49 protein-coding genes, 1 tRNA gene, 1 rRNA gene and 2 pseudogenes (2 of these 53 only partly in view) are annotated in these 57,272 nt (G+C 63.2%); 31 read left to right on the top strand and 22 right to left on the bottom strand.

Annotated features, from left to right (window positions below):
• From X738_RS48830 to phnE (X738_RS48790), 9 genes are all read left to right on the top strand, one after another.
• Positions 1-944 carry the 3' portion of a carbon-phosphorus lyase complex subunit PhnI gene (locus tag X738_RS48830; RefSeq protein ID WP_023797359.1) on the top strand. Its footprint begins 169 nt before the window's first position, so 944 of the gene's 1,113 nt are visible here — the last part of the coding sequence; its start codon lies beyond the left edge, outside the window; its stop codon occupies positions 942-944.
• The gene (locus X738_RS48825; protein WP_023797358.1) at positions 941-1,852 is read left to right on the top strand and encodes an alpha-D-ribose 1-methylphosphonate 5-phosphate C-P-lyase PhnJ; all 912 of its coding nucleotides are present in this window, start codon (positions 941-943) and stop codon (positions 1,850-1,852) included. The genes X738_RS48830 and X738_RS48825 overlap by 4 nt, the downstream gene beginning before the upstream one ends.
• Positions 1,849-2,625: a phosphonate C-P lyase system protein PhnK gene (gene phnK / locus X738_RS48820; RefSeq protein WP_023797357.1), complete on the top strand. Its 777-nt coding sequence runs from the start codon at positions 1,849-1,851 to the stop codon at positions 2,623-2,625. The genes X738_RS48825 and phnK overlap by 4 nt, the downstream gene beginning before the upstream one ends.
• 2 nt (positions 2,626-2,627) lie before the next feature.
• Positions 2,628-3,335, top strand: a complete 708-nt coding sequence (gene phnL, locus X738_RS48815; protein WP_023797356.1) for a phosphonate C-P lyase system protein PhnL — start codon at positions 2,628-2,630, stop codon at positions 3,333-3,335.
• Complete coding sequence (locus X738_RS48810) at positions 3,332-3,949, top strand: DapH/DapD/GlmU-related protein (protein ID WP_023797355.1); 618 nt, start codon at positions 3,332-3,334, stop codon at positions 3,947-3,949. Before phnL ends, X738_RS48810 begins: the two co-directional genes overlap by 4 nt.
• Positions 3,950-4,194: 245 nt before the next feature.
• Positions 4,195-5,049: a phosphonate ABC transporter ATP-binding protein gene (phnC, locus tag X738_RS48805; RefSeq protein ID WP_023797354.1), complete on the top strand. Its 855-nt coding sequence runs from the start codon at positions 4,195-4,197 to the stop codon at positions 5,047-5,049.
• 165 nt (positions 5,050-5,214) lie between these two features.
• Complete coding sequence (gene phnD / locus X738_RS48800) at positions 5,215-6,123, top strand: phosphonate ABC transporter substrate-binding protein (protein WP_023797353.1); 909 nt, start codon at positions 5,215-5,217, stop codon at positions 6,121-6,123.
• A gap of 73 nt (positions 6,124-6,196) precedes the next feature.
• A complete protein-coding gene (gene phnE, locus X738_RS48795; RefSeq protein ID WP_023797352.1) occupies positions 6,197-7,171 on the top strand; it encodes a phosphonate ABC transporter, permease protein PhnE in 975 nt (324 codons plus the stop codon).
• Between the two features lie 4 nt (positions 7,172-7,175).
• Positions 7,176-8,726 (top strand): phosphonate ABC transporter, permease protein PhnE, encoded by a 1,551-nt coding sequence (gene phnE / locus X738_RS48790; protein WP_023797351.1) that lies wholly within the window; start codon positions 7,176-7,178, stop codon positions 8,724-8,726.
• Here phnE (X738_RS48790) and X738_RS48785 read toward each other — a convergent pair.
• The 3 genes from X738_RS48785 to X738_RS48775 form a co-directional block, all read right to left on the bottom strand.
• Positions 8,714-9,595, bottom strand: a complete 882-nt coding sequence (locus X738_RS48785) for a sugar phosphate isomerase/epimerase family protein (protein ID WP_023797350.1) — start codon at positions 9,593-9,595, stop codon at positions 8,714-8,716. The two genes, phnE (X738_RS48790) and X738_RS48785, sit on opposite strands and share 13 nt — an antisense overlap.
• Positions 9,596-9,804: 209 nt before the next feature.
• Positions 9,805-10,992, bottom strand: coding sequence for a Gfo/Idh/MocA family protein (locus X738_RS48780; protein WP_036269291.1), 1,188 nt, complete (start codon positions 10,990-10,992; stop codon positions 9,805-9,807).
• A 156-nt stretch (positions 10,993-11,148) separates the two neighbouring features.
• Complete coding sequence (locus X738_RS48775) at positions 11,149-12,204, bottom strand: sugar phosphate isomerase/epimerase family protein (protein ID WP_023797348.1); 1,056 nt, start codon at positions 12,202-12,204, stop codon at positions 11,149-11,151.
• 394 nt (positions 12,205-12,598) lie between these two features.
• Here X738_RS48775 and X738_RS48770 point away from each other — a divergent pair, with 394 nt between their 5' ends.
• The 4 genes from X738_RS48770 to X738_RS48755 all read left to right on the top strand — a co-directional run bounded on the left by X738_RS48770 (position 12,599) and on the right by X738_RS48755 (position 16,423).
• A complete protein-coding gene (locus X738_RS48770) occupies positions 12,599-13,486 on the top strand; it encodes a sugar phosphate isomerase/epimerase family protein (RefSeq protein WP_023797347.1) in 888 nt (295 codons plus the stop codon).
• Positions 13,487-13,552: 66 nt separating this feature from the next.
• Positions 13,553-14,722: a mandelate racemase/muconate lactonizing enzyme family protein gene (locus tag X738_RS48765; protein WP_023797346.1), complete on the top strand. Its 1,170-nt coding sequence runs from the start codon at positions 13,553-13,555 to the stop codon at positions 14,720-14,722.
• Positions 14,723-14,724: 2 nt separating this feature from the next.
• On the top strand, positions 14,725-15,441 hold the full coding sequence (locus X738_RS48760; protein WP_023797345.1) for a FadR/GntR family transcriptional regulator: 717 nt from the start codon (positions 14,725-14,727) through the stop codon (positions 15,439-15,441).
• A gap of 1 nt (position 15,442) precedes the next feature.
• Positions 15,443-16,423: a hydroxyacid dehydrogenase gene (locus X738_RS48755; protein WP_023797344.1), complete on the top strand. Its 981-nt coding sequence runs from the start codon at positions 15,443-15,445 to the stop codon at positions 16,421-16,423.
• Positions 16,424-16,429: 6 nt separating this feature from the next.
• Here the strand turns inward: X738_RS48755 and X738_RS48750 are convergent, their stop codons facing one another.
• Both X738_RS48750 and X738_RS48745 read right to left on the bottom strand, forming a co-directional pair.
• Positions 16,430-17,725, bottom strand: a complete 1,296-nt coding sequence (locus X738_RS48750) for an amidase (RefSeq protein ID WP_023797343.1) — start codon at positions 17,723-17,725, stop codon at positions 16,430-16,432.
• Positions 17,726-17,783: 58 nt separating this feature from the next.
• On the bottom strand, positions 17,784-18,692 hold the full coding sequence (locus X738_RS48745) for an SDR family oxidoreductase (protein WP_023797342.1): 909 nt from the start codon (positions 18,690-18,692) through the stop codon (positions 17,784-17,786).
• Between the two features lie 104 nt (positions 18,693-18,796).
• Between X738_RS48745 and X738_RS48740 the strand changes: the two genes are divergently transcribed.
• A complete protein-coding gene (locus X738_RS48740) occupies positions 18,797-19,369 on the top strand; it encodes a TetR/AcrR family transcriptional regulator (RefSeq protein WP_023797341.1) in 573 nt (190 codons plus the stop codon).
• A gap of 56 nt (positions 19,370-19,425) precedes the next feature.
• Here X738_RS48740 and X738_RS48735 read toward each other — a convergent pair whose 3' ends face one another.
• Positions 19,426-20,637 carry an MFS transporter gene (locus tag X738_RS48735; protein ID WP_023797340.1) on the bottom strand — a complete coding sequence of 404 codons (1,212 nt, stop codon included), beginning with the start codon at positions 20,635-20,637 and terminating at the stop codon, positions 19,426-19,428.
• A gap of 92 nt (positions 20,638-20,729) precedes the next feature.
• Between X738_RS48735 and X738_RS48730 the strand changes: the two genes are divergently transcribed.
• Positions 20,730-21,701 carry an AraC family transcriptional regulator gene (locus X738_RS48730; RefSeq protein WP_023797339.1) on the top strand — a complete coding sequence of 324 codons (972 nt, stop codon included), beginning with the start codon at positions 20,730-20,732 and terminating at the stop codon, positions 21,699-21,701.
• A 70-nt stretch (positions 21,702-21,771) separates the two neighbouring features.
• Here X738_RS48730 and X738_RS48725 read toward each other — a convergent pair whose 3' ends face one another.
• From X738_RS48725 to X738_RS48695, 7 genes are all read right to left on the bottom strand, one after another.
• Positions 21,772-22,857 (bottom strand): ABC transporter ATP-binding protein, encoded by a 1,086-nt coding sequence (locus tag X738_RS48725; RefSeq protein ID WP_023797338.1) that lies wholly within the window; start codon positions 22,855-22,857, stop codon positions 21,772-21,774.
• Positions 22,857-23,966, bottom strand: coding sequence for an ABC transporter ATP-binding protein (locus tag X738_RS48720; protein WP_023797337.1), 1,110 nt, complete (start codon positions 23,964-23,966; stop codon positions 22,857-22,859). Before X738_RS48720 ends, X738_RS48725 begins: the two co-directional genes overlap by 1 nt.
• Positions 23,963-24,172, bottom strand: a complete 210-nt coding sequence (locus tag X738_RS48715) for a hypothetical protein (RefSeq protein ID WP_031254163.1) — start codon at positions 24,170-24,172, stop codon at positions 23,963-23,965. The genes X738_RS48720 and X738_RS48715 overlap by 4 nt, the downstream gene beginning before the upstream one ends.
• On the bottom strand, positions 24,169-25,128 hold the full coding sequence (locus tag X738_RS48710) for a carbohydrate ABC transporter permease (RefSeq protein ID WP_023797335.1): 960 nt from the start codon (positions 25,126-25,128) through the stop codon (positions 24,169-24,171). The genes X738_RS48715 and X738_RS48710 overlap by 4 nt, the downstream gene beginning before the upstream one ends.
• 1 nt (position 25,129) lies before the next feature.
• A complete protein-coding gene (locus X738_RS48705; RefSeq protein ID WP_023797334.1) occupies positions 25,130-26,035 on the bottom strand; it encodes a carbohydrate ABC transporter permease in 906 nt (301 codons plus the stop codon).
• A gap of 66 nt (positions 26,036-26,101) precedes the next feature.
• A complete protein-coding gene (locus X738_RS48700) occupies positions 26,102-27,418 on the bottom strand; it encodes an extracellular solute-binding protein (RefSeq protein WP_023797333.1) in 1,317 nt (438 codons plus the stop codon).
• Positions 27,419-27,777: 359 nt separating this feature from the next.
• On the bottom strand, positions 27,778-28,461 hold the full coding sequence (locus X738_RS48695; RefSeq protein WP_023797332.1) for a TetR/AcrR family transcriptional regulator: 684 nt from the start codon (positions 28,459-28,461) through the stop codon (positions 27,778-27,780).
• A gap of 115 nt (positions 28,462-28,576) precedes the next feature.
• Here X738_RS48695 and X738_RS48690 point away from each other — a divergent pair, with 115 nt between their 5' ends.
• Genes X738_RS48690 through X738_RS48680 form a run of 3 tightly spaced genes read left to right on the top strand, consistent with a single transcriptional unit; the run spans position 28,577 to position 31,132 of the window.
• Complete coding sequence (locus X738_RS48690) at positions 28,577-29,773, top strand: Tm-1-like ATP-binding domain-containing protein (RefSeq protein WP_023797331.1); 1,197 nt, start codon at positions 28,577-28,579, stop codon at positions 29,771-29,773.
• Positions 29,774-29,784: 11 nt separating this feature from the next.
• Entirely contained in the window at positions 29,785-30,711 is a 927-nt protein-coding gene (locus X738_RS48685; protein WP_023797330.1) for a phosphoenolpyruvate hydrolase family protein, read from the top strand.
• A gap of 4 nt (positions 30,712-30,715) precedes the next feature.
• Positions 30,716-31,132, top strand: coding sequence for a cupin domain-containing protein (locus X738_RS48680; RefSeq protein WP_023797329.1), 417 nt, complete (start codon positions 30,716-30,718; stop codon positions 31,130-31,132).
• Positions 31,133-31,339: 207 nt separating this feature from the next.
• Here X738_RS48680 and X738_RS48675 read toward each other — a convergent pair whose 3' ends face one another.
• Positions 31,340-32,530 carry a M24 family metallopeptidase gene (locus X738_RS48675; protein ID WP_023797328.1) on the bottom strand — a complete coding sequence of 397 codons (1,191 nt, stop codon included), beginning with the start codon at positions 32,528-32,530 and terminating at the stop codon, positions 31,340-31,342.
• A gap of 275 nt (positions 32,531-32,805) precedes the next feature.
• Here X738_RS48675 and X738_RS48670 point away from each other — a divergent pair, with 275 nt between their 5' ends.
• The 5 genes and pseudogenes from X738_RS48670 to X738_RS48650 all read left to right on the top strand — a co-directional run bounded on the left by X738_RS48670 (position 32,806) and on the right by X738_RS48650 (position 38,375).
• Positions 32,806-34,416, top strand: coding sequence for an ABC transporter substrate-binding protein (locus X738_RS48670; RefSeq protein ID WP_023797327.1), 1,611 nt, complete (start codon positions 32,806-32,808; stop codon positions 34,414-34,416).
• 277 nt (positions 34,417-34,693) lie between these two features.
• The gene (locus X738_RS48665) at positions 34,694-35,680 is read left to right on the top strand and encodes an ABC transporter permease (protein WP_023797326.1); all 987 of its coding nucleotides are present in this window, start codon (positions 34,694-34,696) and stop codon (positions 35,678-35,680) included.
• Positions 35,677-36,583: pseudogene (locus X738_RS89675) on the top strand (ABC transporter permease). Before X738_RS48665 ends, X738_RS89675 begins: the two are co-directional and overlap by 4 nt.
• Positions 36,580-37,584 carry an ABC transporter ATP-binding protein gene (locus tag X738_RS48655; protein ID WP_023797325.1) on the top strand — a complete coding sequence of 335 codons (1,005 nt, stop codon included), beginning with the start codon at positions 36,580-36,582 and terminating at the stop codon, positions 37,582-37,584. The pseudogene X738_RS89675 and the gene X738_RS48655 overlap by 4 nt, the downstream one beginning before the upstream one ends.
• Positions 37,581-38,375, top strand: a complete 795-nt coding sequence (locus X738_RS48650) for an ABC transporter ATP-binding protein (RefSeq protein WP_023797324.1) — start codon at positions 37,581-37,583, stop codon at positions 38,373-38,375. The genes X738_RS48655 and X738_RS48650 overlap by 4 nt, the downstream gene beginning before the upstream one ends.
• Before the next feature lie 54 nt (positions 38,376-38,429).
• On the opposite strand, the gene ggt is transcribed toward X738_RS48650, so the two are convergent.
• The 4 genes from ggt to X738_RS48630 form a co-directional block, all read right to left on the bottom strand.
• Positions 38,430-40,016 (bottom strand): gamma-glutamyltransferase, encoded by a 1,587-nt coding sequence (gene ggt, locus X738_RS48645; RefSeq protein WP_023797323.1) that lies wholly within the window; start codon positions 40,014-40,016, stop codon positions 38,430-38,432.
• A gap of 128 nt (positions 40,017-40,144) precedes the next feature.
• Positions 40,145-40,999 (bottom strand): TIGR01459 family HAD-type hydrolase, encoded by an 855-nt coding sequence (locus tag X738_RS48640; protein WP_023797322.1) that lies wholly within the window; start codon positions 40,997-40,999, stop codon positions 40,145-40,147.
• Positions 40,996-42,282, bottom strand: a complete 1,287-nt coding sequence (locus tag X738_RS48635) for an FGGY-family carbohydrate kinase (protein ID WP_023797321.1) — start codon at positions 42,280-42,282, stop codon at positions 40,996-40,998. Before X738_RS48635 ends, X738_RS48640 begins: the two co-directional genes overlap by 4 nt.
• Before the next feature lies 1 nt (position 42,283).
• Positions 42,284-43,327 (bottom strand): class II aldolase/adducin family protein, encoded by a 1,044-nt coding sequence (locus tag X738_RS48630; RefSeq protein WP_023797320.1) that lies wholly within the window; start codon positions 43,325-43,327, stop codon positions 42,284-42,286.
• Positions 43,328-43,527: 200 nt separating this feature from the next.
• Between X738_RS48630 and X738_RS48625 the strand changes: the two genes are divergently transcribed.
• The 6 genes and pseudogenes from X738_RS48625 to X738_RS48600 all read left to right on the top strand — a co-directional run bounded on the left by X738_RS48625 (position 43,528) and on the right by X738_RS48600 (position 50,258).
• Positions 43,528-44,310, top strand: coding sequence for a DeoR/GlpR family DNA-binding transcription regulator (locus X738_RS48625; protein ID WP_023797319.1), 783 nt, complete (start codon positions 43,528-43,530; stop codon positions 44,308-44,310).
• Positions 44,307-45,686, top strand: a complete 1,380-nt coding sequence (locus X738_RS48620; protein WP_023797318.1) for an FGGY-family carbohydrate kinase — start codon at positions 44,307-44,309, stop codon at positions 45,684-45,686. The genes X738_RS48625 and X738_RS48620 overlap by 4 nt, the downstream gene beginning before the upstream one ends.
• Positions 45,683-47,226 (top strand): annotated as a pseudogene (locus tag X738_RS48615) (sugar ABC transporter ATP-binding protein). The gene X738_RS48620 and the pseudogene X738_RS48615 overlap by 4 nt, the downstream one beginning before the upstream one ends.
• Positions 47,223-48,221 (top strand): ABC transporter permease subunit, encoded by a 999-nt coding sequence (locus X738_RS48610; protein ID WP_023797317.1) that lies wholly within the window; start codon positions 47,223-47,225, stop codon positions 48,219-48,221. The pseudogene X738_RS48615 and the gene X738_RS48610 overlap by 4 nt, the downstream one beginning before the upstream one ends.
• Before the next feature lie 77 nt (positions 48,222-48,298).
• Complete coding sequence (locus X738_RS48605; protein ID WP_031254155.1) at positions 48,299-49,237, top strand: ABC transporter substrate-binding protein; 939 nt, start codon at positions 48,299-48,301, stop codon at positions 49,235-49,237.
• 127 nt (positions 49,238-49,364) lie between these two features.
• The gene (locus tag X738_RS48600) at positions 49,365-50,258 is read left to right on the top strand and encodes a sugar phosphate isomerase/epimerase family protein (RefSeq protein ID WP_023797315.1); all 894 of its coding nucleotides are present in this window, start codon (positions 49,365-49,367) and stop codon (positions 50,256-50,258) included.
• Positions 50,259-50,272: 14 nt separating this feature from the next.
• Here X738_RS48600 and uxuA read toward each other — a convergent pair whose 3' ends face one another.
• Complete coding sequence (gene uxuA, locus X738_RS48595) at positions 50,273-51,457, bottom strand: mannonate dehydratase (protein ID WP_023797314.1); 1,185 nt, start codon at positions 51,455-51,457, stop codon at positions 50,273-50,275.
• A gap of 75 nt (positions 51,458-51,532) precedes the next feature.
• Here uxuA and X738_RS48590 point away from each other — a divergent pair, with 75 nt between their 5' ends.
• Together X738_RS48590 and ftsZ are read left to right on the top strand one after the other, a co-directional pair.
• Positions 51,533-52,318 (top strand): SDR family NAD(P)-dependent oxidoreductase, encoded by a 786-nt coding sequence (locus tag X738_RS48590; RefSeq protein ID WP_023797313.1) that lies wholly within the window; start codon positions 51,533-51,535, stop codon positions 52,316-52,318.
• Positions 52,319-52,584: 266 nt separating this feature from the next.
• Complete coding sequence (gene ftsZ / locus X738_RS48585) at positions 52,585-53,592, top strand: cell division protein FtsZ (protein ID WP_023797312.1); 1,008 nt, start codon at positions 52,585-52,587, stop codon at positions 53,590-53,592.
• Between the two features lie 182 nt (positions 53,593-53,774).
• Here the strand turns inward: ftsZ and X738_RS48580 are convergent, their stop codons facing one another.
• From X738_RS48580 to X738_RS48570, 3 genes are all read right to left on the bottom strand, one after another.
• Positions 53,775-54,008: a DUF6429 family protein gene (locus X738_RS48580; RefSeq protein ID WP_023797311.1), complete on the bottom strand. Its 234-nt coding sequence runs from the start codon at positions 54,006-54,008 to the stop codon at positions 53,775-53,777.
• Between the two features lie 129 nt (positions 54,009-54,137).
• A tRNA-Met gene (locus X738_RS48575) sits at positions 54,138-54,214 on the bottom strand.
• 639 nt (positions 54,215-54,853) lie between these two features.
• Positions 54,854-57,272, bottom strand: a 23S ribosomal RNA gene (locus X738_RS48570) (it continues 524 nt past the right edge of the window).

The raw sequence follows: 57,272 nt of genomic DNA, 5'->3' as shown, positions 1-57,272 counted from the left end.
GCGAATTGGCGGCGCTGGCCATCGTTCAGGCGCGCGGCGACATGATCGAGGCGATCTTCCTGGTTCGCGCCTATCGCACCACGCTGCCGCGCTTCGGCTACACCAGGGCGATCGACACCGGCGCGATGCTGGTCGAGCGGCGGGTGTCGGCGACCTACAAGGATCTGCCTGGCGGCCAGCTTCTCGGCCCGACCTTCGACTACACCCACCGGCTGCTCGATCCCGAGCTTGCCGCCGGTGGCGACGTCGCCGAGCCGCTGCAGCGTGCCACCGACGCGGACGCCATGCCGCGTGTCTCCGCCATCCTCGCCCGCGAAGGCCTGATCGAGCCCGACGGCGACATGCCGCAGGACCATATCCCGGGCGACATCACCCGCGAGCCGCTGGAATTTCCGATGGCGCGCGACATCCGCCTGCAGGCGCTGTCACGCGGCGACGAGGGTTTTTTGCTGGCGCTCGGCTACTCCACCCAGCGCGGCTATGCCCGCAACCATCCGTTCGTCGGTGAGGTTCGCATCGGCGAGGTCGAGCTGGAACTCGACGTGCCGGAGCTGCCATTCGCCGTACCGCTCGGTTCTGTGCGTGTCACCGAGTGCCAGATGGTCAACCAGTTCAAGGGCTCGACAAAGGCGCCGCCGCAATTCACCCGCGGCTACGGCCTCGTCTTCGGCCAGAGCGAGCGCAAAGCGATGGCCATGGCGCTCTGCGACCGCGCGCTTCGCGCAACCGAATTGGGCGAAGATGTCGTCGCCGCTGCCCAGGACGAGGAATTCGTCATCTCGCATTCCGACAATGTCCAGGCGACCGGCTTCGTCGAGCACCTCAAGCTGCCGCACTATGTCGACTTCCAGGCCGAGCTCGACCTGGTGCGCCGCATGCGCGCCGAGCACGACGCCCGCGAGAACGGCGGCAAGGTCGAAGAAAAAAGGGAGGCCGCGGAATGACCGCACAACCGACCGATATCGCAACCTACAACTTCGCCTATCTCGACGAGCAGACCAAGCGGATGATCCGCCGCGCGATCCTCAAGGGCATCGCCATTCCCGGCTATCAGGTGCCGTTCGCCTCACGGGAAATGCCGATGCCCTATGGCTGGGGCACCGGCGGCGTCCAGGTTACCGCTTCGATCATCGGCCCGGACGATGTGCTGAAGGTCATCGACCAGGGCGCCGACGATACCACCAATGCGGTCTCGATCCGCGCCTTCTTCAAGAAGGTCGCAAATGTCGCCGTCACCACCGACACGGCGAAGGCGACCATCATCCAGACCCGCCACCGCATCCCCGAGCACCCGCTGACCGCAGGCCAGGTGCTGGTCTATCAGGTGCCGATTCCCGAGCCGCTGCGCTTCCTCGAGCCGCGCGAGACGGAAACGCGCAAAATGCATGCGCTGGAGGAATACGGCCTCATGCATGTAAAACTCTACGAAGACATCGCCAGGCACGGCCGCATCGCCACCACCTATGCCTACCCGGTCAAGGTCGAGGGTCGCTATGTGATGGACCCGTCGCCGACGCCGAAGTTCGATAACCCGAAAATGCACCGTTCGCCGGCCCTGCAACTGTTTGGTGCCGGCCGCGAAAAGCGCATCTATGCGCTACCGCCTTTCACCGAGGTAGTCAGCCTCGACTTCGAGGACCATCCGTTCGAGGTGCAGACCTTCGACCAGCCCTGCGCACTGTGCGCGGCCGAAAACGTCTATCTCGATGAGGTCATCCTCGACGACCATGGCGGCCACATGTTCGTCTGCTCCGATACCGACCATTGCGAGAAGCGGCGCGAGCAAGGCCATCGCGGCCACCTTGCGCCCGAGACCCCTCCTGCCCTGAAAAAAACGGAGCCGGCGCAATGAGCGACGAGCCGCTGCTGCGCGTCTCCGCGCTGTCCAAGTTCTACGGTTCGCGCATAGGTTGCGAGAACGTCAGCTTCGACCTGTGGCCGGGCGAGGTGCTGGCAGTGGTCGGCGAATCCGGATCCGGCAAGACGACGCTGCTCAACTGCCTGTCGACCAGATTGTTGCCGAGCTCCGGCACCGCCAGCTACCGCATGCGCGACGGCCAGTTCCGCGAGCTTTACCGCATGAGCGAGGCCGAGCGCCGCTTCCTGATGCGCACCGACTGGGGTTTTGTTCACCAGAACCCGGCCGACGGGCTGCGCATGACGGTGTCGGCCGGGGCCAATGTCGGCGAGCGGCTGATGGCGGTCGGCGACCGCCACTACGGAAAAATCCGCGCCACCGCCGTCGACTGGCTGTCGCGCGTCGAGATCGACGAGGACCGCATCGACGACGAACCGCGGGCCTTTTCCGGCGGCATGCGCCAGCGCCTGCAGATCGCCCGCAACCTCGTCACCGGGCCGCGACTGGTGTTCATGGACGAGCCAACCGGCGGCCTCGACGTCTCGGTGCAGGCGCGCCTGCTCGACCTGTTGCGCGGCCTGGTCACCGATCTCGGCCTGGCGGCGATCGTCGTCACCCACGACCTTGCGGTGGCGCGTCTGCTGTCGCAACGCATGATGGTGATGAAGGACGGCCGCGTCGTCGAAAGCGGCCTCACCGACCGCGTGCTTGACGATCCCCGCGCGCCCTACACCCAGCTTCTCGTTTCTTCCATTCTGCAGGTGTGATCATGGCAACCCCGCTCGTCGTCTCCGATGTCGCCAAGAGCTTCACCATGCATCTGCGTGACGGCATCAGACTGCCGGTCGTCGCCGGCGTGTCGTTCTCGATCAGGAGCGGCGAATGTGCCGTGCTCGGCGGCCCCTCCGGCGCCGGCAAGAGCTCGATCCTGAAGATGCTCTACGGCAACTATGCCGTCGATGCAGGCCAGATCATCGTCCAGCACGAGGACGGGCTCATCGATCTGGCGACGGCCAGCCCACGCACCGTGCTTGCCGTGCGCCGGCTCACGATCGGCTATGTCAGCCAGTTCCTGCGCACAGTGCCGCGCGTCTCGGCGCTGGATGTCGTCGCCGAACCGCTGGTCGAGCGCGGCGAGGACCGCGAGGTCGCGCGCGGCAAGGCACGCGCCTTGCTGGCGCAACTCAACCTGCCGGAAAGGCTCTGGGCACTGCCGCCGGCGACCTTTTCCGGCGGCGAGCAACAGCGCGTCAACATCGCGCGCGGCTTCATCACCGAGCACCCGATCCTGCTGCTTGACGAGCCGACCGCTTCGCTCGACGCCAGCAACCGCGACATGGTGATTGCGCTGATCGCGGCCAAGAAGGCAGCCGGCGTCGCCCTGCTTGGCATCTTCCACGACCATGATGTGCGCGAGGCAGTGGCCGACCGCGTCATCGACGTGACCGCTTTTGCCGCCGGGAAAATCGCCGCATGACCAGAAAACTGTCGGAAACGCCGCTTGTCCACGAGACAGCGGAAGTCGACAACTCGACGCTCGGCCGCTGGACCGAGATCGCCGAACGCTGCCGGCTTTCGGAAAGTACGCTCGGCGACTATTCCTACATGATGCAGGACTGCAGCGCCTGGTGCGCGACGATCGGCAAATTCGCCAACATCGCCGCCAGTGTGCGCATCAACGCCAACAACCATCCGACCTGGCGGCCGACGCTACACCATTTCACCTATCGCGCCTCTGACTATTGGGACGACGCCGAGCACGAGAGCGAATTCTTTGCCCAGCGCCGCGCCAAACGGGTCACCATCGGCCACGACACCTGGCTTGGCCACGGCTCGACAATCCTGCCCGGCGTCAGCGTCGGCGACGGTGCGGCGGTCGGCGCCGGCGCCGTGGTGTCGAAGGACGTCGCGCCCTACACCATCGTCGGCGGCGTGCCGGCCAAACCGATCCGCGAACGCTTCGACCGCCGCACGGCGGAACGCTATCGGGCACTTGCCTGGTGGGATTGGGACCACGCCCGCCTGCGCGCCGCGCTCGACGATTTTCGCGCGCTTTCGGCGGAAGCATTTCTGGAAAAATACGGCGGCTAGTGAATGGTGAATGGTGAATAGTGAATGGCGGCAGGGAAGCCGTTCTTGTCACCATTCACCATTCACCATTCACCATTCACCATTCACCATTCACCATTCACTTGATCGAACCGCGTCCGCCGGCTCGCCCCCTTCCAGGCTGTGGACGGTAACAAAACTGACATCAATCCGACACCGCGGTTTCATGCGGCTGCGCTAGCCAAGGCTAACAGACCTTCGAAACGCGACTGGACTGGAACTTGCCTATGTCAGCAACCTCAGCCACGCTCGAAATCCGCGGCGTCACCCGTCGGTTTGGCAGGAACACCGCCGTCAGCAATGTCGACATCTCGATCCCTCAAGGCCAGATGGTCGGCATCATCGGCCGCTCGGGTGCAGGCAAGTCGACGCTTTTGCGCATGATTAACCGCCTCATCGATCCCAGCCAGGGCTCGATTTTCTTTGACGGCGCCGAAGTCTCGAGCCTGCGCGGTTCGCTGCTCAGGCGCTGGCAGCGCGATTGCGCCATGATCTTTCAGCAATTCAACCTGGTGCCGCGCCTTGACGTTTTGACCAATGTGCTGCTCGGGCGGCTCAATCACCGCTCGACCGTTGTCAATCTGCTCGGTGTCTTCTCCCGCGAGGAACGGGCCGAGGCAATCGCGGCGCTCGAACGTCTCGACATCGCCCGCACGGCGCTGCAGCCGGCCGGCACCTTGTCCGGCGGCCAGCAGCAGCGCGTCGCGATTGCCCGCGCCATGATGCAGCAGCCGAAAGTCATCCTCGCCGACGAGCCGATCGCCTCGCTCGACCCGCTCAACGCCAAGGTGGTGATGGATTCGCTGCAGGACATCAATCTGCGCGAGGGCCTCACCGTGGTCACCAATCTGCACACGCTGGATACCGCGCGCACCTATTGCAACCGCATCATCGGCATGGCAGCCGGCAAGGTGGTGTTCGACGGCCCGCCCGAAGAGCTCAATCGGGAGGCCGTGCGCATGGTTTATGGCGCCGACAGCAATGGCGGCGAAATCTCCGAGGCGATCACCTCGACCAGCGTCGCCATCAAGCAAAAGATCGTCGCATCCGCCGGACCGCTCGAGCCGGCATTTCCCGGCTAACTAGGTCGACGATCCGGCAAGTGGATACCGGTATACGAGTATACGAAAGCAAACGACGAAAGAGCGCCTGGACCGCCAGTCCGCATCAAGGCCGGGCATAAAAAAAGCGCCGTCAAAATTCGAACGCTGCCGGCGCGATGCCGGAACCAACAGGAGAGACGCGAAATGTTTAGAAAAATACTTTTCGGTGCCGTTTCCATCATCGCCATGGCGGTGGGCGCGGTTCAGGCACAGGATCTGAAGGAATTCCGCGTCGGCATTTTGGGCGGCGAGAATGAAGCCGACCGCCTGCGCAACTACCAGTGCTTCGCCGACCACATCAAGCAAGTCCTCGGCGTCGAAAAAGTTTCGCTGTTCCCGGCCGCCGACTACGACGGCGTCATCCAGGGCCTGCTCGGCGGCACGCTCGACTTTGCCGAGCTCGGCGCTTCGGCCTACGCCAAGGTCTATCTCGAAAACAAGGACGCGGTTCAACCGATCCTGACGACGATCCAGACCGACGGCTCGACCGGCTACCGTGCGGTCATGGTCGCGCGTGCTGATTCCGACATCAAGACGCTCGCCGACATGAAGGGCAAGAAACTCGGTTTCGCCGATCCCGATTCGACTTCTGGTTACCTGATCCCGGTCACGTCACTGCCCAAGGACATCGGCATGGATGTGAAGAGCTACTTCGCGTCGACCGGTTTCGGCGGCGGCCATGAACAGCTTGTCCTTGAAGTCCTGAAGGGCACGTTCGATGCCGGCACCACCTGGGCCTCCGGCGTCGGCGACTTCAACGACGGCTACAGCTCGGGCAATCTGCGCAAGATGGTCGACAAGGGCGTCCTCAAGATGGATGACCTCGTCGAACTGTGGCAGTCGCCGCTGATCCCGAACGGCCCGCTGGTGTTGCGTACGTCGATCGACGCCGGCGCCAGGCAGAAGATCACCGATTTCCTGACCAAGCTTCCGGAAACCGATCCGGCCTGTTTCTCGGCGATACAAGGCGGCGATTACAAGGGCTATTCGCCGGTTACCCCGGAATTCTACCAGCCGATCATCGACGCCCGTAAGGCGAAGATCGGCTCGTAAGCAAACTGCCAAAACGCCGCCGGGGCCACGTGCTGCCGGCGGCGTTGCCGCATCAGGGGCCGGGGATCTATCGATGAGTGCGACCGAAATTTACCGCGCGCCCGCGCTTTCACCGGAGGGAGCCACCGTCGAGCGGCACTGGCGCGATCTTGCCGCCCGCCGGCGCCTTTACACGATCGGCGGCCTGATTTTCCTGTTTCTTGCACTCTCCGGCTCGCTCTGGTTCGCCAACGAAACCAACGCCGGAAAGTTCTTCGACCGCCTTCCCTACGTCGCCGACTTTTTCGCCGAGTTGAAGCCGCGCGACTGGTTCGACCCGGTGCGCGCGCTGTTCGACCTGCCGTCCCCCTATGACGACGGCAGCCTCAAGTTCGACTACCCGGAAGGCCGGGTCTACCTGACCCAGGGCATCTACATTCCGGAGTATTTCCACCGGATGGCCGAGACGCTGAACATCGCCCTGTTTTCGACGCTGGTGGGCGCCACATTCGGTTTCCTGCTCTGCTTCTTCGCTGCAGGCAATATCACGGCCAGCCGCTGGCTCCGTTTCTTCACGCGCCGCTTCCTTGAAATCGTCCGCGCCTTTCCGGAAATTGTCATTGCCGGCTTTTTTCTGGCGATTTTCTCGCTAGGGCCGATTCCTGCGATCATTGCGGTCAGCATCCATACCGTCGGCGCGCTCGGAAAAATGTTCTTCGAAGTCGTCGAAAATGCCGACATGAAACCTGAGGAAGGCTTGCGCGCCGTTGGCGCCAACTGGGTCGAGCGGGTGTGGTTCGGCATAGTGCCCCAGGTCCTGCCCAACTTCATCAGCTATTTCCTGCTCCGCTTCGAGATCAATGTGCGCGCTTCGACCATACTTGGCGCCGTCGGCGCCGGCGGCATCGGCGAATCCCTGCGTCTTTCGATCGGCCGAGGCCATGAGGCCAAGACCATCGCCATCGTCTTCCTGCTGTTCTGCACGATCGTCGCCGTCGACCAGCTTTCGGCATGGCTGAGACATCGTCTTGTCGGCCGGCAGGCGTTCGCATACGGGCGCGGAGAGTAGTGCAATGAATGCTGACGCCATCAACGACATCGCCGCTCGCCATCCGGAGGCGTTCCGGCGCTCGCTGTGGAAGCGCTACGCCACTCCGATCGGCATGCTTCTTTGCATTCTCTACACCTTCTATTGTTCGTGGTTCTTCTCGGTCGCCGCCGTTCTCGAAAAGGCGAACTGGAACCTTGCCGGCGCGTATCTCGCCGACTGGGTGTCCTACGAAATCCGGCCCGACATCGAGTTCAAGGACAATCATCTGACGATCGACTACTCCCGCTTCTCCAAACTGGGATCCAATCCAGATCCCGACTGGGTGGCCAAGCAGATGGCCGTCATCGAGCGGCAGGTCGAGGCAGTGCCGGCACCGGCGATCGCGACCAACAAGTCGTCGCAGGATTCGTTCATGGCGCCTGGCGCGCCAACTGCCGAGAACCCGGCCGCCCCGTCGGGCCAATCCGCTCCTGCGGTGCCTGAAACAGTGCGCGAAAACGCCGTCGTGGCGGCGATCGTCACCCTTGCCGATGGCCAGATCGCCGTCACGCCAAACCTGGTCACCGTGACGCGCGGCGCCGAAACCGTCGTCTTTGACATCGCCAAGGGCAGTTCTGTGACACCGCGCAAACCGCTGCCTGACTGGATCGAGCAACGCAGGCCAGGCTCGACAGCCTATGTCTCGTTCGGATTTCTCGGCCGCGCTGAGGTGCAGAACGACGAGGTGGTCGCCTGGCGGCGTTTCTTCGGCTGGGCCAATTTCGTGTTCGACACGAACTCGCCATTCTGGGGAAAGCCGTTCAGCGAGGTCGCTTCACTGATCGTCTCCGGGGCTCGCATCGACCCGTTGCGATCAAACGCGGCGCTCGCCTGGGACAACATTTTGAACAATGCCGAGTGGCAGCACGGCGACGTCTGGCTGAAACTCTTGCAGACCGTCGTCATGGCTTTTGTCGGCACCGTGCTGGCCTCGATCGTCGCCTTTCCGCTCGCCTTCCTGGCTGCGCGCAACGTCACGCCGAGCCGCATAGCCAACCAGGTGACAAAGCGCTTCTTCGATTTCCTGCGCTCGGTCGACATGCTGATCTGGGCGCTGTTCTTTACGCGCGGCTTTGGTCCTGGGCCGCTGGCCGGCATGTCGGCTATCTTCTTCACCGACACCGGAACCTTGGGGAAACTTTATTCCGAGGCGCTGGAAAACATCGACGACAAGCAGCGCGAGGGCATCCGCTCGGTTGGCGCCACCCCGGCAATGGTGCAGCGCTACGGCGTGCTGCCCCAGGTTCTGCCGGTATTCCTCAGCCAATCCCTTTATTTCTGGGAATCCAACACCCGGTCAGCGACGATCATAGGCGCTGTCGGCGCCGGCGGCATCGGCCTGAAATTGTGGGAGGCCATGCGCACCAACACCAACTGGGCCAATGTTTTCTACATGGTTCTGCTGATCCTGCTTGTCGTTTTTATCTTCGACAGCATCTCCAGCTATCTCCGCCGCAAGCTGATGGGGACCGTCGCAAACAGCAATGATGAGCGGCGCGTTTCCGCCCGCCCGCCGGCAGCTCAGATCGCCTGAGAGGAAGGCTGCGTCCAGGCGCCAGCCTTTTTCCAGCCGCTCTTGATGTGCTTGTAGCCGTCGCGGTAGACGGCTTCCGGGCTTTCCGAAAAATCGCGCCACACCTTGGTAGCCGCCGCCAAATCTTTCAGCGAGCGGCCGAAGGCTTCGATCGTCAGCCAGTCGTCATAGCCGCTCTTGCGGATGGCCGAAAACGTCTCTTGCCACGGAATGTGGCCGCGCCCCGGCACGCCGCGATCATTCTCCGAAATATGGATATGGACGACATTTTTGCGGTTGCGCGAATACGCGCCGATCGCGTCCGTCTCTTCGATATTGGCATGGAAAGTGTCGTACATCGCCTTGATGTGCGGCCGATCGATTGCGTCGACATGCTCCGACAGATCGTCCATTGTGTTGAGCAGATAGCATTCGAAGCGGTTGAGCGCCTCCAGCCCGATGGTGACGTTTTTGTTGCCGGCATGATCGCCGATGGCGCGTTGCGAGGCGACGGAGCGCTTTTTCTCCGCCGCCGTCGGCCCACTGCCGGAGAAGGCGCCGAGCGTCGAATGCAGCGGGCCGCTCAGCGTTTTGGCGCGAAGCGCTTGTGTGCAGTCGATCGCCCATTTCATATAGTCGATGCCGGCTTTGCGCGTCGAGGCATCGGCCGAGATCAAATTCATCGCCGGATCGCCCATCGCCGAAACGGCGGTGCGCTCCAGCCCGATGCGGTCGAGCAGCGCGCCGAGCTTTTTGTAATCGTCCGGCGTGCCGGCAAAGATCGGTATCTCGACGCCGTCGAAGCCGGTCGCCTTGATATCCCTGAGCACCGGCTCGTGTTTCTTCGACACCGCCGTCGTCCACAAAAACATGCACATGCCGATTTTCATCGACGTCCCTCCCTTTTTGACGGCCGGCTGGCTCCTCCGCCGACTTCGCCATAAGCCCCCTCATCCGGCCGCTTCGCGGCCACCTTCTCCCCGCTGGGGAGAAGAGGCAGACGGCAGCGCCGGCGTCTCCTCTCCCCTCGGGGAGAGGTCGGATTGCCCCGAATTGCCCTTGCAATTCGGTTGGCAATCCGGGTGAGGGGGCGCAGCGATCAAAGCTTCGTCCAGGCCCCGTTCTTCTTCGACGACTTCACGCAGGCTTCAATGAAGGCCATGCCTTCGACACCGTCGTGGATGGTCGGGAAAATAACGTCCTTAGCCGGCTTGCCGCCTTTGCGGCGCGCCGCGCGGATGGCGCGGGCCGCCTCCTGGTAGATGTTGGCGAAGCCTTCGAGATAGCCTTCCGGATGGCCTGACGGAACGCGGCTGACGCGCCCGGCGACGGGCAGCGCGCCGGCGCCATTTCGGGTGATCAACTGCTTCGGCTGGCCGAACGGCGTGTACCAGAGATAGTTCGGGTCGGCCTGCACCCATTCAAGCCCGCCCTTCGAGCCGTATATCCGCAGCTTCAGCCCGTTCTCGTGGCCGGGCGCCACCTGGCTTGCCCACAACATGCCCTTGGCAGGGTGCGACTTGCCGACAGGCTTGAAGCGCAGCATGACGTTGACATTGTCGTCGAGCTGCCGCCCTAGCACGAAGGCGTCGAGATCGGCGGAAAGCGTATCGAGTTCGAGCCCGCAGACGAAGCGTGCGAGATTATAGGCATGCGTGCCGATGTCGCCCAGCGCACCGCCGGCGCCGGCCTGTTTGGGATCCGAGCGCCACGCTGCCTGCTTCTGGCCGGTGGCGGCAAGGTCCTCGGTCAGCCAGTCCTGCGGGTATTCCGACTGCACGATGCGAATGTCGCCGAGTTGCCCCTTGGCCACCATCTCGCGCGCCTGCCGCACCATCGGATAGGCGGTGTAGTTGTGGGTGAGGACAAAGACCTTGCCGGTCTTTTCAACCAGTGCCGCCAGCTTCTTCGCTTCCGCCAACGTCGTCGCCAGCGGCTTGTCGCAAATGACGTGGATGCCGGCTTCGAGAAACGCCTTGGCCGCCGGCACATGCACATTGTTGGGCGTGACGATGGCCACCGCCTCGATGCCGTCCGGCCGCTTGGCCTCGGCCTTGGCCATCTCGGCGAACGAGCCGTAGCTGCGCGCCGGATCGAGCCCAAGCTCCTCGGCCGACGCCTTGGCACGCGCCGGGTCGGATGACAGGGCACCGGCGACCAGCGCGAACTCATTGTCCATGCGCGCTGCAATCCGGTGCACCGCGCCGATGAAGGCGCCTTGCCCGCCGCCGACCATGCCGTAGCGGATCGGGCCGCCTCCCGTTTCCGACTTCGATGCGCCGACCATGATTTTTCTCCCTCGTCTGAAATATCCTTCCCCCTTGAGGGGAGGGTGGCCCGAAGGGCCGGGAGGGGTCGGTGCATGCCGAGCTCCACGCTCAGCGACCCCACCCCGATCCGCTGCGCGGATCGACCCTCCCCTCGAGGGGGAGGGAAAGCGGTGCTAGATTCCCATCATGGCGCGCAGCACCTTTTTATCGGTCGCGCCGCCGGCGAAGTCGTCGAATGCCTTTTCCGTCACCCTGATGATGTGATGCTGGATGAAGGGCGCGCCTTCGGCCGCGCCATCCTCGGGGTGCTTCAGGCAGCACTCCCATTCCAGAACCGCCCATGAATCGTAGTCATACTGGGCGAGCTTGGAGAAGATGCCGCCAAAGTCCACCTGGCCATCGCCCAGCGAGCGGAAACGCCCGGCCCGGTTCGTCCAGCTCTGATAACCGGAATAGACGCCTTGCCGGCCGGTCGGATTGAACTCGGCATCCTTGGCGTGGAAGGCCTTGATCCGCTCGTGATAGATGTCGATGAATTGGAGATAGTCGAGTTGCTGCAGCAGGAAATGCGACGGGTCGTAATTGATGTTGCAGCGCTTGTGGCCGCCGACCGCGTCAAGGAACATCTCGAATGTCGCACCGTCGAAGACGTCCTCGCCCGGATGGATCTCGTAGCCAACATCGACGCCATTGTCCTCATAGACGTCGAGGATCGGTTTCCAGCGCTTTCCCAGTTCGGAAAACGCTTCCTCGATCAATCCCGCCGGCCGTTGCGGCCACGGATAAAGGTAGGGAAAAGCCAACGCTCCACAAAACGACACCGACGCCTTGAGCCCGAGGTTCTTGGAAGCCTTGGCGCCGAACTTCATCTGTTCGACCGCCCATTGCTGCCTGGCCTTCGGATTGTTGTGCACCGCAGGCGGTGCGAAGCCGTCGAACTGCGCGTCATAGGCCGGATGCACCGCCACCAACTGCCCCTGCAAATGCGTCGACAGCTCAGTGATCTCGACGCCGGCATCGCTGCAGATGCCCTTCACCTCGTCGCAGTAGGCCTGGGAAGACGCCGCTTTCTCGAGGTCGAACAGCCGGCTGTCCCAGGTCGGGATCTGCACGCCCTTGTAGCCCAGCCCGGCCGCCCATCTGGTGATCGACGGCAGCGAATTGAACGGTGCGGCATCGCCCGCGAACTGCGCTAGAAACAGCCCAGGACCTTTCATTGTCGACGGCATCGGCATCCTCCCTCATTATCCACGACCAAGCATAGCGCCGATTGAAAGCAGGGCCAGCCTCTTTGGTCTTTTCTCGACAGGCGCTAGTGCGCACCGCTATTCTGGTATTACCAAATATGCTCATTTGGTCAAGCGCTGCCGCGCACAACCAGCGCTGCGCAAATTGCCGGGAAGCGGGCAAATATGCCAGTTTAATCAAAGAAATAATCATGGGCCGGGGCTGCCTTGCAGGATTTCTTGCCGTCCAGATGAAATTGCTGTAGACCTCTTTTTACGCCCAATTGGTCGAACCAGTTACGAGAAATGCTGGAGCGCCTTGGGGAGGAACCATGCAACGCAATCTGGGGTGCGTCGCAGGCGAATTGTTACAGGCGAATTCTGGGAAGGACAGACCATGCATCTTTCGACGCACAACTGGATGCGGGCGGAACCGCTGGAAACGACGCTCAAGCGCATCAAGAAATTCGGCTATGAGTCGATCGAGATTTCCGGCGAGCCCGCCCAATACAAGATCAATGAGACACGTGCGCTCCTGAAGGAGCACGGCATTCGCTGCTGGGGGGCGGTGACGCTGATGCTGGGCGAGCGCAATCTCGCCGCCAGGGACCAGGGCCAGCGCGAGCGCTCGGTGCAGTATGTCAAGGACGTGCTGACGATGGTCAGCGAACTCGACGGCGAGATCATCACGCTGGTTCCCGCCACGGTCGGCAAGGTGGTGCCGGACGGCACCGAGGAAGAAGAATGGGAATGGGTGGTCGACGCCACCAGGGAATGCTTTACCCATGCCAAGAAAGTGGGCGTCAAGGTCGCGATCGAGCCTCTCAACCGCTTCGAGACTTATCTGTTCAACCGCGGCGCCCAGGCGCTGGCGCTGGCCGATGCGGTCAGCCCCGAATGCGGTGTATGCCTTGACGCCTATCACCTCCACATGGAGGAGTTTAACGTCTACGATGCCATCCGGCAGGTCGGAAACCGCCTGTTCGATTTCCACGTCGCTGACAACAACCGCTTCGCCGCCGGTCTCGGACAGATCGACTGGCCGAAAATCGTCGGCACCCTGAAGGAAGTCGGCTACGACGGCGCGTTGACTAACGAGTTCGTCGCCCCTGTCGACCGCACGCCGGCTGCTCCCTATCCCGACATGGTCGAACGCAACCCGGTCGACATCTCGCCGGAGCAGCTCAAATTCATCCAGGACCACGGTTCCAGCGTGCTCACGGAAAAATTCTACACCGACCAGATGCGCATCACCGCCGAAACGCTGCTGCCGCTGATCAAGTAGTCGATCTCTGGAAACGAGCCTTTCCGCCCGGCGGCGACCCTACCGGCGGCAAGGCAGAGGATGAACATGCGCATCAAGACGGTCCAAGCCTGGTGGGTCCGCATACCGATCGAAGCCGCGCGGCAGCACCGCAGCGACTTCGGTCAGGTGACGACGTTCGACGCCGCAATCCTGCGCATCGAGACCAACGACGGGCTGGTCGGCTGGGGCGAAGGCAAGAATGCCGCCGGCAGCACCGGCAGCTATGGCGCCCTCGTCCACATGCTGAACCACGAGGTCGGGCCGCAGCTGATCGGCTGCGATCCGGCCGACATCGGGGTGATCTGGGAGATGCTCTACAATGGCGTGCGCCACGACAGCGCCGCGCAAAACGGCCACGCCATGCCGCAATTGGCGCGGCGCGGCATCAGCGTCGCCGCGATCAGCGCCGTCGATATCGCCTTGTGGGATATTCTGGGCAAGTCGTTGGGGGTTCCTGTCTGGCGGCTGCTCGGCGGCCGCAAGCTTGACCGCATGCCGGCCTATGCGTCCGGCGGCTGGGCCTCCGCCGAGGCGATCGGCGAGCAGTTGAAATCCTATATCGCCAAGGGCGGCTTCAAGGCGCTGAAGATGCGGATCGGCGCGATGGACGGCGCTCCGCACAATTCCGCCGCCCGCGTCCGCGCCGCAAGACAGGCGATCGGCGCCGAAGTCGACCTGATGGTCGATGCGCACGGCACCTATACGGTGGCGGAAGCCAAACGCTTCATCCAGCTTGCCGGCGATCTCGACCTGGCCTGGTTCGAGGAGCCGGTCATCGCCGACGACAAATCCGGCATGGCCGAAGTGCGGGCGTCCGGCTCCATCCCGATCGCCACCGGCGAGAGCGAAGCGACGCGCTATGCCTTCCGCGACCTCGCCACACTCAAGGCCGCCGACATCTTCCAGCCTGACCCCGCCTTCTGCGGCGGCATCAGCGAGGCGATGAAGATCGGCACCATCGCCAGCGCCTTCAATCTGCGCTTCGCGCCGCATCTGTGGGCCGGCGCGCCTTGCTTCTTTGCCGGGCTGCATGTCTGCGCTGCTTCGCCGGCCAGCTTTACCGTCGAATATTCGCTTGGCGCCAATCCGATGATCCACGATCTGATCGAGGAGACTGTCGAAGCAAAGGACGGCATGATAGCGATTCCCGAGAAGCCTGGACTGGGTTTCACCCTTTCGGAACGGTTCCTGGAGGCGCACGCGCTACGCGGCTGATCATGAAAGAAAAGAACCTTCTCGCGGAACTCGCCGCCTATCTGTTCTCGCACTCCGACAAGGCGACCGGCCGGACGCCGTCGGAGCGAGAACTGGCGGAGCATTTCGCCGTCAGCCGCGGCCAGATCCGCGAGGCGCTGGCCATCCTCGAAGCCATGCGCATCGTCGAGCGCCGGGCCAAATCCGGCATCTACATCGACACCAAGCAGGCCAGCGTCGAAGCGATGGCGCTTTTTGCCAGGGCCGGCCTGCCGCTCGATCCGATCCAGATCTACGAGACGGTCGAGTTGCGCAAGATCCATGAGATCAAGGCGGCCGAGCTTGCCTGCTCGCGCGCCACCGAGGAAAATTTCGAGCGGCTACGCGAAATCCTGAAGGCTTCGGAGGACCGCATTGCGGCGGGCGAGGGCCTCGCCAAGGAGGACCGCGAATTTCACCTTGAGATCGTGCGGGCAACCAAGAACAGCGTTTTTCACAACATATGCAGCCTCTATTACCTGATGGGCGAGCAACGCCTGCCGATCTACTTCAACGATCCCGAACGCAGCATGCGCTCGCATGCCGAGCACATCCAGATCTACGAGGCGCTGCTGCGCCGCGACGGCAATCTCGCCCAGGCGCTGATGAGCGCCCATCTGCAAGGCGCGGAAAGCTACTGGAAAGGCCTGATCGAGGGCGGCGGGGCAGAACCTAACAGCCCAGCGCTAGAACCGGTCTGACATGCACAAGATCCTGACGACACACACGCTGCATCCGCGCGCCTCCGCCATGCTGACCGGCGCCGGCGAACTCGTCGTCGCCTCCGCCCTCGATGCGGATACGCTGGCGACTGAGGCGAGGGACGCCGATATCATCATCGTACGCGCGCCGCTGCCAGCAGCGCTTTTCGAAAGGGCGACGAAGCTCCGGGCGGCAATCCGCCACGGCGCCGGGCTCGACATGGTTCCCATGGAAGCCGCCACGGCAGCCGGCGTGCTGGTGGCAAACGTGCCGGCGGTCAATGCGCGCTCGGTCGCCGAATACGTGATGTTCGCGGCGCTGGCGCTGCTGCGGCGTTTCCGCATGGTCGACCGCGACTTGCGGGCGAAGGGCTGGCTGGCCGGTCGCGATCACACCATTCTCGCCAGCGAGCTCGCCGGCAAGACGATCGGCATTGTCGGCTTCGGCGCGATCGGGCAGGCAGTCGGCCACATCGCGGCGCATGGTTTCGACCTGAAGGTGGTGGCGACGACGCGCAGCAGGAGGCCGGCGCCGGACAGGGTCAGGTTGCTGTCGATCGATGCGCTGGTCGAGCAGAGCGACATCATCGTTCTGTGCTGCCCGCTGACGCCGGAGACGCGCGGCCTGATCAACCGCGAGCGCATCGGTCGAATGAAGCCGCATGCGCTGCTGATCAACATTTCGCGCGGGCCGGTGATCGACGACGAGGCGCTGATCGAAGCGCTGCAGAATGACCACATCGGCGGTGCCGCGCTCGATGTCTTTGCGACGCAGCCGCTGCCGCCCAATCACCCCTATTTCGGCTTCGACAATGTCATCGTCACGCCGCACATGGCCGGCATCACCGAGCAGTCGATGATGCGCATGGGCGTCGGTTCGGCTGATGAAACCTTGCTGGTGCTGGCCAACAAATTGCCGGTCAATCTGCGCAATCCCGAAGTGCTCGAGCATTACCGGCGGCGGTTCCCGGCCGACGCCTGATGCGCCTCAACGGCCAAGCAGTGCCTCGACTTCCGCCGCGATGCGCAGGAGACGGTGGTCGTCGCCGTGGCGCGCCACCAGCATCAGCCCGGCCGGGCGCACCATTCCCGGCATCGGCAGCGAGATCGCGCAGAGGTCGAACTGGTTGGCAACCTGCGTGTTGCGCAGCAGAAGGCCTTCCGTGCGCTCACATAGAACTTCGTCGCTGGTCATCGAGACGATGGTCGGCGCGGTGACCGGTGTGGTCGGCAGGGCCAGCACATCGATCGACGCGAGCCGCTCGTCCATGGCCGCGACAAGCGCCGTGCGGCGGCGGATTGCCCTTATATAGGCCGTGGCCGGAACGGCGGCAGCGCGTGACAACGGTTCGCTCACCCGCGGATCCACCGGTGTCGTCGCGCCAGTCGCGAGCCAATCTGCATGGACCTCGGCTCCCTCCATTGCCGCGATCGAGGCTTGCTTGGTTACCGCGCGCAAATCGGCAAGGAGGTCATCGATGGACAGATCGGCGAGGCGTGCACCCGCAAGCTCTACCGTGCGAACACATCGGTCGAACGCCGCCGAGACCTCTTCTTCCGTCTCCTCGAAGAGTACGCCGCGCGGAACGCCGATGCGCAGTCCGGCAAGCGGAAGCGAAACCAGAGCCACAGGCTCTTCGCCCGCCATCACCACGTCGGCGGCTGCACATTCGGCGACGGTGCGGGCAAGCGGGCCAATGGAGTCCAGCGTGGCCGACAGTGGGAAGACGCCATCGCACGGCACCCGACGCGCCGTCGGCTTGAAGCCGACGACACCGTTGAGCGATGCCGGAATGCGCACCGAACCGCCAGTGTCGGAGCCGATCGAGATCTCGCTCGTGCCTTCGGCAACGGAAACACCGGCGCCGGAGGATGAGCCACCCGCGATCCGGCCGGCGTCGGTCGCATTGCCGGGCGTGCCGTAATGCGGGTTGACGCCGATTGCGGTGAAGGCGAATTCGGTCATGTTGGTCTTGCCGAAGATCACCGCGCCCGCTTGCCGCAGCCGCCGCACAATGACGGCATCCCGCAGCGCCGGCGCTGCGGTGCTGAGCAACAACGAACCGGCCGTGGTCGGCTCGCCGGCGACATCGAACAGGTCCTTGATCGACAGAATTGTTCCGTCGAGCGGCCCGAGCGTCACGCCGGCTCTGCGCCTGGCATCGGCGGCGTCGGCTGCTGCTCGTGCGGCTTCCGGATAGAGTTTTACGAATACGCTTTCATTGTCGGCGCGGACGGCGAGACGCCAAAGGACGGCTTCGAGGCGGTGGCGGGCTGATTGCATGGCACAGTCTACTTTTTTATTGTCGCCCGAACAGCCCAGCACACTGACCTCAATGGCTCTAGCGATAGCCAGTCGCATCGGCTGGTTTGCCGGCGTCCTGAACCTCGGGAACGTAGCGCCACGCGTCAGGCCGCGAGCCGTCGAGATCGGTAAAGCCGTAGACCTGCGCCAGCCCGCCACTCGACAGCGACTGTCCGTTCCAGCGCGAACGGTCCGGGTCCGCCGCAAGCGCCGCCACTGCGCGCCCGATAAAGCGCGGGGTCTCGGAAATGACGAAATGCGGCACTTTTGCTGTCGCATCACGCCAGTTGTCCTCGGTCACCCCGAAAGCTTCCAACATCATTTCCGAACGCAGCCAGCCGGGTGTCAGCGAAATCGAGGTGGCGCCGTGCGGGGCAAGGTCCTTGGCATGGGCCCAGGCCATACGGGTCACCGACACTTTGGCGAGGTCATAGAACGGCGAGAGCCGATAATGCTCGGCATTATACTCCGCGGTGCCGTCGGTGACTTCGACCAGCAGGCCACCCGGGCGCTCGATCAGAAGCTGCAATGCGTAATGCGCGGTGATCAGATGCGTGTCGATGCCCAGCCGCAACATGCGCAAACCATTCGTGAGATCATGCTCCCAGACCGGCTTGTTCCATTCGAACAGTTTCTCGCCGCCCCAAATGTCGTTGACCAGCACATCGAGGCGGCCCTGCTCGACACGTATCCGGTCGACCAGCTTGCGCACGTCTTCGGCAACCAGATGGTCGACTTGCACAGCGATGCCATGGCCGCCTTGCGCTGAAACAAGCTCCGCCGTTTCCTCGATGGTTTCCGGGCGGGCGTATTCGGACTGATACGCGCGTGTCGTCCGCCCGGTGACGTAGACCGTCGCGCCCGCGGCACCCAGTTCGACAGCAATACCTCTCCCCGCACCGCGCGTGGCGCCAGCGACCAAAGCGACCTTTCCCTCAAGCGTCATTGAACTCCCCAGACTCTGACCAACCAATGCTCTGACCAACCAATGCTGGCCTTCTTCAATGTTAAGATATATAAATGATCATTCGGTTATAAATGGGTGTCAAGATGCCTCGGCAAAAAACGCAATCCGACGAGGACGTGCTGGAAGCGGCGCACCGGCTGATCCACAGGCATGGCCCGGAGGCACTCACATTTGAACGGCTGTCCCAAACTTGCGGGCTCTCCGGCTCTACCCTGGTGCAGCGTTTTAAGAACAAGGCCACGCTCAGGCAAAGAACCTTGCTGCAGGCATGGGACCGGCTGGACGCGAAGACGACAAAGCTCGCAGACGCGACGCCGAGGACCCCTTTTGGCGCGATCGAATTGCTGGTGGCGCTGTCACGAGACTATGGCGGCATCGAATCCTATGCCGAGGGCCTGCTCGTCCTGCGCGAAGATCTGCGCGATCCGGTGCTTCGCGCGCGGGGGGCGTCGTGGAAGGCATCCCTGTGCAACATCCTCGACTCTTGCTTTGCCTCTGTCGTCGACACGCCGTTGGACATCGGCCTGCTGATGGCATCGCACTGGCAAGGCTCGCTGCTTTGGTGGAGCTTCGACCCGAAGGCCGAAGTTGCATCCTACGTCGAAGACAGTCTGGGCCGTTTTGTCACCGCAATCGTAACGGCCCGAAAACCATAACCGATATTCGGGCCAGTTCTTGGAGGCGTCCTAGGTGGGACGCACCTTCGGATGGCTTAGGTTGCGCTCCTCGGGCCGAGCAGGAACGCCGCCAAGGCCGCCAGCAACGTCGCGATCCCGCAATAGGCGAAAGCGCTGGCAACGCCGGCATTGTCGACCAGCAGGCCGCCGAAAACGGCGCCCAGTGCGATGGCCACCTGGAATGTGGCGACCATCAGCCCGCCAGCGCTTTCTGCCTGGTCGGGAGCGGCTCGCACAAGCCAGGCTTGCAGCCCGACCGGCACCGCGCCAAAGGCAAAACCCCAGGCGGCCACCGCTATCGCCGCCACCGCGGGCGAAGCGCCGATGGTCAGCAGCAGAAGTGCCGCGACCGCAATCAGCAGTGGCGCCAGGCCCACCGCGGTCTTGAGGCTTCGTTCAGCCATGAACCCGCCGGCAAAGTTGCCGAAGAAGCCACCGATGCCGTAGGCGAGCAGCACAAGCGAGATCGTCTCGATGTCCAGCGCGGGCACCTTCTCGAGAAACGGGCGGACATAGGTGAAGCCGGCAAAATGTCCCGAGGCGACCAGCAGGATCACCAGGAGCGCAACCCTGATCATCGGCCGTTTTATGACCTCCAGCAAGGTCCGAAAGCTTGCCACGCCCGCCGGCGGCAGCTTCGGAAGGGTGGCGATCTGCACCAGCAGCGCCAAGGCGCCGACAACAGCCGCGATCATGAACGCCGTTCGCCATCCCCAGATGTCGCCGACATAGGCGCCGACCGGGGCGGCGCAGACGGTCGCCACCGAGACGCCGGTGAGAATGATCGACATGGCGCGTGGCATCAGCCGCATCGGAACGAGCCGCATCGCCATGGCTGCCGACATCGACCAGAAGCCGCCGAGGCTGATCCCGAGCATGATGCGGGCGATCAGAAGTATGGAAAGCGAGGACGCAAACGCCGCCAACAGGTTCGACAGGATCAGCAGCACGGTCAGTCCCCACATGACGAGCCTGCGGTCCAGCCGTTTGGTGACGATGGCCATGGTCGGAGCGGCTATCGCGCCGACAACGGCGGTTGCCGTCACCGCTTGGCCGGCGGTGCCTTCGGTCACACCGAGATCCTGCGCCAGCGGCGTCAGCAGGCTGGCAGGCAGGAATTCCGCGGTCACCAGCCCAAACACACCGAGCGCGAGGGATACGACCGCTCCCCACGCCGGCTCGGCTCGTTCATCGGTTTCCGCCGGATCGAGAACGGCGTCGATGACGCCTGTCGCGGGTTCGGTCATGATGGAATCTCCGATCTGGTTGCGGCGCAACATTTGGCTGCAGTGCAACATAGCGAGTGACCGCCTGGAGTTTCCATGCTAGAAACACCATCATGCTTGACCATTCGTCCAAAGTTCCGGTCACCGGCGATCCGCTGACAGACATATTGCGCGGGTTACGGCTCGACGGCGTCGAATATGGCCGTTGTGAAATGCAGGAGCCCTGGGGCCTCCAGTTTCCGGCCCAGACGGCGGCGCGGTTTCACTTCATCGGCCGCACAGGATGCTGGTTGCTGCAGCCGTCCGGCGAATGGGTCGAGCTCAAGGCGGGCGACGCGGTGCTGCTGCCGCGCGGCGCCGCACACGTCCTGGCGAGCGAGCCGGGCACTGAGGCTTCGCCGATCCAGGGTTACGAGGTCGGAGAGGTCTGCAAGGGCGTTTACTGCCTGTCCAACGAAGGCTGTCGGCCGGGGACGCTGCTGTTTTTCGGCAGCATGTATTTCAATCTCGACGGTTTGCACCCATTGCTCGGCATGATGCCGGACGTGATGCGCGCGCACGAGTTGGAAGCCTATGAACCGGCCATCCCGCATTTATTGGAGGCTATGGCACGCGAGGTGACGATGGAGCGTGTTGGCTCCGGCGGCATTCTGGCACGGCTGGCCGATGTGCTGGCCGCCACCGTCATCCGCTCATGGGTCGAGCGCGGTTGCGGCGACTCGTCCGGATGGATTGCGGCAGTGAGGGATCGCGAGATCGGGCGCGTGCTGGCCGCGATCCACCTCGAACCGGACCGAGACTGGACGGTGGAGACCCTGGCCAGGATGATGGGCGCCTCGCGATCAGGCTTCGCCGAACGCTTCGCGACGATCGTCGGCGAAACGCCGGCCAAATATGTCTCCCAGGTGAGAATGCACCAGGCACGGCAATGGCTGGTCCGCGACCGGTTGAAGATTTCCGTCGTCGCCGCACGCCTGGGTTATGAATCCGACGCTTCGTTCAGCCGGGCGTTCAAGCGCGTCATCGGATCGGCTCCCAGCCATTTCCGGGCCGAGGAACCGGCTGAGACCCGCCAAGCCGGCTAAACCTGGCCACAGGCTTTTAGCCGCCTGGCATCCTCCCGCCCAACAGACGCGCATTTTTGCGCGACGCGGCTTAGCCTGCGTGACGAAGGCTTATCCCGGTACCCTTGTCGAACAGCACCACCTTGTCCGGATCCCAGGCAAAGCGCACCGGCTGCTCGATCTCGACATCGGTTCTGGCCGGCACCGTGGCCCGCAACATGGCGTCGCCGACCCGCAGCGTCAGGATCTTTTCGACGCCATGGTTCTCGACATCGTGGACGCGCGCTTCCACCGGTGCCCCGCTCTCGAGATAGAGATCCTCGGGACGAATACCGAAGACGAGCGGGCGACCGTCGGTCTCGCCGCTCGTCCTGGCCCCCCCGGCAAAAGGCAGTTCGAAATTCAGCGGTGCCATCACCGCGCGGCCGTCGATGAGCTTGCCGTCGATGAGGTTCATCGGCGGCGAGCCGACGAAGCTCGCCACATAGGTGTCGCGCGGATAGTTGTAGATCTCATAGGGCGTGCCGGTCTGGACGATGCGGCCATGGTTGAGCACGCCAACCTTGTCGCCCATCGACATCGCCTCGATTTGATCGTGCGTGACGAACAGGAAGGTCTGACCAAGGTTCATTTGGATGTTCTTGAGTTCGGTGCGCAGCGCCTCGCGCAACTTGGCATCGAGCGCCGACAGCGGCTCATCCATCAGGAATACGCGCGGCTTCCTGACGATGGCGCGACCAATCGAGACGCGCTGCATCTCGCCGCCAGAGAGGCGATCCGTCTTGCGGTCGAGCAGATGCTCGATACGCAAGGTCTTGGCAACGCGGTCGACGCGCGTCTTGATCTCGTCGGGCTCGATGCGGCGGATTTTCGGCTTCAGCGGGAATTCGAGGTTCTCGCGCACCGTGTAGCGCGGATAAAGCGAATATTGCTGCAGCACCAGCGCCACATCGCGCTCGGCGGCACCCCAGTTGGCGACATCGACGCCGTCGATGAAGACCTGACCTTCGGTCGGCTTCTCCAGGCCGGCGACCATGCGCAGCGTCGTCGTCTTGCCGGCGCCGGTCTCGCCGAGCAGCACGAAGAACTCGCCGTCGGCAATGTCGAGATTGAGCCCGGCCAATGCGGTGTGATTGCCGAATGTCTTCGAGATGTTCTTGAGCTGGATATGGGCCATCAGAGTCTCACCCCAAGCGAATTGCCGCTTGCCGTGTCGAAGAAGTGCGCCTGCGCCGGGTCGAGCCTGGCGAAGACCTGGACCCCCGGCTTGCCGACGAAACCGGAACGGGTCCGGGCGCGCAGCATCTGTGCCCCGACCTTGAGGTCGACGATGTCGTAGGAGCCAAGCGGTTCGATGATCTGCGCCTCGACCGGCAGATAACCGTCCGCCGGGTCGCGCGAGACCATCAGGCCTTCAGGGCGGATGCCGAGCGCGAGGCGGTCCTGCCCGACGTTCGCGGCGTCGAGCTGGCCGACCAGTTCGGCCGGGAAAACGAACCCTTCCGCGGCCCCATCGACAGTGACCCTGGCGCCGGAGCCGTTCATCGTCACCGCCGCATTGGCAACGTTCATCACCGGCGAGCCAACGAATTGCGCGACGAACAGATTGGCCGGGTGCTTATACACTTCCGATGGGCTGCCCACCTGCTGCAGAACGCCCTCATGCATAATGACGATGCGGTCGGCAAGGCTCATCGCCTCGATCTGGTCGTGGGTGACGTAGATGGTGGTCGAGCCCTGCTTGATGTGCAGCCGCTTGATCTCCGCGCGCATCTCCTCGCGCAGCTTGGCGTCGAGCGCGCCGATCGGCTCGTCCATCAGCATCGCCTTCGGCCGCCGCACCAGCGCCCGGCCGATTGCTACGCGCTGCATGTCGCCACCCGACAGCGCCGACGGCTTCTTGCCGAGCAGATCGTTGATCTGCAGCACTTTGGCGACCGAGCGCACCTCGCCGTCGATCTCCGCCTTGCTCTTGCGCATGGCCCGCAACGGAAAAGCGATGTTCTCGTAGACGCTCATATGCGGATAGAGCGAGAACGACTGGAAAACCATGGCGATGTCGCGGTCGGCAGCCTTGAGATGCTGGACCGGCTTGCCGTCGATGAGGACATCGCCGCCGTCGATCGTCTCCAGCCCGGCGATTGCGCGAAGCGTCGTCGTCTTGCCGCAGCCCGACTGGCCGAGCAGCACGATGAACTCGTTGTCGTCGATCTTGAGATTGAGGTCCTTGATGACCTGGACGGCGCCAAAGAATTTCTGGACGCCACGAAGCTCGATCTGGGTCATGCGTGACCTTCTTTTTCCGGTGCGCCGGTCGCCTTCGGCTCCTGCCTTGGACCGACCCAGCCGGTGATCATGAACGTCAGCAGCCCGACGATGATGATCGTCAGCCCGTAGCGGTGCAGGAAGAGGTTCCACGGCTGGCAGAGCGCGATGATGCCGCACACCATCACGATCTCGGCCGTGCGCTGGATTGTAGCGTGGCGGATCATTTGCGGATCGCTCCGAAGGACATGCCGCGCAGGAGGTGGTTGCGCAACAGGAAGGTGAAGATGGCGACCGGCAGCAGGAACAGGAAGGTTCCGGCGGCAATCACCGTCCAGTCCGACAGGCCGGAACCGACCTGGCTTGGAATGAAGGGCGGCGCCGTCTGGGCGCGTCGGTTGGTCATGATCAGCGCGAAGGCATATTCGTTCCATGCGGTGATGAAGCAGAATACGGCGGTGGCGGCGATGCCGGTGGCCGCCTCCGGCAGCACGATCTTGAAGAAGGCCTCCATGCGCGTATAGCCGTCGACGAGCGCCGCCTCCTCGTATTCCTTCGGAATTTCGTCCATGAACCCCTTCATCAGCCATACAGAGAAGCTGAGGTTGAAGGCGGTGTAGAGGATGATCAGGCCCCAATGCGTGTCGTTGAGGCCGACGACCCGGTACATCAGGAACATCGGGATCGCCACCACCACCGGCGGCAGCATGCGCGTCGACAGGATGAAGAAGAGCAGGTCCTGTTCCCCCTTTATTTTGAAGCGCGAGAACCCGTAAGCCGTGAAGGTGCCCATGCCGACGGCGAGGATCGTCGAGGTGATGGCCACGATCAGCGAATTCATGAAGCGGTTCGGATAGCCGGACCACTGCACGTCGCCCCTGCCCGAGCGCACCACCTTCTCGCCGCCGTCAAACACCAGCCGCTCCCACCACGGGGCGGCGGCGTATTGTTCCGGCGTCGGCGCAGTGCGCAATTGCGAGCGCTTGGTGAACAGCTTGACGAAGGGCGATATCTCCGGCTGGAAGACCACCGTCGGCGGGATGGTGGTGGCGAGGTTGCGCGGTTTGAACGCCGTCGAGGCTATCCAGTAGATCGGCGCCAGGAAGATAATCGTGACGATCAGCACGCCGACGATGGCGAGCTTGTTGAGCGAACGCTCGGCAGAGGTGGTGACAGCGGCCATGCTAGCGCTCCTTCACCTTGTTCAGGTACTTGACGTAGATGTTGGTGATCGCCAGGATCATGATCAGCACGATGTAGGCGAGCGCGCAGGAGCGCCCGGTCTGCCATTCCTGGAACGCCATCTTGTAGAGCCGGATCGAGATCACCTCGGTAGTCGGCTGGCTGGTCAGGATGTAGGCAAGATCGAAGGTCTTGAACGCCTCCATCGTGCGAAAGATGATCGCGATCATCAGGATCGGCGCGACCAGGGGCAGCGTAATGCGAAAGAACGTATAGAACGAGCCGGCGCGGTCGATCGCGGCCGCCTCGTAGAGGTGCTTCGGCACCGCCGACAGGCCGGCGAGCGACAGCAGCATGACGAAGGGCGACCACATCCAGATGTCGGTGATGGCAACCGCGTAGAGCGCCATGTCGGGGTTGGACAGCCACTCGAAGGAGCCGAGGCCGAGCGTATAGTTGATGATGCCGAAGGACGGATCGTAGAGCAGTTTCCAGAACAGGCCGACAACAGCCATCGACAGCATCATCGGCAAAAGCAGCAGTGTCGTCAGCAGGCCCTTCAACGGGATATCGCGGTTGAGCAGCAACGCCACGCCGAAGCCGACGATGACCTGGCCGACCACGGAGACGATGACGTATTTGGCGGTGATGGCGAAATTCGACCAGATGAACGGGTCGTTGAGCAGCTCGCGGTAATTCTGCAGTCCGACGAAAGTTGCCGGTGCCGCGCTCGATGCGCGAAAGTCGGTGAACGAATAGCCGAGCGAATAGAGCAATGGAAAGATGTTGAAGACGATCAGGAAAACGATCGTCGGAATGATGAAGAGATTGCGGATCGTAAGGTCGCTCATACCGCGGGCGGCGGAGCGCGACTTGGGATCCAGCGTGGTCATGACTGCAGTGGCCAAGGGCCGTTCCTCCGGAAAAGAAAACGGAAGGGGCGGGCTCCCGCCCCCTCCGAGCGTTAGAGCCGTTTACTTCACGCGGTTGTATTTCTTGAACGTGGCGTTCCAGTCCGCGGCGAGCGCATCGAGCACTTCCTTGGCCGTGCCCTGATTGCCGGTGATGTACGGATAGACGCGTTGGTTCATCTGGATGAGCAGCTCGGCATATTCCGGCGTCGCCCAGAAGTCCTTCACCTTGAACATGGTTTCGTAGAAGGCCTTGTTGTAAGGCGTGGCGTTCTGGAATTCAGGCGACTCGAGCACCTTGGCGCTTGCCGTGTAACCGCCGAGTTCCGCCCATTTCTTCTGCGTCTCGTCCTTGATGAACCACTCCAGGAACTTCATCGCCTCTTCCTGATTCTGCGAATAGGAGATGACGGAGATGCCCTGGCCGCCGAGCGCGGCGAACTGGTCGCCGTTCGGTCCTGGAGGGTTGGCGAAGAAGCCGGTGACCTTGGCATTCGGGTTGGAGGCTTCGTTGATGAGCGCCGGGAAGAAGGCGAAGTAGTTCATGCTCATCGCCGCCAGGTTCTCGGTGATCGCCTGGTTGTCCTCGATGAAGAAGCTCTTGGCCCAACCAGGAGGGGTGAAGGAATAGAGCTCCTTGTAGGCCTCGAGCGCCTTGACGTTCTGCTCGGAGTTGATGATCCCGTCGACCTTGTAAGTGGAATAGTCGCCAAGTTCGCCGCCGAAGGAGAAAATGGCGTTCTCGACGCCCATCACCAGAGCATCGTACGAGTTATCGGTGTAGATGGCGACGCCGTAGCGCTTCTCGTCGGGACGGTGGAAGAATTCAGCGATGTCGCGCAGCTGCTTCCAGTCCTTCGGCACGCCGAGATCGTAGCCGTACTTGGCTTTGAAGGCTTCCATCTCCTTCGGGTCTTCGAACCAGTCCTTGCGATAGGACCAGCCGACCGCGTCGCCCTCGGCCGGTATCGACCAGTATTTGCCGGAGTTGGACGGATATTCGGCGTAGTATTTCACCGTTGCCGGCGCCATCACTTCCTTCAGATTGTGCTTGTTGAAGAAGTCGGTGAGGTCGACATAGTGGCCGGCCTCGGAGGCCGCGCCAATCCACTGCGAATCGCCGACGACCATGTCGTAGGCGCTGCCCTTGGCGTTGAACTCGGTGAACGCCTTGGTCTGGAAATCCGGCCACGGCGTCGTTTCGACCGTGACCTTCACGCCGCTCTCGGCCTCGTAAAGGTTGACGAGTTCCTGCAAATAGTTCGCCGGATCCCACTCAGCCCAGAAGATGGTGAGTTCCTTATCCTGCGCGTAGACAGACGTTCCGCAGGCGAGCACTAAGCCGATACCAGCAAGCATGCTGGTCATTGTCTTGCGCATGATGATTTCCTCCCTTGTGCGCATTCTACCGTATCATCCGAGCCGGCGGCGAGGCCGGCCCTGGTAGTTCCTTCCGTGATGGCGCCGTTCCGGTTTTCGAGCCTCCTCGCCCAACCGGAAATGGATCGCAGCCCTCACTTTCGACCCGCTATATCGTCCTGATCTGGTATTACCAATTTCGGACGCGCGTCAAGCTCTTTCTTGGACGATGGCAGGGCCTCAGACAAGCAGATTCCAGCAACATCTGTCTGTTTTTCTTAAATTTTCCTACTCGTTGATACGCAAGACCCTTGTTCGCGCTACGAAACGCCGACTATTGTCAGTAGTAGGCATCCCCATCTGGTCGAACCAGATCGATACTATTCCGCAGCTGTCGCCGGCGCAGGTCTGTTTCCTCCAGCCATCGATTCCATCACTGCAGCCCGCACCAGCGCGCCGGCTGCCCATTGCGCTACCGACATCATCTTGCGGCTGTCCAGTCCCCATATATCCTTCAGCACGATCAGCACTTCGACGCCGAAGATCAGCGACAGGGCCTGTGCCAGGCGCTTGAATTCGCGTGGCGGCAGCCGGTGCTTGAGCGGTGCGATCGCGTCTTTGAGCAGATCGATGCGATGGCCGCGCGTGAAGGCCGGCTCGCCGTCGAGTGTGCCGGCCTGCCGCCGCGCCCACTGGTCGAGCGACAGCTTCAGCGCCGCCTTGAACGTCGCCTCGAAGGCTTCGATGCGTGGCATGGCCGTGTCGAACAGTTCGACGACGCGGCGCTCGGGATCGGCCGAGGTCGATTTCCAGGTGAGGATCGGCCCCAGCCCTTCGTCGACCACCGCCTGCACCAGCGCCGCCTGGCTTGGAAAGTACCGATACGCGGTGGCGCGGGAGACTTCCGCCGCTTCGGCGACCTCGCTGACCGAGGGCGTGGCGCCCGCCTGCATCAGCCTTGTCGCCGTCTCCAGCATCAACCGCCTTGTGCGGGCGCGCGGCCCGCGCGGCGCTCCAGAACCGGCATCGTCGGGCACTGCCGCTGGTTGACGTGAGACATTCATGTCAATATGATACGGACGTCTCAAAAAATTGCAATGGCCTTTCGCGCTGCCGAACGGCCGGGGCAAAAGAGCGGCCGGCAACTACGCCGAGTGCGCCTTGAACCGGGGAAACGCAATGAAGCGCGTCTATGTGGTGGGCACCGCCGACACCAAGGGTGAGGAACTCGCCTTTCTGGCCGATGCGGTCGCAGCCACCGGTGCTGCTGTCGCCCGCGTCGACGTCGGAACGCGCAACGCGACCGTGCCGGTCGATGTCTCGGCCGAAGAGGTCGCCGGCAACCATCCCGACGGCAGCACTGCCGTGCTGGGCGTCGACGACCGCGGCACCGCGGTCGCGGCAATGGCCATCGCCTTCACCCGGTTTGTCCAATCGCACACCGATATTTCAGGTGTGATCGGTATCGGCGGCGGTGGCGGCACTTCGATCATCACATCCGGCATGCGCGCGCTGCCGCTCGGCCTGCCCAAGATCATGGTCTCGACGCTCGCCTCGGGCGACACCGCGCCTTATGTCGATGTCTCCGACATCGTCATGATGCCGTCGGTGACCGACATGGCCGGCTTGAACCGGCTGTCTCGCGTCGTGCTGCACAACGCCGCCCAGGCGATAGCAGCCATGTCTGCAAAACCGGCGCCGCCGCCCGACGGCAAACCGTCGATCGGGCTCACCATGTTCGGCGTCACCACGCCGTGCGTGACTTCGATCGCCGACGAGCTTCGTTCGAGCTATGACTGCATGGTCTTCCACGCCACCGGCACCGGCGGCCGCACCATGGAGAAGCTGGCCGACAGCGGCTTGCTGTCCGGCGTCATCGACATCACGACGACAGAAGTCTGCGACCTCCTGTTCGGCGGCGTTCTGCCGGCAACCGAAGACCGTTTCGGCGCGATCGCCCGCACGAAGTCGCCCTATGTCGGCTCGGTCGGCGCGCTCGATATGGTGAATTTCTGGGCGCCGCCAACCATTCCGGAACGCTATAGCGGACGGCTGTTTTACGAGCACAATCCGAACGTGACGCTGATGCGCACGACGCCTGACGAAAGCCGCAGGATCGGCGAATGGATCGGTGCAAGACTAAGCCTTTGCGAGGGACCGGTCCGGTTCCTCATTCCCGAAAAGGGCGTTTCGGCGCTCGACATCGAAGGCGGCGCCTTTTTCGATCCCGAGGCCGATGCAGCACTCTTCGAGGCCCTCGAGCGCACGATCATGCCGGATGACACGCGTCGCGTGATCCGCTTGCCGCTGCACATCAACGATCCCGAATTCGCCAAGGCTGCGGTTGCGGCTTTTCTCGACATCGCCAGACAGTGAGAGACGAAGCCATGCCCGCCATTCCGCGCAAGAAAATCCTGGAAAAGTTCCGCAAGATGATTGACGGCGGCGTGCCGATCGTCGGCGGCGGCGCCGGCACCGGGCTGTCGGCCAAGGCCGAGGAGGCCGGCGGCATCGACCTGATCATCATCTACAATTCCGGCCGCTACCGCATGGCCGGCCGCGGCTCGGCCGCCGGCCTGCTCGCCTATGGCAACGCCAACGAGATCGTCAAGGAAATGGCCTATGAAGTGCTGCCGGTGGTGAAGAAGACGCCGGTGCTGGCCGGCGTCAACGGCACCGATCCCTTCGTCATCATGCCGCTGCTGCTAGCCGAGCTGAAGACGATGGGTTTTTCCGGCGTGCAGAACTTTCCGACCATCGGCCTGTTCGACGGCCAGATGCGGCAAAGTTTCGAGGAAACCGGCATGGGCTTTGGGCTTGAGGTCGACATGATCGCCGCAGCACACGAGCTCGATCTCCTGACCACGCCCTACGTGTTCAACCCCGATGAGGCGCGCGCCATGACCAAGGCCGGTGCCGACATCGTCGTCGCTCATATGGGGGTGACCACCGGCGGTTCGATTGGCGCGACGTCGGCCAAATCGCTCGACGACTGCGTGACCGAGATCGACGCCATCGCTGAAGCGGCGCGTGCGATGCGCAAGGATGTCATCCTGCTTTGCCATGGCGGGCCGATCTCGATGCCGGACGATGCCCGCTACATCCTCGAACGCTGCAAGGGCCTGCACGGCTTTTACGGGGCAAGCTCGATGGAGCGGCTGCCGGCGGAGGCGGCGATCGCCAGGCAGACTGCCGATTTCAAGGCGGTCTCGCTGGAGCATCGGACCCAAAAGTGGGAACCGGTTTTGGGAAAATCCGATGCGCAAACAAAAAAAAGCGGTGCCAAGACGACCGCGAAGAAAAAGAACGGATGAGACGATGACCGACAAGAGCAAGGTGTTTGTCTACCCGAAGGATGTCAGCGCCTTCGGCTTCGACTGGGGCAGGCTGTCGCTGACGGTGGCGCCCGAGGTGAACGGCGCCACGCGCTTTTCCGGCGGCGTCGTCGACCTGCCCTCCGGCAAGGGCCACACGCGCCACAACCATCCGGGTGCGGAAGAGATCATCTTCGTCATATCAGGCAATGGCAAGCAGATGGTCGAGGACGAGGACGGCAATCCGGTCGTCGAGAAGGTCGGCCCCGGCTGCACCATCTATGTGCCGGAAAGCCGCTTCCACTCGACACTGAACACCGGCAATGCGCCCATGCAGCTTTTCGTCGTCTATTCGCCGGCTGGGCCTGAACTGGCGTTGCGCGACCTGCCGGATTTCAGGCTGCTGCCGCCGGGCGCGTGACCTTTTTCTCGGGCAGCGCTGCCCCTCATTGCCCTGCCGGGCATTTCTCCCCGTAAACGGGGAGAAAGGTCGCCCTCGTTACGGTTTCGCCACTCACAAGCGTTGCAGAATAAGCACCAAGGCTGCGGCCATGTCCCTTCTCCCCGTCCTATACGGGGAGAAGGTGCCGGCAGGCGGATGAGGGGCGGCGCCGCCCATTGCGGGAGATTATGCCACCCCACCTCTGTTCCAGCCCCTGCCCCGGTCGCCGAACATGACGTAGCCGCTATCGGTGACCGCCAGCGTGTCTTCGAGCTTGATGAAGCCGCGCGTCGGGTGATGCATCGTCGTCTCGACCGAGAGCACCATGTTTTTCTCCAGCGGCTTTTCGGCATAGGTGCCTTCATAGGTCACCGGATGGTTGGTCATCAGGAACGGAGCTTCATGTGTGATCAGCCCCATGCCGTGGGCAAAGAAATCGGTATAGGGCGCGACCTTGGATATCTTCAGCACGCCTTCCGCGTAGGAAATCATGTCACCACCCAGCGTGCCGGCGCGTACCTTCGAAAAGGCCGCCTGCTGCACGGCCTCGACTTCGGCCAACAGATCCTCGAGTTCGGCATCCGGCTCGCCCAGAATGCCCATGCGACAGAGGTCGCCGATATAGCCGTGATAATTGCCGCCGGAATCGATCGACATCACCTCGCCCTTCTTCCATGCCTGCGGCGAGCCGGCGCGGTTGTGGCTGGCGCCCAGCGTCAGCAGGCAATATTCGAAATGCGCGCCGCGATTGGTCTCCTCGCGCCGCAGCTGCTCGATGATCTCGGTCTTGGTCGTGCCTTCGCGCGCCCAGGCAATGGTCGCCAGCATGGAATCGGTGATCAGTTCAGAGGCGATGCGCAGCTTCTCCAGCTCCGCATCCGTCTTGATCGCCCGCATCCGCTCCAGCATATCGGTCGCATCGATCAGCTTGGCATCAGGCAGCGCCTTGCGGATCAGCGTGTAGGCATCCGACGGCAGGAAAGCCGGCTCGATGCCGATGCGGGCGTCGCCCTTGCCGATTTTCGCCAGGTGCTCGACCGCGAGATTGGCGGCGTCGAGCGTGCCCCAGCAGGCGGCGTGCAAGGTCGGCGTCCAGAACGGGTTGTTCTGGTGCTCGGCGCCCTCCATGCGGTTGCCGATATAGGCGGCGTGGTCCGGCCCACCCTTCTCGTAGACGACAACAGGCAAATAGCGGCTGTGGCCGATCGCATCCATGGCGGCGAAGAAGATGAACTTGTAGCCGCCAAGCAGATATTGCGTGTTGTGCTTGGAGGTGGCGACCAGCACATCGATGCCGGCTTCCTCCATCAGCCGATCGACCCTGGCATGATCGAACGGGATGGTGCTGGCGGCATTCTTACCCGGAACGACGTTCATCTTTCTCTCCCTGAATTCCCTGGCCGGCCGCTCGGATCGCCGGCGGCGCCCAGTCTTCGACGAGACAAGTCTGGTCCTACCAGATAAGGTCGGCTTGGACCGCTTCCTGTAACTGGTCCAGAGGACGAAATTTTCAAAGCCACATGAGGATGCGCCAAATCCGTCTCTGGCGAAACCCTCGGCAAGGCTCATAATCACCCTTGCAAGGATGCCGTCTGGCGTCCGAGGGTAGTGGCCACCCGGGCCAGAGTGGCTGAGAGGGACGGAGTTCGATCATGTCAGAGGTCACGATTTCCAGACGCAGCGTGCTTGCCGGTTCGGCACTGCTGCTGGCTTCGACGGCGCTGCCGACGATCGGCTGGGCACAGACGCCGAAGAAAGGCGGGCGGTTGGTCGTCGCCGCCGATTCCGAGCCGCGCAACCTCAACCCGGCGATCGTCGCGTCCAACGGCGTCTTCTTCATTTCGAGCAAGATCGTGGAACCGCTGGCCGAGGCGTCCTTTGACGGCAAGGACGGGCTCGACCCGCGCCTGGCGATAAGCTGGGAGGGCGCCGCCGACGGCTTGTCGGTAACGTTCAAATTGCGCGAGGGCGTCAAATGGCATGACGGCAAACCCTTTACCTCCGCGGACGTCGCGTTCTCGGCGCTGCAGATCTGGAAGCCGCTGCAGAATCTCGGCCGCACCGTGTTCAAGGATCTGGAGGCGGTCGACACGCCGGACGAACTGACGGCGGTGTTCAAATTCGCCAAACCGACACCGTTCCAGCTGATCCGCAACGCCTTGCCGGCGCTGACCAGCGTGGTGCCGAAGCACATCTACGAGACAGGCAAGATCGAAGAGAACCCGGCGAACAATGCGCCTGTTGGCACCGGCCCGTTCAAATTCGCCGAACACAAGTCAGGCGAATATTACCGACTGGAGAAGAATGGCGACTATTGGGGCAAGGACCAACCTTACCTCGACGAGATCATCTACCAGGTGCTGCCCGACCGCACCTCGGCGGCAAGCGCGCTTGAGGCCGAAGAGATCCAGCTCGCCGCCTTTTCCGCGGTGCCGCTGGCCGATCTCGACCGCATCTCAAAAGTGCCTGGCCTCAAGGTGATCACCAAGGGTTATGAGGCGCTGACTTATCAGCTCGTCGTCGAAATCAATCATCGCCGCAAGGAACTGACCGACGTGAAGGTGCGCCAGGCGATCGCCCACGCCATTGACAAGGATTTCGTCGTCAAGACGGTGTTCCTCGGCTATGCCGCCACCGCCACCGGCCCGGTGCCGAAAAACGATCCGCAGTTCTATACGGCCGATGTGCCGACCTATGCCTTCGACGTGGCCAAGGCCAACGCTCGGCTCGACGAAGCCGGCTACAGCAGGGGTGACGACGGCAAGCGCTTTTCGCTGAAGCTGCTGCCGGCGCCCTATTTCAACGAGACCAAGCAGTTCGGCGACTATCTGCGCCAGGCGCTCGCCGCCATCGGCATCGACGCCCAGCTGGTCAACAACGACTCGGCCGCGCACATCAAGGCCGTCTACACCGACCACGCCTTCGACCTTGCGGTCGGGCCGCCGGTGTTCCGCGGCGATCCGGCGATCTCGACCACCATCCTGGTGCAGAGCGGCATCCCGGACGGCGTGCCGTTCTCCAACCAGGGCGGCTACAAGAACGACGAACTCGACGCCCTCGTCGCCAAGGCGTCCGAGACGCTCGACCCCGCCGCGCGGACGGAGCTTTACAAGGAGTTTCAAAAAAAGGTCGCAGCCGACCTGCCGCTGATCAATGTCGCCGAATGGAGCTTCATCAGCGTTGTCAGAGACACGGTGGGGAATGTCGCCAACAACCCGCGCTGGGCGGTGTCGAACTGGGCGGACACCTGGCTGAAGGGGTGAGCTGCGGGTTAATTGAGATTGACCTTCGCCAATAGGTGAAGTTGGTAATGTCCGTGCTCGACGATACCCCCCTCTGTCCTGCCGGACATCTCCCCCTCAAGGGGGGAGATTCGCTTGCTTTGGCGACGGCCCTTCCCTCAGCAACGTTTGCGATTGGCGCCACGGCTAGTGACGGCCAATCTCCCCCCTTGAGGGGGAGATGTCCGGCAGGACAGAGGGGGGTGCCTAGGCTCGGCATTTCTCAGGATCGGCATACCGCCAAGCAGCCGGCGCCGCCATGACCCGCGCGCTTCTCCTCCTTCGCCGTCGCCTCGTCGGCAGTGTCTTCGTGCTGCTGCTTGTCGTGATCGGCACTTTCCTGTTGCTGGAAGCCGCCCCCGGCGACGCGGTCGACGCCTACATCGTCTCGACCGGCGGCGACGCCGGCATGATCGAACTGCTGCGCCATCGCTGGGGCCTCGACCAGTCGGCGTTGACGCGGCTAGCGACCTATCTCTGGGCGCTGCTGCATCTCGACCTCGGCCAGTCGGTGACCTTCTCGCGGCCAATCCGCGACGTCATCCTCGAGCGCCTGCCCAACACGCTGCTGTTGATGGGCAGCGCCACCGCGCTCTCCTTCGGGCTCGGCTCGGCGCTCGGCATCTATGCCGGCGCCAGGCCCGGCGGCTTTCGCGACCGCTTGCTGTCGATCGGCTCGCTGGCGCTCTATGCTGTTCCCGGATTCTGGCTCGGGCTGGTGCTGATCATCGTCTTTGCCGTCGACCTGCGCTGGTTCCCGATCGGCGGCATCGAGAGCATCGCGTCGGGCAAGACCGGCCTTGACCGCGCGGCCGATATTGCCCGCCATCTCGTCCTGCCGGTGTCGGCACTCGGCTTCATCTATCTGGCACTCTATCTGCGCATGATGCGCGCCGGCATGGCCGAGGTCTGGCGGCAGGATTTTGTCCTCGCCGCCCGCGCCAAAGGGCTCTCCCGCCGCCGCATCGTGCTCGCCCACGTCGCCCGCAACGCGCTGTTGCCGCTGGTCACCATGCTCGGCCTGCAATCGGCGCAGATGCTCGGCGGCAGCGTCGTCATCGAAAGCGTCTTTTCCGTGCCCGGGCTTGGCCGGCTGGCGCAGGAAGCGGTGGCAGCGCGCGACACGCCGCTGCTGCTCGGCATCATCCTGGTCAGCGCCGTTCTGGTCATCGTTATCAACCTTCTTGTCGACGTCGCCTACGCCTTCCTCGATCCGCGCGTCGGCGCTAGCGAGGCCAGCGCGTGAGCCCGCTTCGCCGCTTTCTTCGCACGCCGGAAGCGGTCGCCGGCGCGATCATCCTGGTAGCGTTGTTCGCCATGGCGCTGACAGCGCCTTTGTTCTTTCCCGGCGACCCGCAAGCCATTGCCGGGCCGGCATTGCTGCCGCCCTTTCAGGACTGGTCGCTGCCGCTCGGCACCGACCGGCTCGGCCGCGACGTGCTGGCCGCGCTTGTCCACGGCGCCGGTACGTCGCTGGCGGTCGGGCTGGCGGCAGCGGCAGCAGCTCTTGCCGTCGGCGCAATAGTCGGCACGCTGGCCGGCTTTGCCCGCGGGCTCGTCGACGAGGTGCTAATGCGCATTACCGACGCCTTCCAGACCGTGCCGAGCTTCCTGCTGGCGCTGGCTTTCGTCAGTGTCGTCGGGCCGTCGCTCGGAGTCGTCGTNCTTCCAGACCGTGCCGAGCTTCCTGCTGGCGCTGGCTTTCGTCAGTGTCGTCGGGCCGTCGCTCGGAGTCGTCGTTGCGGCGATCGCGCTCGGCGCCTGGACGGGGCCGGCGCGCGTTGCACGAGCCGAAGTGCTGTCGATCCGCGAGCGCGATTTTGTCGCCGGCGCCCGCGTGATCGGCATGCATCCGCTGGAGATCGCCTTGCGCGAAGTCCTGCCCAACGCATTGCCACCGGTGCTGGCATTGTCGTCGGTGATCGTCGCCGCCGCGATCCTCACCGAAGCGGCCCTTTCGTTTCTCGGCCTCGGCGACCCCAACCGCGTGACCTGGGGCGGCATGATCGCCGAAGGTCGCGCCGTGCTGCGCACCGCGCCCTTCCTGTCGATCATTCCCGGCGTAGCGCTCGTGCTGACCGTGCTCGGCGTCTATCTCGCGGGCGAAGGCGTCGTCGAAACGGCCGCGGTGAGAAGGAGCCTGTCGTGACGGCGCTGCTTTCGATCCGCGATCTGACGGTGACCTATCGCCGCGACGGCAGCGAGGTGGCGGCGCTGAACCATGTCAGCCTCGATGTCACCGCCGGCGAGCGCTTCGCCATCATCGGCGAGAGCGGTTCGGGCAAGAGCACGCTGGCGCTGGCCATTGCCGGGTTGTTGCCGGGTTCTTCCAAGGTTGGAGGCTCGATCGAGTGGTTTTTGCCATCCTTTGGTGCCAAGGCACCCCCCTCTGTCCTGCCGGACATCTCCCCCTCAAGGGGGGAGATTGGCAGTTCCGTCGCCGGCACTGCAGCCTTGGAGATTGGCGAAAGCGGAAATGACAGCGCAATCTCCCCCCTTGAGGGGGAGATGTCCGGCAGGACAGAGGGGGGTCTCACAGAACGCAAGCCTCTAAAATCCGCCGCCAAACCCAGCCACACCCCCCTCGGTGGCCGCGATATCGGCTTCGTCTTCCAGGACCCGTCGGCCAGCCTCGATCCGGTAATGGCGGTTGGCGAGCAGATCGCGGAAGTCGCGCACACGCATCTTGGTCTGACTTGGTCGCAATCCTATGCCAAGGCAAAAGCCCTGCTCGAACGCGTCCGCCTGCCCGACCCGGACGCCGCTTTGCGCGCCTACCCGCACCAGCTTTCCGGCGGCCAGAAGCAACGCGTGGCGATCGCCGCGGCGATCGCGGCCGGTCCGAAACTGCTGATCGCCGATGAGGCGACCAGCGCGCTCGACACCATCGTGCAGGCCGAGATCGTCGCGCTGATCCGGAAATTGGTGGCCGAGGACGGCATGACGCTGCTGTTCGTCAGCCACGACATCGCGTTGGCCGCCGAGCTGGCCGAGCGCATCGCCGTGTTCCGGCACGGCGAGCTGGTCGAGCTCGGCACGACGGCGCAGATCGTCGCTAGTCCGCGCCACGCCTACACAAGAGCGCTGCTTAACGCCCATCTCGGCCTCGACTCCGAACCGCTGCTGCAGCAGTCAGGAGCGTCGCGGTGAGCCGTCCATTGCTGGCTGTTTCCGGCCTGACCAAACGATATCGTCGCGGCGGCAAGACAATCGCCGCCGTCGATGATGCCTCCTTTCATATCGAGGCCGGCGAGACGCTGGCGCTGGCCGGCCCTTCCGGCAGTGGCAAGTCGACGGTCGCGCGGCTGCTGCTGCGGCTGATCGAACCGGACGCCGGCCGTATCGAGTTTGAGGGTGGCGATTTCCTGTCCCTGAACGGCGCTGCCTTGCGCGCACGGCGCGCGCGTTTGCAAATGGTCTTCCAGGACCCGCTCGCCGCCTTCAATCCGCGCGCCAGCGTGGCGCGTGTGCTTGACGATCCCTTGCGCATCCATGGCATCGCAGCCCGATCAGAACGCCCGCGCCGCATCGCCGCTCTGCTCGAGCGCGTCGGCCTGAGCGCTGATCTCGCCGCTCGTGTCATCCACGAGATCTCGGGCGGCCAGCGCCAGCGCATCGCGATCGCTCGCGCCATCGCCACAAACCCGTCGCTGATCATCCTCGACGAGGCAGTGTCCGCGCTCGACGTATCGGTGCGCCGGCAGATCCTGCAATTGCTGCTCGATCTGCAACGCGAGCAACGGATCGCCTATCTTTTCATTTCGCATGATCTCGGCGTCATCAGCGCCATCGCCCATCGTGTCGTCATTCTCGATGCCGGCCGCGTCGCCGAAAGCGGCAACGCCCGCGCGGTCATCGGTGCCCCGCAGTCGGCGATCGGCAAGGCGCTGATGGCGGCAGCGCCAAAACTGAACAGGACCAGCATGCAGGGCGCCTCGTGACAGATATCGAAACCAGCTGAAACTGTCGTACAAGCTCGGCGACGCAGCGGACCGTCAGTAACCCAGCGCGCAACCATCCTTGCGTGGATCGGACGCGCCGGTAAGCGTGCCCTTGTCCCAGTCGATCAGCACCAGCTGGCCGCCGCCATGCGGCTCGGTTGGGACGGACACGTCGTGACCGCGCTCGCGCAGGCCGGCGATCGCCTCGGCCGGAACGCCACGCTCGGCCTCCACAGTGTTCTGTCGGTAAAACACGCGTGGCGCATCCAGCGCCTCCTGCGGGTCCATGCCGAAGTCGATCATGTTGGTGAGCAAATGGACATGGCCGAACGGCTGGTAGCCGCCGCCCATCACGCCAAACGGCATGACTGCCCTGCCCTTGGCTGTCACCATGCCCGGCATGATGGTGTGCATCGGGCGTTTTCCCGGTGCGATGCGGTTTGGGTGGTCCGCCGCCAGGCGGAAGCTGCTGCCGCGATTCTGCAGGACGACGCCGGTCCTGGGGCCGACCACGCCGCTGCCGAACGAACCAAAGGTCGAGTTGATGAAGCTGACCGCATTACGGTCGCGGTCGACCACGGAGATGTAGACGGTATCGCTCGGCTGAAGCTCCAGCCGTGGCAGATGCGTCATTGCACGCGCCGGATCGATCTCGGCGCGAAGCTGGTCGGCATGGGATCTGGACAACAACTGCTCTACGGGGACATGGACCTGGTTCTGGTCGCCGATGAAATTGTCGCGGTCCTGATAGGCAAGCCGCCCCGCCTCGATCTCGAGATGAAAGCGCTCGGCGCCGTTCGGTTCCAGCGAACCGAGCGAGAAGCCCGACAGCACGTTCAGCATGATCAGTGCCGTCAGCCCCTGGTTGTTCGGCGGCATCTGATGAATGTCGTAACCTCGGTAGGATGTGCCGACGGGCCTGACATAGTCGCCCTTCGTCGCCGAAAAATCCTCGAGCGCATGCAGCCCGCCAAGCGCGCGCAGACGCGAAACCATGTCGTCGGCGACCTCGCCTTCATAGAAGCCGGCACGGCCACGGCGCGAGACGATGCGCAGGGTTTCGGCCAGTTGCGGCTGCCGGTGCAGCTCGCCGGCCAGGGGCGCCTTTCCATCCGGCAGAAATATCCGCGCGGCATGTTCGTCGGCGGCCAGCAAGGCAGCACTTTCGGCCCAGTCGAAGGCCACGCGGTCTTGGACGACATAACCCTGTTCGGCGTAATGTATGGCCGGAGCGAGCGCGACGTCGATGCCCTTCCTGCCGTGATCATCGAGCAGCCGGCACCACGCGTCGACGGCGCCCGGCACGGTGACTGCGTGCGGACCGGACTCAGGCAGTTCGTCGTGCCCCTTGTCCAGATACCACTGCGCCTCTGCTGCCGCAGGTGCGCGGCCGGAGCCGTTGAAGGCCAGAACCTCGCCTTGACCGTTGGGACAATAGAGGACGAAACAGTCGCCGCCGATACCCGTCGATTGCGGCTCGACCACCGCCTGCACCGCCGCCGCGCAAACGGCTGCGTCCATTGCATTGCCGCCGGACCGCAGCATCTCGATCGCCGCCAGCGTCGCCAGCGGGTGCGATGTCGCGGCCATCGCTTCCGTCGCACGAACCGGCGACCGTCCGGGGAGTTGAAAATCACGCATGCAGTTCAATAGCCTCCGACCAACAAGATGTGAACTGGCAACAGCAGCCAAAGGGCTGCGCCACCGAAAGCAGCACCAACGACGAAACGATCACCATGGCAGCGCTCAACCCTCGCAAGCTGCCGATCTCAATCAGCGAATCTGAAACTGTCCGTGGTGTAATCGGGGTAGACGTCCAGACTGTCGAAAAGCTCGGCCAGGTCAGGGGTGTCTGCCAATATTCCGGACAAGACCAGCGCGGTCGCCACGCCGGCACCAATTCCACCGGCGACATCGTGTTCGACGCTGTCGCCGACACAGACCACGCTGCTGCGGTCCGGGTTGCCCGCCAGCGCCAGCGCGGCGTCGAAGATCGGCGTGTAGGGCTTGCCGATGCGGGTGACGCTGCCGCCGAGGCTCTCGTAGAGATCCGCAAGCTGACCGGCGCCAAAGCGAGGCCCGACTGCCGTCAGCATGATCTTGTCGGGATTGGTACAGAAGCACGGCACCTGCCGCATCGCTGCCGGTGCAAAAAGCCTGCGATAGTGCTCGATGTCGTAGCGGTCGCCCTCGCTGGCGGCGATCAGCACCAGCTCGGCATCGTCGCCGTCGCTGGTCAGGGTAAAAGGCAGACCTTCAATCGCCGAACGATCGCCCTCGCGGCTGATCAGCAGGCACTTTGTGTTTGGGCGCAGCTTTCCGGATATCGCCATTTCGTGGAAGGACCGCCACGCGATCTCGCCGGAAGAGACAAATTGATCCCAGCTTCCTGGTTCGAAGCCGAGCTTCAGCAAGCGGGCCTCATTGGGCCGCGCCCGCCTGCCGGAATTCGAGACCAGCACGATCGTCCTGCCTGCGCGCTTCAGCGCCGACAACGCCTCCACGGCGCCCGGATAGGGGTTCGTGCCGTCGTGCAGCACGCCGAACTGATCGAGCAGGAACACCTGATAGCGCTCGACCAGCGCTCCGATGCCGTCGAGATGGTCGACTGGTTTCGTGCTCACAACAGCCCCGCTGCGATTGCGCCCATCAGCGCCAGCCGCGCCGTGCCGGCGGCCGCCTCGTCCGAAAGCGCCGGCAGAAAATCGACACCCAGCTTGCGCTGCCGGATCGCGGTCCAGGCGGGATTTGCCGCACCGCCGCCGACGCTCCTGACCGACGTCAATCGGGGGGTGCCAAGTGCGGCAAGCCGGCGATAGCCGAGCGCCTCGATCGCCGCAATGCCCTCGAACATCGCTTTCAGATAGTCGGCGTCGTCCGCCGGCCGCGGCGTCAGGCGTGGTGGCAAATCAGGATCGGCGATCGGAAAGCGTTCGCCAACCGCGGGAAGCGGATAATAGTCGAGACCGGTCTCGTTCATAGGGTCGATCACCGCACTCAATTCGATGATGCGCGCGAGAGAAAAATGCTGCGCCAGCACCTTGCCGCCCGAATTCGACGCACCACCCGCTAGATAAGCATCTCCCAGCCGGTGGCTATAGATGCCGAACTGCGGCGCCGAGATCGGCCGGTCGGAGAGGATCTTGATGGTCAGCGAGGACCCCAGCGCGGTGACGCCGTCGCCAACAGCCGCAGCCCCCGTCGCCAGGAACGACGCGCAGCCATCCGTCGTGCCGGCGACCACGGCGACGTCGCGCGCCAGGCCGAACAGGTCCGCGGCGTTCGCGGTGAGCTTTCCCGTGACATCGCCCGGCTTGACGACACCAGGCAGGAATCCCATGCGCATCCCGGTCGCCGCGATCCAGTCCGGCCAGCGCCGCGCCTCGACGTCGTAGCCGGTTTTCAAGGCATTGTTCTCGTCGCTGATGTCGAAGCGGCCGGAAAACTGTCCCGCGATCCAGTCGGCCTGATGCAGCACCGCGGCGACGCCGGGCTGCCGCTGGGACGACAGCGCCTTGGCGAGACCGGACGTCGCCCCACGGGCTGCGCTCGCGGCCGGCGCCTCGCGCGCGATCACCGCCAGAATGGCGTCGTCGTCGACCTTGTCGTTGTACATCAACGGCTCAGCCAGCGGTCGTCCGGCGCCGTCGACCGGCAGCAGCGTGCCCGAAGTGCCGTCGACGGCGATCGAGAGCACCGCCGCGCGATCGATGCCCGAAAGCAGTTCCGCCAGCGCCGCGCCGACCGCTGACCACCATACGGAGGGGTCGCGGGCATTCTGGCCAAATCTGTCGAGTGGAACGGCGGAACGCGCGGCAATCGAAAAGTCCGGCCGCATGGCGACGGCGCGGGCGCCTGATGTGCCGATGTCGATTCCGATCGAAAGCGGGCCGGTTGACAACGCCATGTCAGCTGCCGGCTGCATTGAGTTTCTGGCGGTACTGCTCGGCGTCCCAGTTGATCAGTTCGTCGTTCTCGGCGGCGGTCAGATAGTTCAGCTTCGCCGCGACGTCGACCCGAGCCGTCACGTCGGCGAGGCAGCGTTGCATGGCGTTGGCGCCGGCACTGGCGTCGCCGCGCATCAGCACGCCAAGCCCGGGAAACAGGATCGCCACCGGTGCCGTGCCGCACCGTTCGGTGACACGCATCACGTCCTCACCGGGTCTCGCCACGACCGAACCCTGGCCGAGAAAGATGACGTGATCGGGATAGAGGCTGCCTCCCGACGCCATGCGGCAGCTGTCAGGATCGATCGCGACGGCATGCGCTTCGACATCCGCCGGCAGCCTGTGACCGGTGCGTCCGATGAGCGTCGTCAATGCCGCGATGTCTGGCTCCGCCACCTCGCGGGGCGGCCGCGCCAGCAACCCTGTGACGCGACGCAGCAGCGCCTCCGCGCCGGCGACGGTCTCGGCTGCGACGACCAGGCCATGGTTGGCAAGGATCAGCACATCGACCCCGGGCCGAAGGCGCTCGGCAATGCCCTGGGCAAGCGGCAGGCCCGGCCGGCGATAGGGAACATACGCCCATTCGAGGCCATCGAGGCGCTTGGCGACTTGAGCCTCGCAGTCGGCCTGCACGGCAAGCGAAATGGTATCGACGCAGTGGACATGCAGAACGACGCGCTGCGGCATCAGCGCGTGAACCGTGGTCTCGATCGAAGGACGCAGCTTGCGGGCATTGAGCGCCTCGATGGCGAAACCCTGGGGCTGATCCGCGGCCGGGTCACGCTGTTCGACAGCCCTGAGCAGCGGCGGGATCGCCACCGGGACCATGATGTCCTCGGCGAGCGCGTCCTTCAACCAGGTGCCGGAAGCCTTGATCCAGAGCGTGTCGCCGGCTTTCAGCGACGTGTTGCCGCCCGCGGCCTGGGTCAAGTGCGGGTCGCGCCCGATGCCGGCCGAAAGCGACCGCAAAGCAGCCAATTCCTGCGCATCCGCATTGATTGCCATCGAAACTCCTTCACAAACCGGCCGCCTAGCCACGGCTTTGGATCCCCGGTAGCCGGCACAGCGAGTGACGCTGGTATCGCAGCGGCGAGTAAGTTACGTCAATAGTGATCTTATCCCACCAAATCAAGCTTGCAATCTGATCTGCGTTGAGTAAGTTGCACCAATTGCCGTGGCAAGATGGCATTTCGGGAGGGTATCCGTTGAGCGACTCCGGCCGCCAGCGTCAGATCGTCGAGCTGTTGCGGGATCGCCCCTTCGCCTCGGTGCGAGAGCTGCAGGAGCGGCTCGGCGTATCGGCTGCGACGGTGCGGCGCGATATCGACAAGATCGACGAGGCCGGCGAAGCACGCAAGGTCTATGGCGGCATCTCGGCGCTCGATGGCGCTGCGCAGGCGGGCGTCGCCTATGCCCGGCCCTACGACGAGAACCGCGATCTCGCGGTCGAAGCCAAGCGGCAGATCGCCGCTCTCGCGGCGACCATGGTGCGCGATGGCGACGCCGTCATCGTGCATGGCGGTTCGACCTGCTTCCATCTCGGCGTCAAGCTCGCTGACCGCAACATCCGGCTCTATACCAACTCGATGCCGCTCATCGCCTATTTGAGCGACCACGGCCATTGCAGCCTGACCGTTGCCGGCGGCGAACTGCATCGCGAGCCTGGCATCATCCATTCGCTCACCCAGACGGTGCCGTTCTACGCATCGAAGTTCTTTCTTGGCTCGCAGGGCATCGGCCCGGAGGGCGTGCTGGAATCGCATCCGCTGCTGGTCCGCTCCATCGCCGAGCTCAGCCTATGCGCCGACCAGATCGTGGTGCTGGCCGACAGCCGCAAACTGTCGATCCATGCGCGCAACGTCGCGCTGCCCTTGTCGCGCATCGGCACGCTGGTGACCGATGACGGCCTTTCCGATGCCGACGCACGCATGCTCGAAAACGCCGGCGTCATGGTGCGGATCGCCTCTGCCTCGGGAGCCGTCCAGTGAAGGTGGCTGTCCTCGACTTCGGCAAGACCAACTCGAAGCTGTTCGTATTCGGTCAGGACGGGCAGATTCTAGGTGAGCGCCGGACCCAGCCGAACTGGACGCGCGAAGGCGGCTTCAGTGTGCTCGACGAAGCAGCGCTTCACGATTGGGCGGCGCGCGCCGTCGGCGAGGCGGTCGACATCCATGGCATAGAGGGCTTGATGGTTTCGGGCCATGGCTGCACCTTTGCCTTGGTCGACGATGCGGCGCTGACGCATCCGATACTCGACTACGAGCAGGAGCCGCCGGCCGAGATTGCCGCGCAGATCGATCGCCGCATTCCGGATTTCGCCGAGACCTTCTCGCCGCGCCTGCCGCTCGGCTTCAACTATGGTCGCCACATGCTGTGGCTGCAGACGGTGCAACCAAGCGTGTTCGCCGCCGCCAAATCGATCCTCGGTTATCCCCAATACTGGAGCTGGCGCTTTGGCGGCCGGGCGGTTTCGGAGGTGTCCTATCTCGGCTGCCACTCGCATCTGTGGGCGCCGCGCAAGCGCGATTTCTCCACGCTGGTCGACGCCGAGGGATGGCGCGGCCAGATGCCCGCCTTCGAGCGTGCCGGCGCGGTCATCGGCGAGCAGCGCTTCGGCGAGGCGGCGCGGCCGATCGCCATCCACACCGGTGTCCATGACAGCAATGCGGCGCTCCATGCCTATCGTCGGCAGGCACTTGGTCCGGTCACCGTCGTCTCGACCGGCACCTGGGTTGTGGTGCTCAATCCGGACTGCCCGCTCGACGCGCTCGATCGCGATCGCGACATGCTGGTCAATGTCGATGTCGATGGCGGCCCGGTGCCGACCATCCGCTTCATGGGCGGCCGTGAGTTCGCGACGATCAGCAACGGTTGGCAGGGCGCGATCACCCCCTCAGCCGTACAGCAGGTGATCGACGCCGGCATCATGGCGCTGCCGAGCTTCGCGCCGGGCGGGCCGATGCCTGGCCATCGCGGCGAACTGGTCGGGCGCGCACCAACCGCGGATGAGCGCGCGGCCGTGGCGCTGCTCTACGTCGCGCTGATGGTCGATCTGTGTCTCGACCTGATCCATTCGAACAACACGGTGATCGTCGATGGCGGGCTGAACAGTGGCGGCCTGCTTGCCAGCCTGCTGGCGCAGCTGCGTCCCGGCCAGGCCTTCATGCAGGGCGCCACGCTGGAGGGCAGCGCCACCGGAGCAGCGGCTCTGGCCTTCGAGAGTGTTGGACGCGAATTTGCCGCCGAGGCGCCAGAGCCCGTACGCGCCTCGAGCTTCACCGGGCTTGCCTTCTATCGCGATAGCTGGCGCGGTCTCGCCGCCGACCGAGGCGTCGCTGATGCCGCAGCGGGAGGCGCGCGATGACCGCCGCTGCCCGGATCGAAACCGTGCGCCAGCCAGTGCTGGAGATGCGGCACATCTCCAAGACGTTCGGCCCAATTCGCGCCTTGCAGGACGTATCGCTGACCGTCCACGCCGGTGAACTGCACGCGCTGATGGGCGAAAACGGCGCCGGCAAGTCGACGCTGATGAAGGTGCTGTCGGGCGCCTATCGGCCAGATGCCGGCGGCGACATCTTGATCGACGGCACACCGGTCGCGACCGGCGACCCGATCAAGGCACGCGCCAACGGCATTGCCGTCATTTACCAGGAGCTGTCGCTGGCGCCCAACCTGACGGTCGCGCAGAACATCTTCCTCGGCAACGAGCCGAGACGGTTCGGCATCGTCGACCGCGACCAATGCAATCGACGCGCCAAGGAAATCATCGCACGGCTCGGCGTCTCCTTCTCGGCGCGCGCCCTTGTCTCCAGCCTGTCGCTCGGCGAGCGCCAGATGGTCGAGATCGCCCGCGCGCTGTCGACCAGCGCGCGCATCATCGTCATGGACGAGCCGACGACCTCGCTGACCTCGCGCGAGACCGACAGGCTGTTCGAGGTGATTGCGACGCTGAAGTCGCAGGGCATCGCCATCATCTACATCAGCCACCGCATGGAAGAGGTCTACCAGCTTGCCGACCGCGTCAGCGTGCTGCGCGACAGCGGCTATGTCGGCACGCTCGAACGCGCCGATCTGAACGCCACGCGCCTGGTCTCGATGATGGTTGGCCGTGACCTGTCCGCCTTCTACAAGAAGGATCACCGCCCGCCGGACAGCAAGCGCGCGATCGCACTGTCGGTGCGCGACATGTCGGACGGCAATCTCCTGAAAGGCTGCTCCTTTGACCTGCACAAGGGCGAAGTGCTGGCGCTGGCGGGCCTGGTCGGCTCGGGCCGCACCGAGCTCGCACGGCTGATCTTCGGCGCCGACAGGCACACGTCAGGCACGCTGGAACTCGACGGCAAGCCGATAGCCATCGGCTCGCCGCGCGAGGCGCTGGACGCCGGCATCGCCTATCTTACCGAAGACCGCAAGGAACTCGGCCTGTTCCTCGACATGTCGATTTCCGACAATATCAGCATGGGCGTGCTCGCCAGGGATGCGCAGGCCGGCGGCTTGCGCGACTTCGCCACGGCCGAAAGGCGCGCCGCCAAGACCGTTTCCGACCTCTCCATCCGCACCAGGTCGGTGCAGGCCAATGCCGGCTCGCTGTCGGGCGGCAACCAGCAGAAGGTGCTGCTCGCCCGCCTGCTCGAAACCGAGCCGCGGGTCCTCATCCTCGACGAACCGACCGCGGCGTCGATGTCGGGGCGAAGTCGGAAATTTACCGGCTGATCGACGATCTCGCCAAGAAGGGCATCGCCATCCTGATGATCTCCAGCGAACTGCCGGAGGTGATCGGCGTCGCCGACCGCGTGCTGGTGATGCGCGACGGCACTATCGCTGGCGAGGTGACGGCATCCGAAGGCCAGCCGCTCAGTCAGGAGGCAATCATGGAACTCGCAACGGGAGCGGCCAAGGGATGACCCATGAGGCAACCGGGATGAGTGCGGGTGACCAGGCGGTCGGCAGGAGCCGGCGGCTGCGCACCGCCTTCGCCGCGCTTGGCATGCTGCCGGTCCTGATCCTTTTGGCGGCCGGCTTCCAGATCATGAACCCGCGCTTCCTCACCGAGACCAACCTGTTGATCGTCACCCAACAGTCGTCGATCAACATCGTGCTCGCGGCCGGCATGACCTTCGTCATCCTGACCGGCGGCATCGACCTGTCCGTCGGCTCCATTCTTGCCGCCTCGGCGATGGTGGCGGTGATGGTGTCGCTGGTGCCGGAGTGGGGCATGCTCGGCGTGCCGGCGGCCATTCTGGTCGGCCTCGGCTTCGGCGTCATCAACGGGCTGCTCGTCGCCTACATCAAGCTGCCGCCCTTCATCGTCACGCTGGGTTCGCTGACCGCCGTGCGCGGCGTCGCCCGCCTGCTCGGCCAGGACACCACGGTGTTCAACTCGGACCTGCCGTTCGACTTCATCGGCAACGGGTCGCTGTTCGGCATCCCCTGGCTGGTCATCATCGCTCTGTCGGTCGTGGTGCTGTCCTGGCTGGTGCTCAAGCGCACCGTGCTCGGCACCTGGATCTATGCCGTCGGCGGCAATGCCGAGGCGGCCCGCCTCACCGGCATCAAGGTGCCGCTGGTGCTGCTCTTCGTCTATGGCGTTTCAGGCCTTCTCGCCGGCCTTGGCGGCGCCATGTCGGCGGCCCGGCTCTACGCTGCCAACGGGCTGCAGCTTGGACAGTCCTACGAACTCGACGCCATTGCCGCGGTCATCCTCGGCGGCACCAGCTTCGTCGGCGGCGTCGGCTCGATCTGGGGCACGCTGATCGGTGGCCTGATCATAGCGGTGCTCTCCAACGGGCTCATCCTGGCCGGTGTTTCGGACATCTGGCAGTACATCATCAAGGGATTGGTCATCATCGTGGCGGTCGCCCTCGACCGCTACAGGCTCCAGACAGGAGCAAGAACATGATTGACCTTAGTCGCCGGCGTCAACGACCCGGTTTCATTTAACGCACCGTGAGAGGCGCGGGCATCAGGAGGAAAACAATGAAGACCATCGCTAAACTGCTCTGCGGCGTTGCCCTCGCGGCCGTCGCCGTCGCACCGGCCTCGGCCAAGGACCTGAACAAGATCGGCATCTCGGTTGGCCTGCTCGGCAACCCGTTCTTCGTCGCCACCATCAAGGGCATCGAGGACGCCGCCAGGAAGATCAATCCGAATGTCGAGGTGACGTCGGTATCGGCCGACTACGACCTCAACAAGCAGGTCTCACAGGTCGACTCGTTCATCGCCGCCGGCGTCGACGTGATCATGCTCAACGCCGTCGATGCCAAGGCGATCGCGCCGGCGGTGAAGAAGGCGCAGGCGGCAGGCATCGTGGTTGCCGCGTTCGACGTCTCGGCGCCGGGCGCCGACGTCACCGTGATGACCAACAACGTCAAGGCCGGCGAAGCGGCCTGCCAGTACCTGGTCGACCAAACCGGTGGCAAAGGTGACTATGTCATCCTGAACGGCCCTGCATCGTCGTCGATCCTGGAGCGGGTGAAGGGCTGCAAGGACGTGCTGGCAAAACACCCGGACATCAAGATCCTCTCCGACGACCAGAATGCCGAAGGCTCGCGCGACGGCGGCCTGAAGGTGTTCCAGTCGCTGCTGACCCGCTTCGACAAGATCGACGCGGTGTTCGCCATCAACGACCCGACGGCGATCGGCGCCCAGCTTGCGGCCAAGCAGCTCAACCGCTCGGAGTTCATCTTCACCGCGGTCGACGGCGCGCCCGACATCGAGAAGGAACTCTCTTCCGGCACCTCGATGATCAAGGCCTCGGCCTCGCAGGATCCTTACGTCATGGCCGGCCAATCGCTGCAGATGGCAGCTGAAGTGCTCGCCGGCAAAAAGCCGGCCGAGGCCACGGTGCTGCTCGACCCGCAGCTGATCACGGCAGAGAACCTGAAGGACTATAAGGGCTGGACCGCGGCCCGCTAGCTAAAGCCTCCCAAGGCTGGTGCGGCCGGGTGACCGGCCGCACCGATTTTTTGTTTTGAGCATCAGATTTTTCGCAAACCGGTTCCCCCTTCTTGGGTCCGATGCTCTCGAGCAGCAGGAGACGATCGTGTCGCGCATTGGAATCCACTCTTTCGTCTGGTCGGCGAGCTCGGCGCAAGACGACCTCGAACGGACGCTGGCCAACACCAGGGAGGCGGGCTTCGACCTGATCGAATTCTCCTATCTTGACCCTGCCAATGTCGATGTTGGCGGGCTGGCCAAGCGCATCGCCGACCTCGATCTCGGCGTGGCGATCAGCATCGGGCTGCCGCCCGACGGCGACATTTCAAGCGCCGACAAGGCGATTGCCGCGCACGGCGTCGAAGTCCTCAATGACACGATCGCGCTCACCCGCGATCTTGGCGGCCGGAAGGTCGCCGGCATCCTCAGCACCAGCCATGGATTGCAGACTGAGGCGCCGACGCGCGATCAATGGAACCGCAGTGCCGCCACGCTTGCCAAGGTCGCGGAGATCGCCAAGGCCGCCGGCGTCACGCTCAACCTCGAGATCGTCAATCGCTTCGAGAGCAATCTGCTCAACACCGCGGCGCAAGGGTTGGCTTTCATCGAGGACACCGGTTCCGACAACATTTTTCTGCATCTCGACACGTTCCATATGAACATCGAGGAGGCCGATGTCGTGTTGGCCATCCGCCACGCCGCCAAAAAGATCGGCTATGTCCATATCGGTGAGAGCCATCGCGGCTTCCTCGGCACCGGCAACATCGACTTTGCCGCGATCTTCGATGCGCTGACCGCAATCGGCTTTGGCGACGACCTCAGCTTCGAATCCTTCTCGTCGGAGATCGTCGACGAGAACCTGTCGAAGAAAACCGCCATCTGGCGCAATCTGTGGACCGACAATATGGAGCTGGCCCGGCATGCGCGCCGCTTCATCGCCATCGGGCTGGAGACGGCGCAGCGCAAGGCCGAGCTTGTTGCGTCAAGCCATCAGCCTTAGGCCGGTTGCGATCCTCAGGCCAGCTCAAAACGTTCCACGGCGCGCATGATGCCACGCAGCTCGGCCAGGCCTTTCAGGCGGCCGATCAAAGAATAGCCGGGGTTGATCCTGGTCTTGCCGATATCGTCGGCGAGCAGATGGCCATGATCGGGTCGCATGGGAATCCGCCAATCAGCGCGACCTTCCCTTCGGCGGCGCGTCTCTTCCTGCATCAAAGCGAGGATGACATGCGCCATGTCGGTGCCGCCCTCCAGATGCTCGGCTTCATGGAAGGAGCCGTCATCCTCGATGGTTACATTGCGCAGATGGAGGAAATGGATCCGGTCGGCGAACTCCTTGACCATGCCGACAATGTCGTTGTCTGCGCGCGTACCGTAGGAGCCTGTGCAGAATGTCAGGCCGTTGGCCGGGCTGTCGACGGCGTTGAGGATGAAACGCGCGTCCTCGGCGGTCGAAACGATCCGTGGCAGGCCATAGAGCGAGAATGGCGGGTCGTCGGGATGGATGCACATGCGCACCCCCTCCTGCTCGGCCACCGGAATGATCTCGCGCAAAAACCAGGCAAGATTGTCGCGCAGCTCCTTCGGCCCGATCGAGTCATATTCCGCCAATGCCTCACGAAAACTATCCCGGTTGTAGCTGCGCTCGGTTGCCGGCAGGCCGGCAATGAGATTGCGCTCGATCCTGTCGATCTGCTCTTCGCTCAATTCCTTCAGTCGCGATTCCGCTTCCGCGATACGTGCCGCGCTGTAGCCGAATTCGGCATTCCTGCGCTTCAGGACGAACAGGTCGTAGGCGGCAAAATCGATCGCATCGAACCGCAGTGCGTAGCCCGTCGTTGGAAGCCGATAGGCAAGGTCGGTGCGGGTCCAGTCGACCACCGGCATGAAGTTATAGCAGATCGTCGCAATGCCGGCCTTGGCGAGCGCACGGATCGTGTCCTTGTACCAGCCGACATAGCGAAGCCGTTCCGCCGAGCCGATCTTGATCGAATTGTGGACGGGAATGCTCTCCACAACCGACCAGGTCAGCCCTTCGGCCTCGATGACCCGCTTGCGCTCCAAAATGTCCGTCAAAGGCCAGGCGCGGCCGTCATAGATATTATGCAGGGCGGATACGACGCCCGTGGCTCCGGCCTGCTTGACATGATCGAGCGTCACCGGGTCGTCAGGGCCATACCAGCGCCAGCATTGTTCCATCGAGGCTTTCCTTTGCGATAAAACGGAACCGTATTGTTGGGCCACAATGGAAGTCAAATTAAAGGAGTTTGCGCAATGAAGGATTTCGACGGCAAGATCGCTCTGGTGACGGGGACGACCGGGATCGGCCTGGCAACCGCCAGACGTCTTGCGGCGGGCGGGGCGGCGATCATCGCCTGCGGCATCGACCGCGCGGCCAACACGGCGATGAGAGCGGAACTGGGCAGCTCCGGCGCCGAGGCGCTGGTCGTGGCCGTCGACGTCTCCGTGCCGGATCAGGTCCGCGACGCGGTCGCAGCCGGTGTTGAACGGTTCGGCGGCCTCGATATCATCGTCAATTCCGCGGCGGTCCATCCGTATGGCACCGCTGTTAGCACCGATTTCGACATCTGGAACCGGGCGATGTCCGTCAATGTCGGCTCGATCTACCTGACCGCGCATTTCGGTATTCCGGAAATGATCAGGCGAGGCGGCGGCGCCATCGTCAACGTGGCTTCGGTGCAAGGTTTCGCCTGCCAGCAGAACGTCGCCGCCTATGCCACGACCAAGGGCGCCATCCACACATTGACGCGCGCTCTGGCGCTCGACCACGCGCGCTCCGGCATTCGCGTCAATTCCGTCAGCCCGGGCTCGATCCGCACCCCGATCCTGGAAAAGGCGGCGCGCGGCGAAAACGGCACCGACGCCGATGTCGAGGCCGCCTACAGGCGCTTCGGCGAAGCGCACCCCATCGGGCGCATCGGCGAGCCGGAGGAAGTGGCGGAACTCATCGCCTTTCTGTGTTCGTCGAAAGCCGGGTTCTGCACCGGCGCGGACTACAGGATCGATGGCGGCCTGACTGCCGGCATCGGCGTGAAGTAGAACGGGAAGATCGGTCTCGGCTTTACGGGAGACGTTGTCATCGGACGATTTTCGGTCAGCCGCCACACGTAGCACCAGCGGCGGCGAACCAATAGCGCATAACATGCGCGAGCGCGAATACTGCACTTGCAGCCGGTTCAACCGTCTGATTCCCTTGGCTACGCTGGGCTGTCCTGATTCGCGCACTGTCCAAAGTCTTTGCAGCGCGCCGGGAACAAGCCTTCCACCGACCGCTGCGCTTGCGCATTCAAGGGGAGAGACGGCAAATGAACACTGCAACGAGGCCGACAATCTCGGAGATGAGGCCCAAGATATCCGTCATCGGGGTTGGCGGCGGTGGCGGCAACGCCATCAACAACATGATCGCCGAAGGCTTGCAGGGCACCGAGTTCATCGTTGCCAACACCGATGCCCAGGCGCTCACCATGTCGAAGGCAACGCGGCTGATCCAATTGGGAGCGCACGTCACGGAAGGCCTTGGTGCAGGATCCCTGCCCGAGGTCGGCCATGCCGCGGCCGTGGAATCTATCGACGAAATCATGGACCATCTTGCGGGAACGCATATGTGTTTCGTGACCGCAGGCATGGGAGGCGGAACTGGAACCGGTGCAGCACCGGTCATAGCGCAGGCCGCGCGCAACGCAGGAATACTGACCGTGGCCGTCGTCACCAAGCCGTTCGTCTTCGAAGGAAACCGCCGCATGCATGCCGCCAATGAGGGCATCGAGCGGCTGCGCGAAAGCGCCGATACCGTCATCGTCATACCGAACCAGAACCTCTTCAGGATCGCCGATGCCAAGACGACGTTCGCGGACGCTTTCGCCATGGCGGACCGCGTACTCTACGCCGGCGTCGGCTGCATCACCGATCTCATCGTCAAGGAAGGCCTGATCAATCTCGACTTTGCCGATGTGAAGTCGGTGATGCGCGATATGGGTCGCGCGATGATGGGGACCGGCGAAGCCACCGGCGAGGACCGCGCCAGGAAGGCAGCCGAAGCGGCGATCGCAAACCCGCTTCTCGACGAAGCGTCGATGATGGGCGCCAAGGGCGTCCTTGTCTCGATATCGGGCGGCACTGACATGACGCTGTTCGAGGTCGACGAAGCCGCCACGCGCATCCGCGAGGAGGTCGACGCCGATGCCGACATCATCGTCGGCGCCATTTTCGACAAGGCGCTCGCAGGAAAATTCAGGGTGTCTGTGGTCGCGACGGGATTGCGGCGGGGGCTTGAGATTCCGCTGACGGTGGGGTTGGAAAACCGTGTGAATTGAGCGACGCTCTTATGGCAGCACCACGGCAGGTTTCGACTGAAGGTCCGACGCACCGGACACCGCCGCCAGACGGTAATCGGGCGGAACGCCCAACCCTGATTGTTGCAGGATAAGCCTGCACAGCAAGTTGTCGGTTTTGCCTGCGCGACTTCTTGCTGTCGAATTGGAACGCCAGCCAGCGCTCATGGCGCCGGCCGCGTGAACAGGGTGCGGAACAGTTCCTCAGCCCGTCGCAGGCCCTCATCTGTCAGAACCACCAACTTCGCCTTGTTTGCCGGATTGGCGATCAGTCCCTTCTGGTGCAAGCGATCCAGAGCATCCCAATCCAATCCCTTCCAGGCGCGCCTCTCTTCATGCAGCGTTAGCCAAAGCAGCCCGAGAACGGCATTGTCGATCTTGTCGGTGTCCGTCTCCATGCCAAGCAGATTAACACGGGAAGACGGCGCCTGCCGAGACCCACACCGTCGGGTAACTCGATGAGGATCAAACTGGCCGCGCCAGGCTGCAAACGCAAAACGGCCCGCGTGATGCGGGCCGTTTTTGTTTGGTTGCGGGGACAGGATTTGAACCTGTGACCTTCAGGTTATGAGCCTGACGAGCTACCGGGCTGCTCCACCCCGCGTCAACNTTCGGAATGGGATCGGGTGCAGCCGCTCCGCCATAACCACCAGGTCGGCAAAGCGCACGTTGCTCGAGAAGCTGTTTTTTGTGCCAAGGCAACATTGCAGTCTGTTACGGGCGAAGCCCGCAAGTGCGACTGCGCGTCGCCGGTCGTCCGGCGCCCTCGCGGAGCATAGGCCCGTAAGGGCCGCTCATGCGTGAGCGCTGGTAAGACCATCTCGGCGGAATCCGAAGGATTGTCGCCCAAAATGGGCATAGGGAATGAGAACGATCAAGCCGATCGAACTATTAGTACCGGTNGTTCGGAATGGGATCGGGTGCAGCCGCTCCGCCATAACCACCAGGTCGGCAAAGCGCACGTTGCTCGAGAAGCTTTTTGAGCGAATAGCGATGAGAGAGTAGCGAATAGGGGACCTATTTTCTGCTCTCTCTGAGCTGTTCGCTGGTCTTATGTGTGCCTTTACCGTTCTTTTGGTCTTGGCGCCTTTCGAAGCGAAGCTTCGCAAGGTCGACCGACCGTCGGCGCCGATGCGCCGCACCCACGTAGCGCCGCCCGCAGGGCGGAACAAGCGTGAGTGAGAACAGACCATCTCGGCGCAATCCGAAGGATTGTCGCCCAAAATGGGCATAGGGAATGAGAACGATCAAGCCGATCGAACTATTAGTACCGGTAAGCTTCAAGCGTTGCCGCTCTTCCACACCCGGCCTATCAACGTGGTCGTCTTCCACGGTTCTCAGGGAATACTCGTTTTAAGGTGGGTTTCCCGCTTAGATGCCTTCNCCTATCAACGTGGTCGTCTTCCACGGTTCTCAGGGAATACTCGTTTTAAGGTGGGTTTCCCGCTTAGATGCCTTCAGCGGTTATCCCGTCCGGATATAGCTACCCTGCTATGCGGCTGGCGCCACAACAGGTCCACCAGAGATCCGTCCATCCCGGTCCTCTCGTACTAGGGACAGATCCTTTCAATATTCCTACACCCACGGCAGATAGGGACCGAACTGTCTCACGACGTTCTGAACCCAACTCACGTACCGCTTTAAATGGCGAACAGCCATACCCTTGGGACCTGCTCCAGCCCCAGGATGCGATGAGTCGACATCGAGGTGCCAAACAACCCCGTCGATATGGACTCTTGGGGGTCATCAGCCTGTTATCCCCGGCGTACCTTTTATCCGTTGAGCGATGGCCCTTCCACGCGGGACCACCGGATCACTATGACCGACTTTCGTCTCTGCTCGACTTGTCAGTCTCGCAGTCAGGCAGGCTTATGCCATTGCACTCAGCGAACGATTTCCGACCGTTCTGAGCCCACCATCGCGCGCCTCCGTTACTCTTTAGGAGGCGACCGCCCCAGTCAAACTACCCACCATACATTGTCCCGGACCCGGATGACGGGCCGCGGTTAGACATCCATAGTGATAAGGGTGGTATTTCAAGGGTGGCTCCACCTGAGCTGGCGCCCAGGTTTCAAAGCCTACCACCTATCCTACACATGCCACTACGAATGCCAATGTAAAGCTATAGTAAAGGTGCACGGGGTCTTTCCGTCTAACCGCAGGAACCCCGCATCTTCACGGGGAATTCAATTTCACTGAGTCTATGCTGGAGACAGCGGGGAAGTCGTTACGCCATTCGTGCAGGTCGGAACTTACCCGACAAGGAATTTCGCTACCTTAGGACCGTTATAGTTACGGCCGCCGTTTACTGGGGCTTCGATTCAGAGCTTGCACCCCTCCTCTTAACCTTCCAGCACCGGGCAGGCGTCAGACCCTATACGTCGTCTTGCGACTTCGCAGAGCCCTGTGTTTTTGATAAACAGTCGCTACCCCCTGGTCTGTGCCACCCTCCTCCACTTGCGTGGAAAAGGGTCACGCTTCTTCCGAAGTTACGCGTGCAATTTGCCGAGTTCCTTCAGCATAGTTCTCTCAAGCGCCTTGGTATACTCTACCAGTCCACCAGTGTCGGTTTCGGGTACGGTCTATAAGGAGGAGCTATTTCCTGGAACCACGCAGCAGCCCGTTCAATCCGATAAGATTGGACTACCTCAATGATCCGTCACTTCCTCCAGGCCCACGAATATTAACGTGGTTCCCATCGTCTACGCATTTCTGCCTCGACTTAGGGGCCGGCTAACCCTGCTCAGATTAGCTTTAAGCAGGAACCCTTGGACTTTCGGCGGGGGAGTCTCTCACTCCCCTTACGTTACTCATGTCAGCATTCGCACTTCTGATACCTCCACCACCCCTCACGGGTATGGCTTCATCAGCTTACAGAACGCTCCGCTACCGCTCGTGATTGCTCACGAACCCTAAGCTTCGGTGTATGGCTTGAGCCCCGTTACATTTTCGGCGCAAAGACCCTTATTTAGACCAGTGAGCTGTTACGCTTTCTTTAAATGATGGCTGCTTCTAAGCCAACATCCTGGTTGTTTTGGGATCCTCACATCCTTTCCCACTTAGCCATAACTTGGGGACCTTAGCTGTAGGTCAGGGTTGTTTCCCTTTTCACGACGGACGTTAGCACCCGCCGTGTGTCTGCCGACTAGTACTCCCAGGTATTCGGAGTTTGGTTAGGTTTGGTAATCCGGTGAGGACCCCTAGCCCATCCAGTGCTCTACCCCCTGGGGTATTCGGTCGACGCTCTACCTAAATAGATTTCGCGGAGAACCAGCTATTTCCGAGTTTGATTGGCCTTTCACCCCTAGCCACAAGTCATCCCGAACTATTGCAACAGTTATGGGTTCGGTCCTCCAGTAAGTGTTACCTTACCTTCAACCTGCTCATGGCTAGATCACTCGGTTTCGGGTCTAATGCGACGAACTGAACGCCCTGTTCAGACTCGCTTTCGCTGCGCCTACACCTAGCGGTTTAAGCTTGCTCGTCACACTAAGTCGCTGACCCATTATACAAAAGGTACGTGGTCACCCAGGACGAACCTTGGACTCCCACTGTTTGTAGGCAATCGGTTTCAGGTACTCTTTCACTCCCCTTGTCGGGGTGCTTTTCACCTTTCCCTCACGGTACTAGTTCGCTATCGGTCATGCACGAGTACTTAGGCT

It is taken from the genome of Mesorhizobium sp. L48C026A00 (assembly GCF_000502375.1).
Lineage (GTDB): Bacteria > Pseudomonadota > Alphaproteobacteria > Rhizobiales > Rhizobiaceae > Mesorhizobium > Mesorhizobium muleiense.
The sequence above is the reverse complement of the archived record's forward strand: the minus strand, read 5'-3'. Positions and strand labels throughout refer to the sequence as shown.

Coding starts and splice junctions, on each gene's coding strand:
- X738_RS48825 (WP_023797358.1), top strand. CDS start 941: ATGACCGCACAACCGACCGATATCGCAACCTACAACTTCGCCTATCTC.
- phnK (WP_023797357.1), top strand. CDS start 1,849: ATGAGCGACGAGCCGCTGCTGCGCGTCTCCGCGCTGTCCAAGTTCTAC.
- phnL (WP_023797356.1), top strand. CDS start 2,628: ATGGCAACCCCGCTCGTCGTCTCCGATGTCGCCAAGAGCTTCACCATG.
- X738_RS48810 (WP_023797355.1), top strand. CDS start 3,332: ATGACCAGAAAACTGTCGGAAACGCCGCTTGTCCACGAGACAGCGGAA.
- phnC (WP_023797354.1), top strand. CDS start 4,195: ATGTCAGCAACCTCAGCCACGCTCGAAATCCGCGGCGTCACCCGTCGG.
- phnD (WP_023797353.1), top strand. CDS start 5,215: ATGTTTAGAAAAATACTTTTCGGTGCCGTTTCCATCATCGCCATGGCG.
- phnE (WP_023797352.1), top strand. CDS start 6,197: ATGAGTGCGACCGAAATTTACCGCGCGCCCGCGCTTTCACCGGAGGGA.
- phnE (WP_023797351.1), top strand. CDS start 7,176: ATGAATGCTGACGCCATCAACGACATCGCCGCTCGCCATCCGGAGGCG.
- X738_RS48785 (WP_023797350.1), bottom strand. CDS start 9,595: ATGAAAATCGGCATGTGCATGTTTTTGTGGACGACGGCGGTGTCGAAG.
- X738_RS48780 (WP_036269291.1), bottom strand. CDS start 10,992: ATGGTCGGCGCATCGAAGTCGGAAACGGGAGGCGGCCCGATCCGCTAC.
- X738_RS48775 (WP_023797348.1), bottom strand. CDS start 12,204: ATGCCGTCGACAATGAAAGGTCCTGGGCTGTTTCTAGCGCAGTTCGCG.
- X738_RS48770 (WP_023797347.1), top strand. CDS start 12,599: ATGCATCTTTCGACGCACAACTGGATGCGGGCGGAACCGCTGGAAACG.
- X738_RS48765 (WP_023797346.1), top strand. CDS start 13,553: ATGCGCATCAAGACGGTCCAAGCCTGGTGGGTCCGCATACCGATCGAA.
- X738_RS48760 (WP_023797345.1), top strand. CDS start 14,725: ATGAAAGAAAAGAACCTTCTCGCGGAACTCGCCGCCTATCTGTTCTCG.
- X738_RS48755 (WP_023797344.1), top strand. CDS start 15,443: ATGCACAAGATCCTGACGACACACACGCTGCATCCGCGCGCCTCCGCC.
- X738_RS48750 (WP_023797343.1), bottom strand. CDS start 17,725: ATGCAATCAGCCCGCCACCGCCTCGAAGCCGTCCTTTGGCGTCTCGCC.
- X738_RS48745 (WP_023797342.1), bottom strand. CDS start 18,692: ATGACGCTTGAGGGAAAGGTCGCTTTGGTCGCTGGCGCCACGCGCGGT.
- X738_RS48740 (WP_023797341.1), top strand. CDS start 18,797: ATGCCTCGGCAAAAAACGCAATCCGACGAGGACGTGCTGGAAGCGGCG.
- X738_RS48735 (WP_023797340.1), bottom strand. CDS start 20,637: ATGACCGAACCCGCGACAGGCGTCATCGACGCCGTTCTCGATCCGGCG.
- X738_RS48730 (WP_023797339.1), top strand. CDS start 20,730: ATGCTTGACCATTCGTCCAAAGTTCCGGTCACCGGCGATCCGCTGACA.
- X738_RS48725 (WP_023797338.1), bottom strand. CDS start 22,857: ATGGCCCATATCCAGCTCAAGAACATCTCGAAGACATTCGGCAATCAC.
- X738_RS48720 (WP_023797337.1), bottom strand. CDS start 23,966: ATGACCCAGATCGAGCTTCGTGGCGTCCAGAAATTCTTTGGCGCCGTC.
- X738_RS48715 (WP_031254163.1), bottom strand. CDS start 24,172: ATGATCCGCCACGCTACAATCCAGCGCACGGCCGAGATCGTGATGGTG.
- X738_RS48710 (WP_023797335.1), bottom strand. CDS start 25,128: ATGGCCGCTGTCACCACCTCTGCCGAGCGTTCGCTCAACAAGCTCGCC.
- X738_RS48700 (WP_023797333.1), bottom strand. CDS start 27,418: ATGCGCAAGACAATGACCAGCATGCTTGCTGGTATCGGCTTAGTGCTC.
- X738_RS48695 (WP_023797332.1), bottom strand. CDS start 28,461: ATGAATGTCTCACGTCAACCAGCGGCAGTGCCCGACGATGCCGGTTCT.
- X738_RS48690 (WP_023797331.1), top strand. CDS start 28,577: ATGAAGCGCGTCTATGTGGTGGGCACCGCCGACACCAAGGGTGAGGAA.
- X738_RS48685 (WP_023797330.1), top strand. CDS start 29,785: ATGCCCGCCATTCCGCGCAAGAAAATCCTGGAAAAGTTCCGCAAGATG.
- X738_RS48680 (WP_023797329.1), top strand. CDS start 30,716: ATGACCGACAAGAGCAAGGTGTTTGTCTACCCGAAGGATGTCAGCGCC.
- X738_RS48675 (WP_023797328.1), bottom strand. CDS start 32,530: ATGAACGTCGTTCCGGGTAAGAATGCCGCCAGCACCATCCCGTTCGAT.
- X738_RS48670 (WP_023797327.1), top strand. CDS start 32,806: ATGTCAGAGGTCACGATTTCCAGACGCAGCGTGCTTGCCGGTTCGGCA.
- X738_RS48665 (WP_023797326.1), top strand. CDS start 34,694: ATGACCCGCGCGCTTCTCCTCCTTCGCCGTCGCCTCGTCGGCAGTGTC.
- ggt (WP_023797323.1), bottom strand. CDS start 40,016: ATGCGTGATTTTCAACTCCCCGGACGGTCGCCGGTTCGTGCGACGGAA.
- X738_RS48635 (WP_023797321.1), bottom strand. CDS start 42,282: ATGGCGTTGTCAACCGGCCCGCTTTCGATCGGAATCGACATCGGCACA.
- X738_RS48630 (WP_023797320.1), bottom strand. CDS start 43,327: ATGGCAATCAATGCGGATGCGCAGGAATTGGCTGCTTTGCGGTCGCTT.
- X738_RS48610 (WP_023797317.1), top strand. CDS start 47,223: ATGACCCATGAGGCAACCGGGATGAGTGCGGGTGACCAGGCGGTCGGC.
- X738_RS48605 (WP_031254155.1), top strand. CDS start 48,299: ATGAAGACCATCGCTAAACTGCTCTGCGGCGTTGCCCTCGCGGCCGTC.
- uxuA (WP_023797314.1), bottom strand. CDS start 51,457: ATGGAACAATGCTGGCGCTGGTATGGCCCTGACGACCCGGTGACGCTC.
- X738_RS48590 (WP_023797313.1), top strand. CDS start 51,533: ATGAAGGATTTCGACGGCAAGATCGCTCTGGTGACGGGGACGACCGGG.
- ftsZ (WP_023797312.1), top strand. CDS start 52,585: ATGAACACTGCAACGAGGCCGACAATCTCGGAGATGAGGCCCAAGATA.
- X738_RS48580 (WP_023797311.1), bottom strand. CDS start 54,008: ATGGAGACGGACACCGACAAGATCGACAATGCCGTTCTCGGGCTGCTT.